54 protein-coding genes (1 of these 54 running past the window's edge) are annotated in these 55528 nt (G+C 72.9%); 38 read left to right on the forward strand and 16 right to left on the reverse strand.

The features are described 5' to 3' along the window. Positions 1-134: 134 nt before the first annotated feature. Complete coding sequence (locus tag ACFWE1_RS10210) at positions 135-1124, reverse strand: asparaginase (protein ID WP_376933349.1); 990 nt, start codon at positions 1122-1124, stop codon at positions 135-137. Further along, positions 1124-2482, reverse strand: a complete 1359-nt coding sequence (gene gabT / locus ACFWE1_RS10215; RefSeq protein WP_376933350.1) for a 4-aminobutyrate--2-oxoglutarate transaminase — start codon at positions 2480-2482, stop codon at positions 1124-1126. The genes ACFWE1_RS10210 and gabT overlap by 1 nt, the downstream gene beginning before the upstream one ends. A gap of 109 nt (positions 2483-2591) precedes the next feature. Here gabT and ACFWE1_RS10220 point away from each other — a divergent pair, with 109 nt between their 5' ends. Further along, positions 2592-3074 carry an OsmC family protein gene (locus ACFWE1_RS10220; RefSeq protein ID WP_376933351.1) on the forward strand — a complete coding sequence of 161 codons (483 nt, stop codon included), beginning with the start codon at positions 2592-2594 and terminating at the stop codon, positions 3072-3074. Between the two features lie 40 nt (positions 3075-3114). Here the strand turns inward: ACFWE1_RS10220 and ACFWE1_RS10225 are convergent, their stop codons facing one another. Continuing rightward, positions 3115-4029, reverse strand: coding sequence for a hypothetical protein (locus ACFWE1_RS10225; protein ID WP_376933352.1), 915 nt, complete (start codon positions 4027-4029; stop codon positions 3115-3117). Between the two features lie 74 nt (positions 4030-4103). Next, positions 4104-4904: a lysophospholipid acyltransferase family protein gene (locus ACFWE1_RS10230; RefSeq protein WP_376933353.1), complete on the reverse strand. Its 801-nt coding sequence runs from the start codon at positions 4902-4904 to the stop codon at positions 4104-4106. A gap of 46 nt (positions 4905-4950) precedes the next feature. On the opposite strand from ACFWE1_RS10230, the gene dxr reads away from it, so the two are divergent. From dxr to ACFWE1_RS10255, 5 genes are all read left to right on the forward strand, one after another. Continuing rightward, complete coding sequence (gene dxr / locus ACFWE1_RS10235) at positions 4951-6045, forward strand: 1-deoxy-D-xylulose-5-phosphate reductoisomerase (protein WP_376933354.1); 1095 nt, start codon at positions 4951-4953, stop codon at positions 6043-6045. Positions 6046-6090: 45 nt separating this feature from the next. Next, entirely contained in the window at positions 6091-7416 is a 1326-nt protein-coding gene (locus ACFWE1_RS10240) for a M50 family metallopeptidase (protein WP_376933355.1), read from the forward strand. A 128-nt stretch (positions 7417-7544) separates the two neighbouring features. Further along, positions 7545-8738, forward strand: coding sequence for a sensor histidine kinase (locus ACFWE1_RS10245; RefSeq protein ID WP_376933356.1), 1194 nt, complete (start codon positions 7545-7547; stop codon positions 8736-8738). 32 nt (positions 8739-8770) lie between these two features. Further along, a complete protein-coding gene (locus ACFWE1_RS10250; protein ID WP_376933502.1) occupies positions 8771-9445 on the forward strand; it encodes a response regulator in 675 nt (224 codons plus the stop codon). Positions 9446-9600: 155 nt separating this feature from the next. Then, complete coding sequence (locus ACFWE1_RS10255) at positions 9601-9903, forward strand: SHOCT domain-containing protein (RefSeq protein ID WP_376933357.1); 303 nt, start codon at positions 9601-9603, stop codon at positions 9901-9903. A 58-nt stretch (positions 9904-9961) separates the two neighbouring features. On the opposite strand, the gene ACFWE1_RS10260 is transcribed toward ACFWE1_RS10255, so the two are convergent. Both ACFWE1_RS10260 and ACFWE1_RS10265 read right to left on the reverse strand, forming a co-directional pair. Beyond that, positions 9962-11215 (reverse strand): low temperature requirement protein A, encoded by a 1254-nt coding sequence (locus ACFWE1_RS10260; RefSeq protein WP_376933358.1) that lies wholly within the window; start codon positions 11213-11215, stop codon positions 9962-9964. An 83-nt stretch (positions 11216-11298) separates the two neighbouring features. Continuing rightward, positions 11299-12483 (reverse strand): acetyl-CoA C-acetyltransferase, encoded by a 1185-nt coding sequence (locus tag ACFWE1_RS10265; protein ID WP_376933359.1) that lies wholly within the window; start codon positions 12481-12483, stop codon positions 11299-11301. Between the two features lie 132 nt (positions 12484-12615). Between ACFWE1_RS10265 and ACFWE1_RS10270 the strand changes: the two genes are divergently transcribed. The 6 genes from ACFWE1_RS10270 (at position 12616) to ACFWE1_RS10295 (ending at position 18906) form a co-directional block, all read left to right on the forward strand. Next, a complete protein-coding gene (locus ACFWE1_RS10270; protein ID WP_376933360.1) occupies positions 12616-13389 on the forward strand; it encodes a CoA transferase subunit A in 774 nt (257 codons plus the stop codon). Between the two features lies 1 nt (position 13390). Beyond that, positions 13391-14035, forward strand: a complete 645-nt coding sequence (locus tag ACFWE1_RS10275) for a CoA transferase subunit B (RefSeq protein WP_376933361.1) — start codon at positions 13391-13393, stop codon at positions 14033-14035. Positions 14036-14097: 62 nt separating this feature from the next. Then, positions 14098-15102 carry a YihY/virulence factor BrkB family protein gene (locus tag ACFWE1_RS10280; protein ID WP_376933362.1) on the forward strand — a complete coding sequence of 335 codons (1005 nt, stop codon included), beginning with the start codon at positions 14098-14100 and terminating at the stop codon, positions 15100-15102. Between the two features lie 99 nt (positions 15103-15201). Then, complete coding sequence (locus ACFWE1_RS10285) at positions 15202-15921, forward strand: hypothetical protein (protein WP_376933363.1); 720 nt, start codon at positions 15202-15204, stop codon at positions 15919-15921. A gap of 95 nt (positions 15922-16016) precedes the next feature. Continuing rightward, complete coding sequence (ispG, locus tag ACFWE1_RS10290; protein WP_376933503.1) at positions 16017-17147, forward strand: flavodoxin-dependent (E)-4-hydroxy-3-methylbut-2-enyl-diphosphate synthase; 1131 nt, start codon at positions 16017-16019, stop codon at positions 17145-17147. Between the two features lie 229 nt (positions 17148-17376). Next, positions 17377-18906: a hypothetical protein gene (locus tag ACFWE1_RS10295; RefSeq protein ID WP_376933364.1), complete on the forward strand. Its 1530-nt coding sequence runs from the start codon at positions 17377-17379 to the stop codon at positions 18904-18906. Here the strand turns inward: ACFWE1_RS10295 and ACFWE1_RS10300 are convergent. After that, positions 18872-20338, reverse strand: a complete 1467-nt coding sequence (locus tag ACFWE1_RS10300) for an RNB domain-containing ribonuclease (protein WP_376933365.1) — start codon at positions 20336-20338, stop codon at positions 18872-18874. The genes ACFWE1_RS10295 and ACFWE1_RS10300 overlap by 35 nt on opposite strands. A 62-nt stretch (positions 20339-20400) precedes the next feature. Between ACFWE1_RS10300 and ACFWE1_RS10305 the strand changes: the two genes are divergently transcribed. From ACFWE1_RS10305 to rbfA, 6 genes are all read left to right on the forward strand, one after another. After that, the gene (locus tag ACFWE1_RS10305) at positions 20401-22170 is read left to right on the forward strand and encodes a proline--tRNA ligase (protein ID WP_376933366.1); all 1770 of its coding nucleotides are present in this window, start codon (positions 20401-20403) and stop codon (positions 22168-22170) included. Positions 22171-22228: 58 nt separating this feature from the next. Continuing rightward, on the forward strand, positions 22229-23296 hold the full coding sequence (locus ACFWE1_RS10310) for a TIGR00730 family Rossman fold protein (protein ID WP_376933367.1): 1068 nt from the start codon (positions 22229-22231) through the stop codon (positions 23294-23296). 108 nt (positions 23297-23404) lie between these two features. Further along, on the forward strand, positions 23405-24394 hold the full coding sequence (nusA, locus tag ACFWE1_RS10315; protein ID WP_376933368.1) for a transcription termination factor NusA: 990 nt from the start codon (positions 23405-23407) through the stop codon (positions 24392-24394). A 63-nt stretch (positions 24395-24457) separates the two neighbouring features. Continuing rightward, positions 24458-24703: a YlxR family protein gene (locus tag ACFWE1_RS10320; protein WP_243568729.1), complete on the forward strand. Its 246-nt coding sequence runs from the start codon at positions 24458-24460 to the stop codon at positions 24701-24703. An 85-nt stretch (positions 24704-24788) separates the two neighbouring features. After that, positions 24789-27575 carry a translation initiation factor IF-2 gene (gene infB / locus ACFWE1_RS10325; RefSeq protein WP_376933369.1) on the forward strand — a complete coding sequence of 929 codons (2787 nt, stop codon included), beginning with the start codon at positions 24789-24791 and terminating at the stop codon, positions 27573-27575. A 59-nt stretch (positions 27576-27634) separates the two neighbouring features. Further along, the gene (gene rbfA, locus ACFWE1_RS10330; RefSeq protein ID WP_376933370.1) at positions 27635-28099 is read left to right on the forward strand and encodes a 30S ribosome-binding factor RbfA; all 465 of its coding nucleotides are present in this window, start codon (positions 27635-27637) and stop codon (positions 28097-28099) included. A 16-nt stretch (positions 28100-28115) separates the two neighbouring features. Here rbfA and ACFWE1_RS10335 read toward each other — a convergent pair whose 3' ends face one another. Then, positions 28116-29000, reverse strand: a complete 885-nt coding sequence (locus tag ACFWE1_RS10335; RefSeq protein WP_376933371.1) for an A/G-specific adenine glycosylase — start codon at positions 28998-29000, stop codon at positions 28116-28118. A 52-nt stretch (positions 29001-29052) separates the two neighbouring features. On the opposite strand from ACFWE1_RS10335, the gene ACFWE1_RS10340 reads away from it, so the two are divergent. Continuing rightward, the gene (locus tag ACFWE1_RS10340) at positions 29053-29640 is read left to right on the forward strand and encodes a hypothetical protein (protein ID WP_376933372.1); all 588 of its coding nucleotides are present in this window, start codon (positions 29053-29055) and stop codon (positions 29638-29640) included. A gap of 81 nt (positions 29641-29721) precedes the next feature. Here ACFWE1_RS10340 and ACFWE1_RS10345 read toward each other — a convergent pair whose 3' ends face one another. Both ACFWE1_RS10345 and ACFWE1_RS10350 read right to left on the reverse strand, forming a co-directional pair. Then, on the reverse strand, positions 29722-29844 hold the full coding sequence (locus tag ACFWE1_RS10345; protein ID WP_279399743.1) for a hypothetical protein: 123 nt from the start codon (positions 29842-29844) through the stop codon (positions 29722-29724). A gap of 20 nt (positions 29845-29864) precedes the next feature. After that, positions 29865-30206 (reverse strand): hypothetical protein, encoded by a 342-nt coding sequence (locus ACFWE1_RS10350; protein ID WP_376933373.1) that lies wholly within the window; start codon positions 30204-30206, stop codon positions 29865-29867. Between ACFWE1_RS10350 and ACFWE1_RS10355 the strand changes: the two genes are divergently transcribed. Then, positions 30199-30534, forward strand: a complete 336-nt coding sequence (locus ACFWE1_RS10355; protein ID WP_376933374.1) for a hypothetical protein — start codon at positions 30199-30201, stop codon at positions 30532-30534. The genes ACFWE1_RS10350 and ACFWE1_RS10355 overlap by 8 nt on opposite strands. Before the next feature lie 46 nt (positions 30535-30580). Here ACFWE1_RS10355 and ACFWE1_RS10360 read toward each other — a convergent pair whose 3' ends face one another. Further along, positions 30581-31576: a ketopantoate reductase family protein gene (locus tag ACFWE1_RS10360; protein WP_376933375.1), complete on the reverse strand. Its 996-nt coding sequence runs from the start codon at positions 31574-31576 to the stop codon at positions 30581-30583. 55 nt (positions 31577-31631) lie between these two features. Between ACFWE1_RS10360 and truB the strand changes: the two genes are divergently transcribed. From truB to ACFWE1_RS10410, 10 genes are all read left to right on the forward strand, one after another. Continuing rightward, entirely contained in the window at positions 31632-32528 is an 897-nt protein-coding gene (truB, locus tag ACFWE1_RS10365) for a tRNA pseudouridine(55) synthase TruB (RefSeq protein WP_376933376.1), read from the forward strand. Continuing rightward, positions 32525-32893 (forward strand): hypothetical protein, encoded by a 369-nt coding sequence (locus ACFWE1_RS10370; protein ID WP_376933377.1) that lies wholly within the window; start codon positions 32525-32527, stop codon positions 32891-32893. Before truB ends, ACFWE1_RS10370 begins: the two co-directional genes overlap by 4 nt. Positions 32894-32938: 45 nt before the next feature. Next, on the forward strand, positions 32939-33415 hold the full coding sequence (locus ACFWE1_RS10375) for a hypothetical protein (protein WP_376933378.1): 477 nt from the start codon (positions 32939-32941) through the stop codon (positions 33413-33415). Beyond that, positions 33412-34347, forward strand: a complete 936-nt coding sequence (locus ACFWE1_RS10380) for a bifunctional riboflavin kinase/FAD synthetase (RefSeq protein ID WP_376933379.1) — start codon at positions 33412-33414, stop codon at positions 34345-34347. The genes ACFWE1_RS10375 and ACFWE1_RS10380 overlap by 4 nt, the downstream gene beginning before the upstream one ends. A 2-nt stretch (positions 34348-34349) precedes the next feature. After that, positions 34350-35567: a CynX/NimT family MFS transporter gene (locus ACFWE1_RS10385; RefSeq protein WP_376933380.1), complete on the forward strand. Its 1218-nt coding sequence runs from the start codon at positions 34350-34352 to the stop codon at positions 35565-35567. A 152-nt stretch (positions 35568-35719) separates the two neighbouring features. Continuing rightward, a complete protein-coding gene (locus ACFWE1_RS10390; protein ID WP_376933381.1) occupies positions 35720-36664 on the forward strand; it encodes a sugar-binding transcriptional regulator in 945 nt (314 codons plus the stop codon). Between the two features lie 61 nt (positions 36665-36725). After that, positions 36726-37733 (forward strand): deoxyribose-phosphate aldolase, encoded by a 1008-nt coding sequence (gene deoC / locus ACFWE1_RS10395; RefSeq protein WP_376933382.1) that lies wholly within the window; start codon positions 36726-36728, stop codon positions 37731-37733. A 17-nt stretch (positions 37734-37750) separates the two neighbouring features. Further along, a complete protein-coding gene (locus tag ACFWE1_RS10400; RefSeq protein WP_376933383.1) occupies positions 37751-39340 on the forward strand; it encodes an aldehyde dehydrogenase family protein in 1590 nt (529 codons plus the stop codon). Further along, entirely contained in the window at positions 39337-40197 is an 861-nt protein-coding gene (locus ACFWE1_RS10405; protein WP_376933384.1) for an aldehyde dehydrogenase family protein, read from the forward strand. Before ACFWE1_RS10400 ends, ACFWE1_RS10405 begins: the two co-directional genes overlap by 4 nt. Before the next feature lie 2 nt (positions 40198-40199). Further along, positions 40200-40460, forward strand: a complete 261-nt coding sequence (locus ACFWE1_RS10410; RefSeq protein ID WP_376933385.1) for a hypothetical protein — start codon at positions 40200-40202, stop codon at positions 40458-40460. A gap of 21 nt (positions 40461-40481) precedes the next feature. Here ACFWE1_RS10410 and ACFWE1_RS10415 read toward each other — a convergent pair whose 3' ends face one another. Further along, complete coding sequence (locus tag ACFWE1_RS10415; RefSeq protein ID WP_243568712.1) at positions 40482-40760, reverse strand: metal-sensitive transcriptional regulator; 279 nt, start codon at positions 40758-40760, stop codon at positions 40482-40484. A gap of 83 nt (positions 40761-40843) precedes the next feature. Between ACFWE1_RS10415 and ACFWE1_RS10420 the strand changes: the two genes are divergently transcribed. From ACFWE1_RS10420 to ACFWE1_RS10455, 8 genes are all read left to right on the forward strand, one after another. Beyond that, entirely contained in the window at positions 40844-42703 is a 1860-nt protein-coding gene (locus ACFWE1_RS10420) for a DUF2207 domain-containing protein (RefSeq protein WP_376933386.1), read from the forward strand. Between the two features lie 34 nt (positions 42704-42737). After that, the gene (locus ACFWE1_RS10425; protein ID WP_376933504.1) at positions 42738-43472 is read left to right on the forward strand and encodes a ZIP family metal transporter; all 735 of its coding nucleotides are present in this window, start codon (positions 42738-42740) and stop codon (positions 43470-43472) included. A gap of 255 nt (positions 43473-43727) precedes the next feature. Next, positions 43728-45851 (forward strand): DEAD/DEAH box helicase, encoded by a 2124-nt coding sequence (locus ACFWE1_RS10430; RefSeq protein ID WP_376933387.1) that lies wholly within the window; start codon positions 43728-43730, stop codon positions 45849-45851. 149 nt (positions 45852-46000) lie between these two features. Continuing rightward, complete coding sequence (locus tag ACFWE1_RS10435; protein ID WP_243568709.1) at positions 46001-47032, forward strand: 6-phosphofructokinase; 1032 nt, start codon at positions 46001-46003, stop codon at positions 47030-47032. Between the two features lie 14 nt (positions 47033-47046). Continuing rightward, positions 47047-47529, forward strand: a complete 483-nt coding sequence (locus tag ACFWE1_RS10440; RefSeq protein WP_376933388.1) for an 8-oxo-dGTP diphosphatase — start codon at positions 47047-47049, stop codon at positions 47527-47529. A 108-nt stretch (positions 47530-47637) separates the two neighbouring features. Further along, the gene (locus ACFWE1_RS10445) at positions 47638-48816 is read left to right on the forward strand and encodes an anion permease (RefSeq protein ID WP_376933389.1); all 1179 of its coding nucleotides are present in this window, start codon (positions 47638-47640) and stop codon (positions 48814-48816) included. Further along, on the forward strand, positions 48813-49163 hold the full coding sequence (locus ACFWE1_RS10450) for a peptidase (RefSeq protein WP_243568706.1): 351 nt from the start codon (positions 48813-48815) through the stop codon (positions 49161-49163). The genes ACFWE1_RS10445 and ACFWE1_RS10450 overlap by 4 nt, the downstream gene beginning before the upstream one ends. 77 nt (positions 49164-49240) lie before the next feature. Then, the gene (locus tag ACFWE1_RS10455; protein ID WP_376933390.1) at positions 49241-50704 is read left to right on the forward strand and encodes an NCS2 family permease; all 1464 of its coding nucleotides are present in this window, start codon (positions 49241-49243) and stop codon (positions 50702-50704) included. Between the two features lie 67 nt (positions 50705-50771). Here ACFWE1_RS10455 and ACFWE1_RS10460 read toward each other — a convergent pair whose 3' ends face one another. The 4 genes from ACFWE1_RS10460 to ACFWE1_RS10475 all read right to left on the reverse strand — a co-directional run. After that, positions 50772-52058, reverse strand: coding sequence for a uracil-xanthine permease family protein (locus ACFWE1_RS10460; protein WP_376933391.1), 1287 nt, complete (start codon positions 52056-52058; stop codon positions 50772-50774). 171 nt (positions 52059-52229) lie between these two features. Next, on the reverse strand, positions 52230-53879 hold the full coding sequence (locus ACFWE1_RS10465; protein WP_376933392.1) for a GMC oxidoreductase: 1650 nt from the start codon (positions 53877-53879) through the stop codon (positions 52230-52232). Further along, entirely contained in the window at positions 53876-54823 is a 948-nt protein-coding gene (locus ACFWE1_RS10470) for a YegS/Rv2252/BmrU family lipid kinase (RefSeq protein WP_376933393.1), read from the reverse strand. Before ACFWE1_RS10470 ends, ACFWE1_RS10465 begins: the two co-directional genes overlap by 4 nt. Positions 54824-54825: 2 nt before the next feature. Next, positions 54826-55528 carry the 3' end of an FAD-binding oxidoreductase gene (locus ACFWE1_RS10475; RefSeq protein WP_376933394.1) on the reverse strand. 950 nt of this gene lie beyond the right edge of the window, so the window shows 703 of its 1653 coding nt (coding positions 951-1653); its start codon lies off the right edge, out of view; the stop codon is at positions 54826-54828.

Genomic DNA, 55528 nt, shown 5'->3' on the forward strand with positions numbered 1-55528 from the left:
GGTGTGGGGGGGGAGGGGGGGGGGGGGGGGGAGAGGGAGGAAAAAGGGCGCCGGAAGGGGGGGGGGGGGGGGGGGGGGGTTTGGGGGCGCCCCCCCGCACCGGTTCCGCCTGAGGGCGGCGCGAGCGGCGGCCGTCAGACGGTCGCCCGGATCTCGCCGACCGGGCGGTCGCCGCCCATGACCCAGAGATCGAGCTCCGCGCGGGCGAGATCGACGTCGTCATGGTCGAGCGCCTTCGCGTCGGCGAGCAGCCGCAGGGCGACGATCGTCGACGCGCGCGAAGAGCCGTCGAGCACCTTCAGCGCGACCGTCGTGCCGTTCGGCGCCGTCATCACCATGACGCCCTCCGCGCCGAACTTCGCGAACACGCCGAGCCGTTCGATCGCCACCGTATCGGGCTGCCCGGGACCTGCGACCGCCCACGGGTGCGCCCGCGCGGCCTCGGCCAGCTCCGCGGCCCCGCGGTAGAGCGCGAACGGCGAGCTCGTCTGGGCGGTGGTGACCTTCTGCACGCCGCGCGCGAGCCCGGTGAGGCTGATCGCGTGCACCGGCGCCCCGCAGCCGTCGACCGCGCTCGCCGCCGGGCGCTCGCCGGTCAGTCGCTCGAGCACGTCGAGGATCTTCTTCTGCAGCGGGTGCTCGGGGGAGAGGTAGCCCTCGACGGGCCAGCCGTTCTGCACGCAGGCGAGCAGCATGGCCGCGTGCTTGCCCGAGCAGGTCATGAAGATGCGCTCGGCCGAGCCGCCGGAGCGCAGCAGCTGCTCGCGCGCCGTGCGATCGCCGGGCAGCGCCGGCGGGCAGCCGAGCGCGGAACCGCTCAGGCCCTCCCGGTCGAGCAGCCCCCTCACGAGCGCCACGTGGGCGGCCGTGCCGGAGTGGCTCGCCATCGCGATGGCCGCGTCCTCGCCGCGCAGGACGACCCCGGAGGTCATCACGGCCACGGCCTGGAACGGCTTCAGCGCCGAGCGCGGGAAGACCGGCGTGCGAACGTCGCCGAGGCTGCGCAGCACCTCGCCCTCGGGGGTGAGCACGATGGCGGAACCGGCGTGCCTGGACTCGATGAAACCATTGCGTTCGACCACTGCGAGTTCGACGGAATCGGCGATGCTGAAGGTGCCGGCCATCAGCCGAGCGTCGCGAGGCCGGACTCGAGCACGCCGAGCGCGTCCTCGATGAGCTCGTCGGTCACGGCGAGGCTCGGCAGGAAGCGCAGCACGTTGCCGTAGGTGCCCGCGCTCAGCAGCAGCACGCCCTGCTGGGCGGCGTGGGCGATGAGCGCCCCGACCGCCTCGGGGTACGGCTCCTTCGTCGTGTCGCGGGTTCCGGGCCGGACGAGCTCGATCGCGATCATCGCGCCCTTGCCGCGGATGTCGCCGATGACGTCGAAGCGCTCGGCGAGCGAGCGGAGCCCCGCCGTGAGGCTCGACTCGATCCGGCGGGCCTCCGCCAGGAGGTCGTCCTCCTCGATCGCCTCGAACACGGCGACGGCCGCCGCGCAGGCGACCGGGTTGCCGCCGAAGGTGCCGCCGAGGCCGCCGGGCTGCGCCGCGTCCATGATCTCGGCGCGGCCGGTGACGGCGGCGAGCGGGAGCCCGCCGGCGATGCCCTTCGCGGAGAGCACGAGGTCGGGCTCCCAGCCGAACTGCTCGCTCGCGAAGTAGCTGCCGCTGCGGGCCATGCCCGACTGGATCTCGTCGGCGATCATGACGACGCCGTGCTCGGTGCACCAGGCCTGCAGCGCGGGGAGGAAGCCCTCGGCGGGCACCATGAAGCCGCCCTCGCCCTGGATCGGCTCGACGACGAGGCACGCCAGGTCCTCGGCGCCGACGACTTTCTCGAGATAGGCGATCGTGCGCGCAGCGGCCTGCTCGCCGCTCAGCCCGTCCCGGTACGGGTAGGAGTTCGGCGCGTGGTAGACGTCTCCCGCGAGCGGACCGAAGCCGGAGGCGTACGGGTGCGCCTTGTAGTTCATGGCCATGGTGAGGTTGGTGCGACCGTGGTAGGCGTGGTCGAGCACCGCGACGCCGCGGCGACGGGTGAACTTGCGCGCGATCTTCACGCCGTTCTCGACGGCCTCGGCGCCGGAGTTCACGAGCACGGACTTCTTCGCCCAGTCGCCCGGCGTGTGCTGGGCGAGGAGCTCGGCGACGCGCACGTACTCCTCGTACGGGGTGACGGTGAACAGGGTGTGGGTGACGTCGTGCAGCTGCGCGGTGGCCGCCTCGACGACGTGCCGCTCGGTGTGGCCGACGGTGGTGACGCCGATGCCGCCGCCGAAGTCGACGAAGCGGTTGCCGTCGACGTCGACGAGGATCGCGCCGTTGGCGCGCTCGATGTAGACCGGCAGGGCGCTCGAGACGCCCGCGGAGACGACGGCGGTGCGTCGCTCGTGCAGCGCGATCGACTTCGGGCCGGGGACGGCCGTGACGAGCTGGCGCTGCTGCGGCACCGTGTGCGAGGGTGCGATCTGGGTCTCAGTCATGATGCGCCCAAGCTTATCCCCGAGGCAGAATCGTGTGGGCGGTCCATTCGACCGCCCGACCGGGCCGCGGTCGCGCGCCCCGGTGAAGACGCGGCCGGACGGAGTCGGGATGCTGGGCGAACACCACTACGAGGTCGCGGTCGAGTGGACCGGCAACCTTGGCACCGGCACGAGCGGCTACCGCGCCTACTCGCGCCGCCACGTCGTCCGCGGCGCGGGCAAGGAGCACGAGCTCGCCGGTTCCGCCGACCGCACCTTCCACGGCGACCGCGAGCGCTGGAACCCCGAGGAGCTCCTGCTCGCCGCACTCAGCCAGTGCCACATGCTGTCGTACCTGCACGTGGCGACGAATCACGGCGTCGTCGTGCTCGGCTACGAGGACGCCGCGTCGGGCACCATGAGCGAGGACGGTCGGGGCGGTGGGGCGTTCGTCGCCGCGACGCTGCGGCCGCGGGTGACCGTCGCCGATCCCGCCATGGCCGAGCTCGCCCAGCGCCTGCACGCCGAGGCCGCGGAGAAGTGCTTCATCGCGGCATCCGTCGCCTTCCCGGTGAGCCACGAGTCGACGGTCGAGGTCGCGGGAACCGACTGAGCGCGATCGAGCGCGCTGCGCGGGAAGGCTCGAGCCGGTGTCAGTCCTCGTGCGGCGGCGCGGTCGGGATGCCGGGGGGCGGGCAGACCTGCCCGTCGACGAGCCGGCTGCACGGCGGCAGGAAGCCCGGGTAGCGCTCGCTCGTGGGGTCGCCGAACCACCGGTTCCACAGCAGCCAGAAGTTCAGGTTGCCCCAGGCCGAGCAGCCGTCGCCGCCCGCGTCGGCCGAGACGAGTGCGGCCTCGTTCGGCTGGTAGGGCGTGTAGTTGTAGAGGTTCGCGGTCGCCTGGTTCCGGATGAGCACGGTGCTGCCGCCGCACGCGGCGTCGGGGTTGTAGGAGACCGGCACCGCCCCGATCCGGTACTGCCGGTCCGGCTGCTGGGTGTACTGCCGGAACTGCCACGCCGCGTTGTAGACCTGGTTGAAGAAGCCGAAGTACTTGACGTCGCAGTCGGCGGTGTCCGGGCAGGCGTAGCCCGTCGCCCGCAGGTAGCCGTGCTCGCTCGGCCGGGTGAGCAGCGACTGCTCTTTCTGCAGCAGCACGAGCAGCGTCTTCGGGCTCACCCCGCAGGCGACGGCGGTCTTCGCGATGATGCGGCTCGCGCGCTCCTTCACCGCGCCGCGGTACTCGGCGCAGTGCCCGGGACCGGCGGCCGGCTGCGTCTGGGTCGTCTGCCGATAGTCGGCCAGGCAGGTGACGCCGGCGTCGGGGCGGCAGGGGAGCGCTTCGAGGAAGTCCTGGATCTGCTCCTCGTCGAGCGCGGTCGAGTCGAAGAAGCTGTCGTCGCTGACGATCAGGCCGGGGTCGAAGCCGGACGTGTCGACCTCGTCGATCTGCTCGGGGTTCGCCCGGACGGTGGCCGCCGGGTCGACCGTCGGGGCGCAGGCGGCGAGCAGCACGACGACGCCGGCGGCGAGCGCGGCGAGGGCGGAGAGCGGTCGGAGCCTGGTCACCCGCTCGACGCTAGCGGGTGCCGGTGCCAAGCGGCTGAGAAGCGGCGGCACGTCGCGAGCCAGGTGTTCGGAGCTCAGACCCGTTCGCGCGGGACGACCCGGTCGGCGATACGGGCGATCGCGCTCTGCGGGGGCGTCTCGTTGTAGCGGCCGGCGAGCTCCTGGCCGCTCAGGGCGTGGATCGCGGCCATGATCTCGTCGGTCGCCGCCCGCCGGGCCTTGCCGGACTCGGCGCTGCCGTGCACGGAGAGGTCGAGCGGCTCGCCGAAGCGCACCTGCACGGGCCGGATGCGCGGGAACTTGGCGCCGACCGGCTGGATCTCCTGGGTGCCGATGAGTCCGACCGGCACGACGGTCGCTCCGGTCGTGAGGGCGAGCCAGGCGACACCGGTGCGGCCCTTGTAGAGGCGGCCGTCGAGCGAGCGGGTGCCCTCCGGGTAGAGCGCGAAGGCGTTGCCGCCCTCGAGGATCCGCCGGCCGAGGTCGAGGGCCTCCTGCGCTTGAGATCCGGCGCCGCGCTCGACGCTCACGGCCCCGATCGAGCCGAAGAAGGTGCGCGAGACCCACCCCTTCACGCCCTTGCCGGTGAAGTAGTGCGACTTCGCGAGGAACTGCACGGGCCGGGGCGCGGCGAGCGGGATCACGATGCTGTCGATGAACGAGAGGTGATTGGAGGCCAGGATGACCGGACCGCGTCGGGGCACGTGCTCGCGGCCCGTGATCTTCGGCCGGTAGACGATCGCCACCAGGGGACGGAGGATGCCTCGCACGATCGTGTAGAGGGGGCCAGGGCGCTTCGGCGCAGCAGGGACGGCTTCGGCCTCGATCTCGCTCACCAGACGAGCGTAGGGCCAGCCGTATGCGGCTGTCGGCATACCCGGAACCCGGGCGGCGGCGCGTCGTCGGCCCTAGGGTGGAGGCGTGCGCAGCGTGATCATCCTCGGCTCATCCGGTTCCATCGGCACCCAGGCGCTCGACGTCATCCGCGCCAATCCCCGCCGCTTCGAGGTCGTCGGCCTCGCGGTCGGCTCCGATCGGGCGACCCTCGAACGGCAGGCCGCGGAGTTCGGGGTCGAGCACACCGCGGTCGGCATCGAGGAGGCCGTGCAGCTCGTGCGAGACGTCGACGCCGACGTCGTGCTGAACGGCATCACCGGCTCCGTCGGCCTGGGCCCGACGCTCGCGACGCTCCGGCGCGGCACGACGCTCGCGCTCGCGAACAAGGAGTCCCTCATCGTGGGCGGCGACCTCGTGACCGGGCTCGCGGCCCCCGGCCAGATCGTGCCGGTCGACTCCGAGCACTCCGCGATCGCGCAGGCGCTGCGCTCCGGTACCGACGACGAGGTGCGCCGGCTCGTGCTCACCGCGTCCGGCGGGCCGTTCCGCGGCCGGACGCGCGAGCAGCTCGAGGCGGTCACGCCCGCCGAAGCGCTCGCGCACCCGACCTGGGACATGGGGCTCGTCGTCACGACGAACTCCGCGACGCTCGTGAACAAGGGCCTCGAAGTCATCGAGGCGCATCTGCTCTTCGACGTCGACTACGAGCGGATCGACGTCGTGGTGCACCCGCAGTCCATCGTGCACTCGATGGTCGAGTTCATCGACGGCTCGACGATCGCGCAGGCCTCGCCGCCCGACATGCGGCTGCCGATCTCCCTCGGGCTCGACTGGCCGAACCGGGTGGGGGCCGTCGGCCGCCCGCTCGACTGGACGCAGGCGCAGAGCTGGACCTTCGAACCGCTCGACGACGCGGCGTTCCCCGCCGTGCGCCTCGCGAAGCAGGTGGGCCGGGCCGGAGGCGAGTACCCGGCCGTGTACAACGCCGCCAACGAACAGGCGGTGGCGGCGTTCCACGCCGGACGCATCGGCTTCCTCGACATCGTCGACACCGTGCGCGAGGTCGTCGAGCAGCACGAGGCCGCCGGCACGCTGACCCTCGAATCGCTCGCCGCGGCCGAGGCATCCGCCCGCCGCTCGGCCGACGCGAGGATCGCGCGCCGCTCAGCGGATCGATAGCCGCCGCCCAGCGGCCTCCGAGCGGATCGCAGTACGCTTCACCCCGTGGAATCCGTGCTCGCCTTCGTCATCGGCGTCGTCATCATCGTGATCGGCCTCGGCCTGTCGATCGGCCTGCACGAGATCGGGCACCTCGTGCCCGCGAAGCTCTTCAAGGTCAAGGTGACGCAGTACATGATCGGCTTCGGGCCGACCATCTTCTCCCGGCGCAAGGGCGAGACCGAGTACGGCGTGAAGGCGATCCCGCTCGGCGGCTACATCTCCATGATCGGCATGTTCCCGCCCGGCAAGAGCGGGCAGACGAAGGCGGATTCCACCGGCTTCTTCCGCGGCCTCGTGCAGGACGCCCGCGATTCCAGCGCCGAGTCGATCACCCCGGGCGACGAGGACCGCGCCTTCTACCGGCTGCCGGTGTGGAAGCGCATCATCGTCATGTTCGGCGGCCCGTTCATGAACCTGCTGCTCGCGGTGCTGTTCTTCGGCATCCTCTTCATGGGGCTCGGGATGCCGCAGCCCTCGACGACCATCGGCAGCGTGAACGCCTGCGCGCTCCCCGCCACGAGCGAGCGGCAGACGTGCGAGAGCGGCGACCCGCAGGCGCCCGGCGCCGAAGCGGGGCTGAAGCCCGGCGACCGGCTCGTGTCGATCGACGGCACCCCGATCACCAGCTGGGCCCAGTCGACGGCGCTCATCCGGGAGCACCCGAACGAGGCGATGACCTTCGTCGTCGAGCGCGACGGCGCCGAGCGCGAGCTCACCGTCACCCCCATGCTGAGCGAGCGCTACGTGCTCGACGAGCGCGGCGAGGTCGTCACCGGGGCGAACGGGCAGCCGGAGACGATCTCGGCCGGCTTCGTCGGCATTGGCGCCGCGAACCACCGCGTCGCCCAGTCGCCCGGCACGACCCTCGAAGCGGTCGGCCAGCAGATCTCCGGCGTCGCCGGCATCATCGTGAACCTGCCGCAGCGCATGATCGACGTTGCGAACGCGGCGTTCGGGCCGGGCGAGCGCGACCCCAACGGGCCGATCTCGGTCGTCGGCGTCGGCCGCGTCGCCGGCGAGATCGCGACCATCGACACCATTCCGCTCGTGGACAAGGCGGCCGGCATGATCGGCATCCTCGGTTCCCTCAACGTCGCGCTCTTCGTCTTCAACCTCATCCCGCTCCTCCCGCTCGACGGCGGGCACATCGCGGGCGCCCTGTGGGAGGCGATCCGGCGCGGCTTCGCGAAGCTCTTCCGCCGCCCCGACCCGGGCCCCGTCGACCTCGCGAAGCTCATGCCGCTCACCCTCGGCGTCGTGGTCGTCGTCGGGGCCATGAGCGCGCTGCTCATCTACGCCGACCTCGTGAAGCCGGTGACGCTGCTCTGAGCCGGCGGCAGGACGGCGCGACACGTCCGGGCCGGGCCCGGGGGTCGCGACGGCTACGCCGGCGGGAGTACGGCGGCCGTCTCCCGTGGGCGGATCCGGGCGGGACGCCACGGGGCTACCATCGGGACATGCCCATGCCCCCGTGGGACGAAGCGGCCGCGCGGCCGGGCCCGCCGCCCGCCGTCGTGCTGCTCCTGCCCGTCGTGCTCAGTCTGCTCGTGCAGGTGCCGGCGGCGATCGGCATCGCCGTCTGGACGGCCGCGCCGCCGGCGCTCGCCGCCCTGCAGATCGGCCTCGCCGCAGCCGGCGGGCTCGCCCTGCTCGGCGCCCGGCGCTGGCCCGGCCCGACGGTCGTCCTCGTCGCGCTGCTCGCGCTCGCCGCGGTGCTCACGGGGCCCGACGTCGGGCCTCCGTACCTCGCGCTCGCCTTCGCCATCGTGCTCGCGATCGTGCGCGGCGCGGCGGTCTGGGCCGCGAGCGCGGTCGGCGTCGCCTGGGTGGCCGCGGTCGCCCTGGGGCCGGTGACGGGGCACGGCTGGTCCCCGTTCCGCGTCGCCGCGACCACCGCCGGGCTCGGGCTCTGCTTCGCGATCGGCTGGTTCGCGCGCCGCCGACGGGAACGGGCGAGCGCGTTCCGCGAGGCGGTGGCCCGACGCCGGCGGACCGCGGAGGAGCGCGAGCGCGTGCGGATCGCGCGCGAGCTGCACGACGTGCTCGGCCACGCGCTCTCGCAGATCAACGTGCAGGCGAGCGTGGGACTGCACCTCATGGACCGCGACCCGGAACAGGCGCGCACCGCGCTCGCGAGCATCAAGGGCGCCTCGAAGACCGCGCTCGAGGAGGTGCGCAGCGTGCTCGGCGTGCTCCGCGAGGGCGAGGCGCCGCTCGCGCCGCAGGCGGAGCTCGCCCAGCTGCCGCGCCTCGTCGCGGAGTTCGCCGTGCCAGGCCTCGCCGCCCGGCTCGACGATCGGCTCGCGGGCGAGGTGCCGGCCCGACCCACGCAGTTCGCCGCGTACCGCATCGCGCAGGAGGCGCTCACGAACGTCGCGCGGCACGCCGAGGCGAGTCGCGTCGAACTGCGCCTCGAACGGGACGGGGACGCCTTCGTGCTCACGGTTGACGACGACGGCGTCGGGCTGCCCGCCGCGACCGTTGCGGCGACGACCGGCGCCATCGCGCTCGGCGACGGTCCGGAGGCGGGCCGGGGCATCCTCGGCATGCGCGAGCGGGCCGCGCTGCTCGGCGGCACCGTCGACTTCACGACCGCGCCGCTCGGCGGCACCCGGATCACCGCCCGCCTGCCCTGGGGAGCGCCGCGATGAGCGCGACCGTGGACGGCGAGGGGGCGCCCCCGGTGATCCGCGTCGCGCTCGCGGACGACCAGCTGCTCGTGCGCGCCGGCTTCCGCGCGCTCCTCGACGCCGAACCCGGCGTGGAGGTCGTCGCGGAGGCCGCCGGCGGCCGGGAGCTCCTCGAGCGCATCCGCGAGCGGCCGGTCGACGTCGTGCTGATGGACATCCGGATGCCGGACGGCGACGGCCTCTGGGCGACGGAGCAGATCGCCGCCGACCCGGCGCTCGCGGGCGTGCGGGTCGTCATCGTCACGACCTTCGAACTCGACGAGTACGTGGCGCGGGCGGTGCGGGCCGGGGCGAGCGGCTTCCTGGTGAAGGACACCGAGCCGGTCGACCTCATCCGCGCCGTGCGCGTCGTCGCCGCGGGCGAGGGGCTGCTCTCGCCGGGGGTGACGCGTCGGCTGCTCGAGCGGCTCTCCACGGGCCTCCGCGAGTCCCCGCGCCGGGCGGAGCTCGAGGTGCTCACCGAACGCGAGCGCGAGGTGCTGCGCCTCGTCGGGCTCGGCCTCACGAACGAGGAGATCGCGGCACGGCTCGTGCTCAGCCCGCTGACCGCGAAGACGCACGTCTCCCGCATCATGTCGAAGGTCCACGCCCGGGACCGGGTGCACCTCGTGGTGCTCGCCTACGAGACCGGGCTCGTCGCGCCGGGCTGGCAGGACCCGGCGAGCTGATCCGCCGCCGATCGGCGGAACTCGGCCGCGAGTGACTGCTCCCGGAGGAGCAGTCGAGGTGTCTCCCACCGGCGGATTCGCGGGACGCCGCCGACGAGGAGGCTCGAATCGGAGCGGCCCGCACGGGGCCGACCGGATCGCAAAGGACCCACACCATGCTCACCACCACCCTCGCAGCGGCCGTGGCCGCGCACGCCGGCCCCTGGGCCGCCGGATTCGGCTGGGTGTTCTTCCTCATCCCGCTGTTCTGGATCCTCGTCTTCGTGCTCCTGTTCGGGCTGCTCGGCCGTCGCTGGCGCCGCGCCGCCTGGGCGCAGGACGGCGGCTACGGGCCGCCCTGGGCGCGCGGGGCGAGCGCCGAGCAGACCCTCGCCGAGCGCTTCGCCAAGGGCGACATCGACGAGCAGGAGTATCGCGCCCGGCTCGAGGTGCTGCGCGCGAACCGGCCGAACGGCTGAGCACACGGATGGCGGGCGCCGCGGGCGCCCGTCGTCCGCCGCCGCGTCGGCGTCCGCTTCAGCGCTCGAGGATCTCCTCGAGCGCGCGCTGCTGGTGGCGATGGCCGACGGTCTCGTAGCCGACCACGACGACGAGCGGGGCGAGCGCCGTGATCAGGATGCCGACGGGCAGGCTCGCTCCCGTCGCGACGGCGACGGCGGCGAGCGCGAGCATCGCGAGGCTGCCGAGGTACAGGCCGACGTGGAACGGATCGAAGCGGCCGAGCAGGAACGAGTACAGGGCGAAGAGCATCGTCAGGAACACCGCGACCGGGATCACGACGGTCCCGAGCGCGGCGAGCTCGGAGATGGCGACCTCGTCGGCGATCGCGTTGGCGGCGACGTGCAGGCCCGCGCCGGTCGCCGCGAGTGCGCCGAACACGAGCATGTGCCCGTATCCCCACACGAAGGAGCGTCGCGGGAACACGGCGAGCAGTGTGCCCGACGGCATCGTGAAGTAGCTCCACCAGAGCCCGAACGCGAGCAGCACCCCGCCGAAGGCGACGATCACGGCGTCGGCCGACCAGCCCTGCTCCTCGACGACGGCGGAGATCGCGAGGATCGTGCCGAGCACGATCTCGCCGAGCGTGATGATGACGAGCAGCGAGTAGCGCTCGGCGATGTGGTGCGGATGCCACGGGGTGCTGCCACCGCCGCGCTCGGCCAGCAGCGGCACGAGCATCTCGGCGACGCCGAAGAGCACCATGAGCCAGATCGCCACCCCGAACGGCGGGTACACGAGGATCTGCACGATCCAGGCGATCTGCACGACGCCGAGGAGCCCCGCGTAGCGGAGCGCCGTGCGCCGGTACCGCGGGTCGTGCCGGGCGACGCGCAGCCAGAGGGCGATCGTGGAGACCCGCATCACGACGTAGCCCGCGATCATGATCCCGTTCTCGACGTGCGCGCCCTCCTCGATGGAGTGGAAGAACGGCGGCAGGCCGAGCGCGAGCACCAGCACGCCGAGCATCTGCACCATCGTGGCGACGCGCACGAACACGTCGTCGTTGTCGAAGGCGCTGGCGAGCCAGGAGTAGTTGATCCAGGCCCAGCAGATGGCGAAGATCGCGAGGCCGAAGGCCAGCAGGGCCGGGCCGAAGCTGCCGATGCCGAGCAGGTGCGCCGCCTGGGTGCCGGCCTGGCTGAACGCGACGACGAGGGTGAGGTCGTAGAGCAGCTCGAGCGGCGTCGCCGCCCGGTGCTGCTCCTCGGGGTCGCGGCCGACCATCCGGCGCAGCCGGTGGTCGAGCGGCGGGTGGGCGGTCGAGGTCATGCGCACATCGTCGCACGGCGGGCGGGAACGGCGACAGCCCCCGGATCGGCGGCGATCCGGGGGCTGTCGGGGTGGTCGGACGGTCAGCGGGACAGCAGCAGCGCCTCGCCCTGGCCGCCGCCGCCGCAGAGGGCGACCGCGGCCCGGCCGCCGCCTCGGCGCGAGAGCTCGAGCGCGGCGTGCAGCGCGAGCCTGGCGCCGGAGGCGCCGATCGGGTGGCCGAGGGCGATGGCGCCGCCGTGCACGTTCACCCGCTCGTGGTCGAGGCCGAGGTCGCGGGCGGACTGCAGGGAGACGGCGGCGAAGGCCTCGTTGATCTCGACGAGGTCGAGCTCCTCGGCCGTCCAGCCCTCGCGTGTGAGCGCCGCCTGGATCGCGTTCGACGGCTGGGAGTGCAGCGAGTTGTCGGGGCCGGCGACCTGTCCGGCGGCGCCGATCACGGCGAGCCAGCTGAGCCCGCGCTCCTCGGCCCAGCTGCGGCGCGCGACGACGACCGCCGCCGCGCCGTCGGACAGCGGCGAGGAGTTTCCGGCGGTGATCGTGCCCTCGGCGGCGAAGGCGGGGCGGAGCTTCGCGAGCACCTCGACGGAGGAATCCGGGCGGACGCCCTCGTCGGCGGACACGGTGACCGGCTCGCCCTTGCGCTGCGGGATCTCGACGGGCACGATCTCGTCGGTGAACACGCCCTCGCCCTGGGCGCGGCCGGCCCGCACGTGGGAGGCGGCGGCGATCTCGTCCTGCTCGGGGCGACCGATGCCGTAGCGGCCGTTGACCCGCTCGGTGGAGGCGCCCATCGACTCGTGGTCGAAGGCGTCGGTGAGCCCGTCGTGCGCGGCATGGTCGATGAGCTCGATGCTGCCGTACGTGTGCCCGGCGCGGGAGCCCGGGAGCAGGTGCGGCGCCTTCGTCATGGACTCCTGGCCGCCGGCGACGACGACGCTCGCCTCGCCGAGGCGGATCAGGCGCGCCGCGTCGGTGATCGCGACGAGGCCGGACAGGCACACCTTGTTCAGGGTCGTCGCCGGCACGTTCCACGGGATGCCCGCGGCGACGGCGGACTGCCGGGCGGGGTTCTGCCCGGCGCCGGCCTGCAGCACCTGGCCCATGATGACGGCGTCGACGTCCTCGGGGGCGACGCCGGCGCGTTCGAGCGCCCCGCGGATCGCGACCGTGCCGAGTTCGACGGCCGTGCGGCTCGCGAGGTTGCCGTTGATGCGGGCGAACGGGGTGCGGGCGCCGGCGATGATGACGACGTCTTCGGTGCTCATGGTGGGTGGACTCCTTCGTCGGGGCGCGGGCTTGCGCGACCTCACCATTCTACGGTTCAGTTAACGGTGATTCACCGGATTCGCGGCGGACGGCCCGATTCCCGGCGGTCGACGTGACGAGGAGGTCGCGACATGACGCTCGACAAGACCGTGCCCGATGCCGCGTCCGCGGTCGCCGACATCCCCGACGGCGCCTCGCTCGCCGTCGGCGGCTTCGGCCTCTGCGGCATCCCGATGGTGCTCATCGACGCGCTGCTCGCGCGCGGCTCCCGCGGGCTCGCCGTGGTGTCGAACAATTGCGGCGTCGACGACTGGGGGCTCGGCGTGCTGCTCGCCGCCGGTCGCATCCGCAAGATGACGTCCTCGTACGTGGGCGAGAACAAGGAGTTCGAACGGCAGTACCTGTCCGGTGAGCTGGAGCTCGAGCTCACCCCGCAGGGCACCCTGGCCGAGAAGCTCCGCGCCGGGGGAGCCGGCATCGCCGCCTTCTTCACGCAGACGGGGGTCGGTACACAGGTCGCCGAGGGCGGGCTGCCGCAGCGGTACGCCGCGGACGGCGGCATCGCCGTGGCCTCCGCTCCCAAGCCGGTGCAGCGCTTCGAGGTGCGCGGCGAGCCGCGCGACTTCGTGCTCGAGGAGGCCATCACGACCGACTTCGCCCTCGTGCACGCGCAGCGGGGCGACCGGCACGGCAACCTCGTCTTCGACAAGTCCGCGCGCAACTTCTCGCCGCTGGCCGCGATGGCCGGGCGGATCTGCATCGCCGAGGTCGAGGAGCTCGTCGAGCCCGGTGAGATCGACCCGGACACGGTGCACCTGCCGGGGATCTTCGTCGACCGGGTCGTCGAGGTCGGCGCCGACGTCGAGAAGCGCATCGAACGGCGCACCGTGCGAGAGGAGCACTGAGATGGCGCTCACCCGGTTGGAGATGGCCGCGCGGGCCGCGCGGGAGCTCGCCGACGGCTCCTACGTGAACCTCGGCATCGGGCTGCCGACCCTCGTGCCGAACTACGTGCCCGACGGTGTCACCGTGGTGCTGCAGTCCGAGAACGGCATCCTCGGCGTCGGCCCCTACCCGCGCGAGGACGAGGTCGACCCCGACCTCATCAACGCCGGCAAGGAGACGGTGACGGTGCTGCCCGGCGCCGCCTTCTTCGACTCGGCGACGAGCTTCGGCATGATCCGCGGCGGCAAGGTCGACGCCGCGATCCTCGGCGCGATGCAGGTGTCCGCGACGGGCGATCTCGCGAACTGGATGATCCCCGGCAAGATGGTGAAGGGCCCGGGCGGCGCGATGGACCTCGTGCACGGCGCGCGTCGGCGGATCGTGCTCATGGAGCACGTCGCGAAGGACGGCTCGCCCAAGATCGTGCGCGAGTGCTCGCTGCCGCTCACGGGGCGCGGCGTGGTCGACCGGATCATCACCGACCTCGCCGTCATCGACGTCACCCCGGCGGGCCTGCGGCTCGTGGAGCTCGCACCGGGGGTCACTGCCGAGGAGGTCGTCGCCGCGACGGAGCCGCCGCTCGACGTCACCGCCGTCGCGCACTAGCGCGGATCGGGCGCCGACGGAAGGGGCTGCGGCATCCCGCCGGGTTCCGCCAGAATCGCAGGGTGAAACGCCCAGCATCGCCCGTGCAGCTGAGCCGCGCCGCGTGGTGGGTCGCCGCCCGCCGTACGGCCCGCACCTTCTTCGAGGGCAACGGCATCGACCGCGCCGCCGCGCTCGCCTTCTTCAGCGTGCTCGCGCTCTTCCCCGCGCTGCTCGTGACCGCGTCGATCCTCGCGCTCGCCGGGCAGGAGGGCCGTGCGCTCGGCGCGGCGATCGACCTGGCGGGCGACGTGCTGCCGCGCGAGACGGTGGAGTTCCTCAGAGAGCGGCTCGGCGAGTTCGCGGTCTCGCCGGCGGCGACGCTCGGCGTGGTCACCGGCGCGGTCGTGGCGCTCTGGACCGCCTCCGCGTACGTGACGGCGTTCGGTCGAGCCATGAACGACGTGTACGGCGTCGAGGAGGGACGGCCGATCTGGAAGCTGCGCGGACTGCAGCTGCTCGTCACGGCGGGGCTCCTGGCGCTCGTCTCGGTCATCGTGCTGCTGCTCCTGCTCGGCGGCGGGATCGCCAAGGCGGTCGCCGAGGCGGTCGCCGAGCAGCTCGGCGCGGGCGACGCGGTCCAGCTCACCTGGGCGATCGTGCGCTGGCCGCTCATGTTCGCGGTGCTCGTCTGCCTCATCGCGCTGCTGTACCGGGCGACGCCGAACGTTCGGCAGCCGAGGTTCCGCTGGCTGAGCGTCGGCGCCGTCGTGGCGATCGTGGTGGTCGCGGGGGCCTCGGCGGCCTTCGCCTGGTATCTCACGGCGTTCGCCGACTACGACCGGGTCTACGGCTCGCTCGCCGGTGCCGTGGTGTTCCTGGTGTGGCTGTGGCTGGTGAACGGCGGCCTGCTCATCGGTGCCGCCTTCGACGCCGAACTCGAGCGCGCCCGCGAACTGCAGGCCGGCGCGCACGCGGAGGACCGCATCCTCCTGGAGCCGCGCGACACGAGCCGGATCGCGCGCAACGCCGAGCGGATCGCCGCCGAGCGGGAACGGGCTCGGCGGCTGCGGCGCGACGCTCCGTGAGCCGTTACCGGATCGTGCTCTCCGCTCGCTGTCCAGGGGGGATGCATCCAGCAGAATGTGATCGACGGGCGGGGGATGCCCGGAGAGGCATGGTGGGGGATGCGCCGGACACGCGCAGGAATCTTCGGGGCCGTCGTGGCGGCCGTGCTCGTGCTGGCGGGGTGCGCGGCGGAGCCGAAGCCCACGCCGATCCCGAGTCCCTCGACGACGCCGGTCGAGTCGCCGGCTCCGAGCACGACGCCGCCGCCGACGCCGAGTGCGGACCCGCTCGCCTCCGTCGACGCGCTCGTGGTGCGGCCGACGGTGCTCGAACTCCGTGCCGGCGAGCAGGTGGTCGAGACGCTCGACTACATGTCCGACCCTGGCGAGGCCGTCGCGATCCTCACCGCGCTGTTCGGCGCGCCGCCGGTCGACGAGGCCTACGACGGCGGCAACCATCGGCCCGACGGCATTTACCACGAGTGGGGCGACTTCGTCTTGGACGAGCGCTTCTACGACGAAGAGCGCCGGCAGCGTGACGGCTACGACTGGCTCGTCTGGCCGCGCTTCGCGGTGTACTTCGACGGGCCGGCCGCCGAGGGGATCGCGCTCCGTGCGCACGACGGCTCGCAGGCGGGCGAAGCGTGGGCGGCGCTCGCCGAGCGACCGTCGTTCGACCCCGAGCTCTGGGTCTGCGTCGGCACCTCGATCGAGGCGGAGACGATCGAGGTGCCCGGCGACCGAGCGGATCGCGTGAACGTCGTCGCGACGGAGAACGAGGACGACGGCACCGTGCGCTGGATCGGCGCCCCCGAGATGGAAGCGGAGGGCTGCGCCTAGTGCGACGACCGTGACGCGTCGGGAGTTCGCCGCGCTCGGCCGCGACCCAGCCGGGCGGAACTAGACTGCAAGACGTGCCTGCAGTGAATCTCGGAATGCCGAAGGTCCCCGAAGTCCTGGCCCCGCGACGCAAGTCCCGCCAGATCAAGGTGGGCAAGGTGCTCGTCGGCGGCAACGCCCCGGTGAGCGTGCAGTCGATGACCACGACGCCCACCACGAACATCAACGCGACGCTGCAGCAGATCGCCGAGCTGACCGCCTCGGGCTGCGACATCGTGCGTGTCGCGGTACCGAGCCGCGACGACGCCGAGGCGCTGCCGATCATCGCGAAGAAGAGTCAGATCCCCGTGATCGCGGACATCCACTTCCAGCCGAACTACGTGTTCGCCGCGATCGACGCCGGCTGCGCCGCGGTGCGGGTGAACCCCGGCAACATCCGCAAGTTCGACGACCGGGTCGGCGAGATCGCGGCCGCCGCGAAGGCCGCGGGCGTCTCGCTGCGCATCGGCGTGAACGCGGGGTCGCTCGATCCGAGGCTGCTCGAGAAGTACGGCAAGGCGACGCCCGAGGCGCTCGTCGAGTCGGCGGTATGGGAGGCCTCCCTCTTCGAGGAGCACGACTTCCACGACTTCAAGATCTCCGTGAAGCACAACGACCCCATCGTCATGGTGAAGGCGTACCGGCTGCTCGCCGAGCGCGGCGACTGGCCGCTGCACCTGGGCGTGACCGAAGCGGGTCCGGCGTTCCAGGGCACCATCAAGAGCGCGACGGCCTTCGGCATCCTCCTCGGCGAGGGCATCGGCGACACCATCCGCGTCTCCCTCTCGGCCCCGCCGGTCGAGGAGGTCAAGGTCGGCCTGCAGATCCTGCAGTCGCTGAACCTCCGCGAGCGCAAGCTGGAGATCGTCTCCTGCCCGTCCTGCGGGCGGGCCCAGGTCGACGTCTACACCCTCGCGAACGATGTCACCGAGGGGCTCAAGGACGTCACCGTCCCCCTTCGCGTCGCCGTGATGGGTTGCGTCGTGAACGGCCCCGGCGAGGCGCGCGAGGCCGACCTCGGCGTTGCGAGCGGCAACGGCAAGGGCCAGATCTTCGTCAAGGGCGAGGTGATCAAGACGGTCCCCGAGGCGGAGATCGTGCAGACGCTCATCGCCGAGGCCCAGCGCATCGCCGAGGAGATGGGCGGGGATGCCCCGACGGGCGCCCCGACGGTCGTCACCGTCTGACCCGCGCTCCGCGTCGAACGACCCCCACTCGGGTGCCCCGAGCTGGGGGTCGCTCCGTGTGCGCCAGGGGTGGAGAATCGGGGCACTCCCTGATCTGAGGAAACCTCACAGATCAGTACCGTGATGGCGTGAACCGGGACGCCGCGCCGGCGCCGCCTCCGCCCCGTTCCGGGAATCGCCGAACCCGACTGCCGCCCGCCCGGGCGGCTGCACGAATGGAGCGATACCCATGTCAATCCGAACGCGCGCTCGCGCGCGGCTCGGCGCCGGCCTCGGTGCCGGTGCCGCGCTCGCCGCGCTGAGCCTCCTGATCGCGCCGCTCGCGGCGCAGGCCGAGGAGCCGGCACCGGCCGACCCCGCGGCCGTCACGGCCCCGGCCGATCCCGCGCCCGCCGAGCCGGCGCCCGAACCCGCACCCGCGCCCGCCGAACCCGCAGCCGAGCCTGCCCCCGAAGCCGAGCCCGCTCCCGCACCGGATCCCGCTCCCGCACCCGAACCCGAGCCCGCCGCAGCGCCCGAACCGGCGCCCGCACCGCCCGCGGTCGTCGTCGCCGAGCCGGGCACCACCGCCGAGGAGTCGTTCGCCGATCCCGCGGCGGAACCGACTGTCACGCTGTTCCCGGGAGCCGGTACGGCCACGACGGGAGCGAAGGCCGCCGCGGCCCCGCTCGCCGCCCCCGCGCCGGGCGACCCCTGCTACCCGGCGGTCTGCATCGACAACGGCACCATCCTGCTCGCCGTGAACCCGACGGGCGAGCTCAACACCTCGAACGCGGCCGGTTCGAAGGCCGGGGCCGGCGACGCCGGACTTGACTATCTGCCCACCAACAACGACGCCACCTCGCCGGGATGCCTCTGCGAGGGCTGGGGCGTCGCGGATCCGGCGAGCGGCGTCTGGGGCGGCGCGAACCTCGACACCGAGGGGCCCGGCGGCACGAACCTCGTGCTCGAGTCCTTCACACACACCGCCTCGACGGCGACCTCGGTCGTCGTGATCCAGGACGCGGAGTCGCGACCGGTGTTCCGCGTCACCCACCAGTACGTGCCCTCGGCCGCGACGAAGAACCTCTACCAGGTGAACGTGACGATCGAGAACCTCACGGGGGAGACGATCGCCACCGTGCAGTACCGGCGCGTCATGGACTGGGACATCGAGCCGACGGCGTTCAGCGAGTTCGTCACGATCGACGGCGGTTCGGCGAGCGCCCTCGCCTATTCGAGCGACGACGGCTTCGCGAGCCCGAACCCCTTGGCCGGGCCCAGCTCCATCCGCTTCGAGGGCAACGCCGTCGACGACGGACCGGCCGATCACGGAGCGCTGTTCGACTTCGCCTTCGGTCCGCTCGGTCCCGGCGGCTCGCTCAGCTTCGTGATCTTCTACGGGGCTGCGGCGAACGAGGCGGAGGCGCGGGCCGCGCTCGCCGCGGTCGGCGCCGAAGCCTACTCCTTCGGGCAGACGAGCGGCGACCCGGCCGGGGGCACACCGAACACCTTCATCTTCGCCTTCGGCAAGGTCGGCGGTGCGCCGATCTTCCCGAACGAGGGGGAGGAGCCGGCTGCGCCGGTGCCCGCTCCGATCTCCGCGCCGGCCGCGCCCGTCGCGGCGCCGGTCGCCGAAGTGGAGCCCGCGACGGTCGCCGGCGACGAGCTCGCCTCGACGGGCGCGGAACCCGCCGGGGGCCTGCTCGCCGCGGCGCTGCTCGCGTTCGCGGGGATCGGGCTCGTCACGACGGCAGTGCTGCGCCGCCGCCGGGCCTGAACCCGACCGAGCCGGAGCGGATGTCGGCGTGCTCCAGCACGATCGGCATCCGCTCGCCGGCTCGCGGCATCGGCCGTCCGGCCGGCGCCTGGCAGGTCGCGGTGACCGCGGGCTCGTCCAGCTGGACGACGAGGCGGTCCTCGCCGCGCGCCTCGACGACGGTCGCCTCGAAGACCTCGCCCACCCGGTCGGCCAGGAGCGCCGCCTCGACCCGGTCGAGCGTCGCCTGCTCGAGCCGGCTCGCGCGGGCGGCGGAGGCCTGCATGAGGGACGGCAGCTCGGGCAGGCTCTCGCGGAGCCACGCCGGCACCGACCGGCCCTCGGCGATCGCGAGGCTCGCGACGAGCCCCCAGCGGTCGACGAGCCGGCGGATCGGCGCCGTGACGTGCGCGTAGGGTGCGGCAATCGCGGCCTGCCCGGGATCGGCGGGCGGAGTGCCGTCGAACACCTCGTAGCCGGCGCCGCGGAACAGGGAGGCGGCGGCGCGCAGCACCGGCCCGGTGCGCGGGTCGCGCCGGTCGAGGCCGCGCAGGTAGTCGCCGTAGGCGAGCCGCTCCGGCCAGCGCAGTCCGAGCGCGGCCGTGCGGATGCGGAACGCGGCGATCGCGTCGGGGGCGGGCGGCGGCATGGTCCGCAGCACCCCGACGCCGCCGTCGAGCATGATCCGGGCAGCGGCGATGCCCGTCATGATCGAGAGCTGCGCGTTCCAGGTCTCCACCGGCAGGGGCAGTCGCCGTTCGATCCGATAGCCGCCGTGCTCATCACGCACGATCTCCTCGTCGGGCAGGTCCAGGCTCGCCCCACCGCGGATCCGTTCCTGCTCGAGCCGGGCGGCTCCGAAGGCGGGCAGTTCGGCGAGCGGGCCGGCGTGCTCGCCGGCGTCGACGGCGCGCTGCGCCGACTCGTAGTCGAGCTGGGCCCGCGAACGGACGAGCGCGCGCTCGAGGCCGGTGCGCAGGACCTCACCCTGCCCGTCGAGCTCGAAGGACCACACGTAGGCGGCGCGGTCCTCGCCGGGCAGGAGGGATGCGCGGTCCACCCCGATCACGGGCGGATGCAGCGGGATCACGCCGTCGGCCGCGTACAGGCTCTGCCCACGGCGGCGGGCTTCGGCGTCGACGGCCCCGCCCGGGCGGACGAACGACGGCACGTCGGCGATCGCGTAGCGGACGAGCCATCCGCCGCCCGTCCGCGGCTCGATCAGAAAGGCCTGATCGAGGTCGCGCGCCCCGGCCGGATCGAGCGTGACGAAGGCCAGCTCGCGGAGGTCGCGGGCGGGCACGGCGTCGGCGGGGCGCGCCGCGTCCGCCTCCGCGAGCACTTCGGGGGAGAACCCTCCGGGCAGCTCGAGCTCCGTGCGCAGCGCGTCGAGGGCCTCGGCGAGCTCGCTCTGCGCGGTGGACGGGGCGAGGTGCGTGCGTCGGGCCGGCATGGAGCCAGCCTACGAGCCGCCCGCGGCGCAGCGCGTCCGCCGCTCGCAACTAGACTCGTCGCGTGCCCACACGTCTTACGAACTTCTTCCTCCGCACCCTCCGTGAAGACCCCGCCGACGCCGAGGTCACGAGCCACAAGCTGCTCGTCCGCGCCGGCTACATCCGGCGCCAGGCGCCGGGCGTCTTCGCGTGGCTGCCGCTGGGTCTGCGGGTGAAGGCGAAGATCGAGCGCATCATCCGTGAGGAGATGACCGCCGCCGGGGCCCACGAGGTGCACTTCCCCGCGCTGCTGCCGCGCGAGCCCTACGAGCTCACGAACCGCTGGACCGAGTACGGCGACGCGCTGTTCCGGCTGCAAGACCGCAAGGGCGCCGACTACCTGCTCGCGCCGACGCACGAGGAGGCCTTCACCCTGCTCGTGAAGGACCTCTACTCCTCGTACAAGGACCTGCCGCTCACGATCTTCCAGATCCAGGACAAGTACCGCGACGAGGCCCGGCCCCGCGCCGGGCTCCTCCGCGGCCGCGAGTTCACGATGAAGGACGCCTACTCCTTCGACGTCAACGACGAGGGGCTGGATGCCTCCTACCAGGCCCAGCGCGACGCGTACGAGCGCATCTTCACCCGGCTCGGCCTCGAGTACGTCATCGTGCAGGCCGACGCCGGTGCGATGGGCGGTTCGAAGAGCGAGGAGTTCCTGCACCCGACGCCGGTCGGCGAGGACACCTTCGTGCGCTCGGCCGGCGGCTACGCGGCGAACGTCGAGGCGTTCACGACCGTCGTTCCGGACCCCGTCCCCTTCGACGGCCTGCCGGCCCCCGTCGTGGTCGACTCGCCGAACACGCCGACCATCCAGACGCTCGTCGACCTCGCGAACGCGGAGGTGCCCCGGCCCGACGGCCGCGCCTGGACCGCGGCGGACACTCTGAAGAACGTCGTGCTCGCGCTGACCCAGCTCGACGGCAGCCGCGAGCTCGTCGTCGTCGGCCTGCCGGGCGACCGTGAGGTCGAGATGAAGCGCGTCGAGGTCGCGTTCGCGCCGGCCGAGGTCGAGCCCGCCACCGAGGCCGACTTCGCGAAGCACCCGGGCCTCGTCAAGGGCTACATCGGCCCCTGGTCGGAGGACGGCGCGGTGCTCGGCGAGGAGTCGACCACCGGCATCCGCTACCTGCTCGACCCGCGCGTCGTCGACGGCACCGAGTGGATCACCGGGGCGAACGTCGACCAGAAGCACGTCTTCGGGCTCGTTGCCGGACGCGACTTCGTCGCCGACGGCACGGTCGAGGCCTCCGACGTCCGCGACGGCGATCCCGCGCCCGACGGCTCCGGCCCGGTCGAGATCGCCCGCGGGATGGAGATCGGCCACGTCTTCCAGCTCGGCCGCAAGTACGCCGAGGCGCTCGGCCTCAAGGTGCTCGATGAGAACGGCAAGCTCGCCACCGTGACGATGGGCTCCTACGGCATCGGCGTCACCCGCATCCTCGCGATCATCGCCGAGCTCAACAACGACGAGAAGGGCCTCGTCTGGCCCGCCGCGGTCGCGCCGTTCGACGTGCACGTGCTCGCGACGGGCAAGGACCAGGCCGCCTTCGACGCCGCGGAGCGCATCGTCGCCGAACTCGAGGCGAGCGGGCGCGAGGTGCTCTACGACGACCGCCCGAAGCTCTCGCCCGGCGTGAAGTTCGCCGACGCCGAGCTCATCGGCGTGCCGAAGATCGTGATCGCCGGCCGCGGCGTCGCCGAGGGCGTCGTCGAGCTGTGGGATCGCGCGAGCGGCGACCGCGTGCAGGTGCCGATCGACGGCGTCGTCGCCGCGCTCGACCAGGACTGAGCCGGCTCGCACGGGCGCGGCGGGCGAGGATCGCCGCGCTCCGTGCGAGGCTGGAGGCATGAGTCTCACGCCCGCCGACGCCCCGAGTCTCCCGCCCGAGCTGCAGGGCGCCGTCGACGAGCTCGTCGCCGAGGCGGGGATCTCCGCGAACCGCTCGCTCGTCGAGCGGATCCTCGTCACCGGCCTCCACCTCGGCACCGATCCCACCGATCGGCTCGACCTCAAGATCACGGCGGCCGCGCTCGAGGAGATGCGGGCGGCGTTCCGGCTGTTCGCCCCCTATGCCGACGTGCCGAAGGTCACCGTCTTCGGCTCGGCGCGGACGAGGCCCGACGATCCGGGCTACGCGCAGGCGGAAGAGGTCGCCGCGGCGCTCGCCGAACAGGGCTGGATGGTCGTGACCGGCGCCGGACCCGGCATCATGGAGGCCGCGACCAAGGGGGCGGGGCCCCATCGCTCGCTCGGCGTGTCGATCCGGCTGCCCTTCGAGGAGAGCCCGAACCCGGTGCTCGTCGACCCGAACCGCGTCGCGATGAAGTACTTCTTCACCCGCAAGCTCATGCTCGTCAAGGAGTCGCGCGGCTTCGTCTGCCTGCCCGGCGGCTTCGGCACGCTCGACGAGACGTTCGAGCTGCTCACCCTGCAGCAGACGGGCAAGGCGGAGCCGGTGCCGATCGTGCTCCTGGACCGGCCGGGCGGTCACTACTGGCGCGGGCTCGCGGAGTTCGTCGAGGGCGAGCTCGCGGCCGGCGGCTTCATCGCGCTCGACGATCTCGATCGGGTGCTCATCACCGAGGACCCGGTGCGGGCGGTCGACGAGATCGTCGGCTTCTGGCGCAACTACGACTCGCTCCGCTGGGTCGGCGGCCGGCTCGTGCTGCGCCTCCGGGCCGAGCCGAGCGACGCCGAGATCGCGGAGCTCAACGAGCGCTTCGCCGGGCTCCTCGCGGGCGGCAGGATCGAACGGGTCGCGCCGTTCGCCGTCGAGCGCAACGACGACGACCGCCTCGAGCTGCCGCGGCTGGCGCTCGAGCTCGCGCCCCGCCAGGTGGGGGAGCTGCACCGGCTCATCCGCGCCATCGACGAGTTGTCGAGCGCGCCGGCCGAGCCGCCGCTCGGCGTCTGAACGGGTGCGGCGCACGGCGCGGACGGCGCGGTACTGACCGGGCGGTCGATCCGGTACCCTGGGATCTCCGCCGAATCGGCGGGAAGAGCTGAATAGAGGAGGCCGGCGATGGATATCGACCTCAGCATGCTCCGCATGGTGGAGCGCGAGAAAGAGATCCCGTTCGACGAACTGGTGCAGATCATCGAGCAGGCGATCCTGATGGCCTACCTCAAGCACAGCAATCCGAATCAGCACGGGCACGCCAATCCGAACGGCGCGCGTGCCGAGCTGGATCGCAAGACCGGGCACGTCGCGATCTTCGTGCCCGAGCTCGACGAGGAGGGCAACGTCATCGGCGAGGCCGAGGACACCCCCGACGACTTCGGCCGCATCGCCGCGTACGCGGCGAAGCAGGTCATCAGCCAGCGCCTCCGCGACATCGCCGACGACGCCGTGCTCGGCGAGTTCCGCGGCCGTGAGGGCGACATCGTCGCGGGCGTCATCCAGCAGGGCCCGAACCCGAAGATGGTGCACATCGACCTCGGCACCGTCGAGGCCATCCTGCCGCCCGAGGAGCAGGTGCCCGGCGAGGAGTACCCGCACGGTCAGCGCGTGCGCGTCTATGTGACGAGCGTCGCGAAGGGCGCGAAGGGCCCCTCGATCACGGTGTCCCGCACCCACCCGGCGCTCGTGCGCAAGCTGTTCGCGCTCGAGGTGCCCGAGATCGCCTCCGGCGTGGTCGAGATCGTCTCGCTCGCCCGCGAGGCGGGGCACCGCACGAAGATCGCGGTGCGCGCGACCCAGCCCGGCGTGAACGCGAAGGGCGCGGCGATCGGCGAACTCGGCCAGCGCGTGCGCGCGGTCACCGCCGAGCTCGGCAACGAGAAGATCGACATCGTCGACTTCTCCGACGACCTCGCGACCTTCGTCGCCTCGGCCCTCTCGCCCGCGAAGGTGACCCGGGCGTACGTCGTCGACGAGACGCTGCGCGCGGTGCGCGCGCTCGTGCCCGACTACCAGCTCTCCCTCGCCATCGGCAAGGAGGGTCAGAACGCGCGCCTCGCGGCGAAGCTCACGGGCGCGAAGATCGACATCCAGCCGGACACGGCCGAGTAGGGAACCACGTCGGCGGCTCCGTCGCGTCCCGGCGCGACGGAGGACGCGGCCCGGGGGTGTAAGATGGAACCCGTCAGAACGTGCATCGGTTGCCGTGCGCGTGCCCCGCGATCCTCACTTCTGAGGGTCGTTCTCCAAGATTCCCACCTCGTCGCAGATGCGGCAGCGGTGCGTCCTGGGCGGGGTGCGTGGCTGCATCCGACGCGCGAGTGCTTCCTGCTCGCTGACCGGCGCCGTGCCTTCGGGCGCGCGCTCCGATTCACGGGCTCGCTGGACACCAGCGACATACAGAACAGGCTGAACGGCTAATGGACCACTAATGAGCGGCTCGAAATGAGACCCGTCCACTAATCGGTCTGCCCCTGTCCGGGCGCAGACCCGGAACAGGAGAGTTGTGGCTGCCAAACCACGCGTACACGAGATCGCCAGCGAGCTCGGGGTCGACACCAAGATCGCCCTCGAGAAGCTGAAGGAACTGGGCGAATACGTCAAGGGCCCGTCCTCGTCGATCGAACCCCCCGTCGCCCGCAAGCTCAAGGCCGCCCTCGAGGCCGCCGGAGCCGCCGGCACCGCTGCGCCCGCCGCAGCGCCCAAGCCCGCGGCGGCGAAGCCCGGCCCCAAGCCGGGCCCGAAGCCCGCTGCGGCCCCCGCGCCGGCCCCCGCCCCCGCGGGTGAGGCCCCGCTGACGGTCGCCGAGCGTCAGGCGCAGGCCGAGAAGGCCGCCGCCGAGAAGGCGGCTGCCGAGAAGGCCGCTGCGCAGGGCGGCGCCGAGCAGGCCCCCGCGGCCGAGCAGCCCGCCGGTGACGCCGTCAAGCCCGGCGGAGCGCCGAAGCCCGGCGCCCCGCGCCCGGCCGGCCCGAAGCCGAGCTCCTCGCGTCCGGGCAACAACCCGTTCTCGAGCTCGCAGGGCATGGGTCAGCGCCCCGCGCAGCCCCGCCCGGGCAACAACCCGTTCTCGAGCTCGCAGGGCATGGGCCAGCGCCCGAGCCCCGGCAACATCCCGCGCCCGCAGGCGCCGCGTCCCGGTTCGCCGCGCCCCGGCGCCCCGCGTCCGGGCGGTGCCGGTCGCCCCGGCGGCCCCGGTCGTCCCGGTGGTGGCGGCGGCTTCCGTCCCGGTGGTGCTCCCGGCGGCGCAGGCCGTCCGGGCGGTCCCGGTGCGGGTGCCGGCGGCTTCCAGCGCCCCGGCGGCGGCTTCGGCGGCCCGCGTCCCGCGGGCGGCGGCGGTCGTGGTCGTGGGCCCGGCGGCGGCACGGCCGGCGCGTTCGGCCGCGGTGGCGGCAAGAGCAAGGCACGCAAGTCGAAGCGGACGAAGCGGGCAGAATTCGAGATGCGGGAGGCTCCGTCGCTCGGCGGCGTGAGCGTGCCCCGCGGCGACGGCTCGACTCCGATCCGTCTGCGCCGCGGCGCCTCCATCTCGGACTTCGCCGACAAGATCGACGCGAACCCCGGTTCGCTCGTGACCGTGCTGTTCCACCTCGGCGAGATGGCGACGGCGACCGAGTCGCTCGACGAGGCCACCTTCCAGGTGCTCGGCGAGGAGCTCGGCTACAAGATCCAGATCGTCTCTCCCGAGGACGAGGACCGCGAGCTCCTCGAGGGCTTCGACATCGACCTCGACCAGGAGCTCGAGGACGAGACCGACGAAGACCTGGCCCAGCGGCCCCCGGTCGTCACCGTCATGGGTCACGTCGACCACGGTAAGACCCGACTGCTCGACGCCATCCGCAACGCGAACGTCGTGGCGGGCGAAGCCGGCGGCATCACCCAGCACATCGGTGCCTACCAGGTGCACACCCAGCACGAGGGCATCGACCGCGCGATCACCTTCATCGACACCCCGGGTCACGAGGCGTTCACCGCCATGCGTGCCCGTGGTGCGCAGGTCACCGACATCGCGATCCTCGTGGTCGCGGCCGACGACGGCATCATGCCGCAGACGGTCGAGGCGCTGAACCACGCGCAGTCGGCGAACGTGCCGATCGTGGTCGCGGTGAACAAGATCGACAAGCCCGAGGCGAACCCCGCCAAGGTGCGCCAGCAGCTCACCGAGTTCGGCCTCGTGGCCGAGGAGTACGGCGGCGACGTCATGTTCGTCGACGTCTCGGCTCGCGAGGGCATCGGCATCCAGGACCTGCTCGACGCGGTGCTGCTCACGGCCGACGCCGGGCTCGACCTGCGGGCCAACCCCGACAAGGACGCCCGCGGTGTCGCGATCGAGGCGAAGCTCGACAAGGGCCGCGGCGCCGTGGCGACCGTGCTCATCCAGTCGGGCACGCTCAAGGTCGGCGACGCGATCGTCGCGGGCACGGCCTACGGCCGCGTCCGGGCGATGAGCGACGAGAACGGCGAGCCGGTCGAGGCCGCGCTGCCGTCGCGTCCGGTCCAGGTGCAGGGTCTGTCCTCGGTGCCCCGCGCCGGCGACACCTTCCTCGTGACCGAGGACGACCGCACGGCGCGCCAGATCGCCGAGAAGCGCGAGGCCGCCCAGCGGAACGCGCAGCTCGCGAAGGCCCGCAAGCGCATCTCGCTCGAGGACTTCACCCGGGCCCTCGAGGAGGGCAAGGTCGAGGCGCTCAACCTCATCATCAAGGGCGACGTCTCCGGTGCCGTGGAGGCGCTCGAGGAGTCCCTGATGAAGATCGAGGTCGACGACTCGGTCCAGCTCCGCATCCTGCACCGCGGCGTCGGTGCGATCACGGAGTCGGACATCGACCTGGCCACCATCGACAACGCGATCGTGATCGGCTTCAACGTGCGACCCGATGTGAAGGCGCGCGAGCGCGCCGCCCGCGAGGGCGTCGACGTGCGCTTCTACTCGGTCATCTACAACGCGATCGACGACATCGAGAACTCGCTCAAGGGCATGCTCAAGCCCGAGTACGAAGAGGTCCAGTCGGGTGTCGCCGAGATCCGCGAGGTGTTCCGCTCCTCGAAGTTCGGCAACATCGCCGGTGTCATCGTCCGTTCGGGCACGATCACCCGCAACGCGAAGGCGCGCGTCATCCGCGACGGCGTCGTCCTCGCGGACGGGCTCGCCATCGAGTCGCTGCGCCGGTTCAAGGACGACGTCACCGAGGTCCGCACGGACTTCGAGTGCGGTATCGGCCTCGGCAAGTACAACGACATCCAGGTCGGCGACGAGATCGAGACCGTGGAGCTGCGCGAGAAGCCTCGCGTCTGATCGAAACGGCCGGGGCGGTTCGCCGCCCCGGCCTTTCGTTCGAAAGGAGACCCTGCATCATGGCTGATCCCCAGCGCGCCAGGAAGATGGCGGACCGCATCCGAGAGATCGTCGCCCGCCGGCTCGAGAAGGGGCTGCGCGACCCGCGGCTCGGTTTCGTGACGATCACCGACGTCCGCGTGACGGGCGACCTGCAGCACGCGAGCATCTTCTACACGGTCTACGGCACGGAGGAGGAGCGTCGCGACTCGGCGCTCGCCCTCAAGGCGGCGACCGGGATGCTGCGCAGCGAGGTCGGCCGCAACATCACCGCGCGGCTCACCCCGTCGCTCGAGTTCATCGCCGACGCGATCCCCGAGAACGCCGAGCACATCGAGGAGCTGCTCCGTGAGGCGCGCGAGCGCGACGCGGAGACCACGGCACTCGCCTCGGGCGCGAGCTTCGCCGGCGAGGCCGACCCCTACGTGAAGCCTCGCGTCGACGAGGACGACGAGGACGAGGCGTCCACCGCCGCTCGCGACTGATCCCGCCCGTCGCCGCTCAGGCGTCCGGGAGGGAGTAGCCCTCGGCGCCCGCGACCGCGAGGCCGTCGGCGACGAGCGTGACGAGCGCGCGCTCGAGCTGCGCGGCATCGCCCCAGCGTGTGCCGAGCAGCTCCCGGTCGACGGGGGCGTGCGCGGCGCGCAGCTCCGCGAGCACGATGCCCCGCACCTGGCGGTCGGAGCCCTCGTAGCGGGCCTGCCGGCGCCTAGGCGCCCCGTCGTCCGGGCGGCCGGCGGCGAGCCAGGCGCAGCGCGAGCGCACGGGGCACGCCTCGCAGTCCGGTGTGCGCGCCGTGCACACGGTCGCGCCGAGCTCCATCGCCCCGGCGTTGAAGCGCCGCGCCGCGGCGCGCTCGACGGGCAGCTGGGCGGACATGGCGGCGAGGTCGCGCGCCGTCGAGGGAGCGCCGGCGTGGGCGCGGCCGTCGATCGCGCGGGCGAGCACCCGGCGGGTGTTCGTGTCCACCACGGGATGCCGCTCGCCGAAGGCGAAGGCGGCGACGGCACGCGCTGTGTACGGGCCGATGCCCTTGAGCGCGAGCAGCTCCTCGAGGCCGCTCGGCACCTCGCCGCCGTGGCGCTCGACGATCTCCGTCGCGGCCTCGTGGAGCCAGAGCGCGCGCCTGGGGTAGCCGAGCCGGTCCCAGGCCCGCACGGCTTCGGCCGGGGGAGCGGCGGCGAGCGCGGCCGGGGTCGGCCAGCGCTCGATCCATGCCGTCCAGCGGGGGAGCACCCGCGAGACCTGCGTCTGCTGCAGCATGAACTCGCTCACGAGCACCGCCCACGGGGACACGTCGGCGGCGCGCCAGGGCAGGGGGCGCGCGGCGTGCGCGAACCAGTCGTCGACGAGTTCGGCGAAGCTCGGCTCGGTGCGGGGTGACATCCTCTCGAGCCTAGGCGGTGCTGACGCGCGTCGCGGCGGATAGGCTCGCAGTATGCGACTCGTGACGACCCCGCGAGTGACGTTCCTGCGGGAGCTCGCCGACCTCGTGCAGCTGCGCACCGCCCGAGGGCGGGTGGTGGTCGCGGTCGATGGGCCGCTGCGCTCGGGCAAGACCGCGTTCGCCGACGATCTCGGCGCGGTGCTCGAGGAGCGCGGCGCGACCGTGTTCCGGGCGCGGATGGAGGGCTTCCACCGCTCGCGTGAGGCGCAGGCGGCGTTCGGCCCCGACACGGCGGAGCGCTACGTGGACTACGGCTTCGACGAGTCGGCGCTGCGCCGGGTGCTCGTCGAGCCGTTCCGGCTCGCGGGCTCGACGGGATTCGTCACGCGGGTGCGCGACGTCGGCCGGGACGCCTGGGTGGAGCCGAAGTGGCTCACTGGGCCCGAGGACGCGGTGCTCCTGCTCGACGGCAGATTCCTGCTGCGGGACCGTCTTCGCCCGCTCTGGGACTTCACGATCGCAATCGCCGGCGACCCGGTCGATCCGGCGGATGCGATCGCCTACGCGAGATGCGACCCGCGCCGGGTCGCGGACGTGGTGGTCGATCTCACGGACCAGGCGAGGCCGCGCGCGGTCTGATCCGGCGCGCTCGCCGATCGCGACGGCCCGAACCCGGAGGGGTGTCGCCGGGTGCGGGCGACCGCCCGCACCCGGCCGGGATCAGCGCTTCCGCGCCTTGACGATCCCCTCGTCGGCCTTCTCGCGCTTCTGCGCTCGCTTCTCCTTGAGCGAGAGCTGAGGCTGCTTCTTCGACGTGCTTGCCTTGGGTGACTTTCCGGCCATGATGAGCTCGCTTCCCTTCGTCAGCTGGCGGGCTTCCGGACACCATAGTCCATTTTCTGCACGAGGGTGGCCGGGCGCGGATGGCGTCGCTCAGGATGTCGGGAATTGCCGTTCACCAGGGAATCTGGGATGATGGTCAGTTCAATCGGAATCTTGCAGGGAGGGCAGTCGTGATGGTTCACCGCACCGCGGACGCGCCACTGCGCGACCGCGTCGTCACCCCCGACCGCCCCGCCCGACCGCCAGGCAGCTGAGCCGAACACCCAGACGCTCAACGCCACCCGGTCGACGACCGGGTGGCGTTTCCCGTCTCCGCCGTCCACCGACCGTCCGACCGCAGAAAGGACCACGACCATGACCACGACCGACCGCCTCGCCGGGCTCGACGCCGAGCAGCTGCACCGCATCGTCGTCGCCCACGAGGCCGCCAAGCGGGCCCGCTTTAGCGCCGACTACCTGCGCGCCCGGGTCACGATCGCCGGCGCTCCCGAGTTCGCGCAGGCCTCCGCCGAGATCACCGAGGAGATCATGGCGATGATGGATCGCGTGGGCTACACCGGCGGGCGCAACACGGCGCTCGCCACCATCCGCTGGGCGCTCCTCGCCGACCGCTTCCGGGACGCGCTGAGCGAGGACGAGCACCGCGCCCTCACCGCCTCGTTCGAGGCGGCGGCGGTCCCCACCGCCTGAGTCGGGCCCGGCCGCCCGAGACGGGCCGGGCGTGGCCGCGTCGCGCTCAGCTCGGGACGGCCGCGAGCAGCTCGGCCTCGTCGAGCGGTGCGCCGGCGCGCTCGACGCGGTGCACCAGCTCGACGAGCGCCGCGTTGACCGGTGCCGTGAGCCCGGCCGCCGCCGCTTCGCGCACGACCGCGCCGTTCAGGTGGTCGATCTCGGTCGGCTGCCCCCGGCGGAGGCTCTGCTGGGTGGAGCCGAGGTTCGGCACGCCGCCCATGCGGACGCCCATCAGCCAGGGCAGCACCTGCCCCAGGGCGACGGGGAGCGCCGCGAAGCACCGCAGCCGACGATCCCCGAGGCCTTGGAGCGCGCCGAACCGCACGCCGCGGGCGACGCCCACCCGCACGGTCTCGCGCATCGAGCGGGCGACGACCCGTCGGGTCGGCCCGTGCCGGAGGACGTCCTGCACGGGCCGGCCCAGGATCGCCGGCACCGCGTTCACCATGTTGACGACGAGTTTCGACCACTGCGCGCCGCGGAAGTTGCCGATCGCGACGACCGGCACGGCGTCGCTGAGCAGCGCGGCGATGCGCCGGCTCTCGGCGTCGGCGGGGCCCTCGCCGCGGCCGAGGTAGCTCGTGGCCGTCGTCGTCACGCGCACGACGCCCGGTTCGGTGTAGTTCGCGGCGATGATCGACAGCACGCCGAAGCACGGCGTGCCGGGCAGCAGTCGCTCGGCCGTGGCGAGGCCGTCGAGGCCGTTCTGCACGACGACGACGGGCAGGCCGGCGATCAGCTCGGCGTTCGCCGTGATCGCGGCCTCGGCGTCCTGCGCCTTCGTGCACACGAGCACGAGCTCCGGGCGGCGGCCGAGCCGGGGGTTCGCCTCGACCCGGACGGCGGCCTCGCCGTAGCCGCCGGACAGGTGGATGCCGCCCGCGCGGATCGCCTCGAGCCCGGCGCCCCGTGCGGTCACCTCGACCTCATGGCCCGAGCGCGCGAGCAGCGCCGCGAAGGTGCCGCCGAGCGCGCCCGCGCCGATGATCCCGATCCGCATCCCCCCAGCGTACGGGCGGCGGCCCGGCCGGCGGGCGACTGTTAGCCTGGTCGGCGTGAACAGCGGCATCCTTCTCGTCGACAAGCCGCAGGGGATCACGAGCCACGACGTCGTCGCGCGCGTCCGCCGCCTCGCCGGCACCCGCCGGGTGGGCCACGCCGGCACGCTCGACCCGATGGCGACCGGACTCCTCCTGCTCGGCGTCGGCGGCTCCACCCGGCTGCTGCACTACCTCGTCGGCCTCGACAAGCAGTACCTCGCGACCATCCGCCTCGGCTGGGGGACCACGAGCGACGACGCCGAGGGCGAGCCGCACGAGGCGGCCGACCCGGCGCGCGTCGCCGCCGTCGCCGACCAGGCGATCGCCGCCGGCATGGCGGCGCTCACCGGCGAGATCGAGCAGGTGCCGAGCTCCGTGAGCGCCGTGAAGGTCGACGGACGACGCGCCTACGACCGCGTCCGCGCGGGGGAGCAGGTCGAGCTCGCGGCCCGGCGCGTCACCGTCTCGGCGTTCGAGCTACTCGAGCTCCGCCGCGCCGACGGCCACCTCGACCTCGATGTGCGTGTCGACTGCAGCTCGGGCACCTACATCCGGGCGCTCGCCCGCGACCTCGGCGCGGGCCTCGGCGTCGGCGGGCATCTGACGGCGCTGCGCCGCACCAGGATCGGCAGCTTCCCGGTCGACGAGGCTGCACCGCTCGAGGGGCTCGACGTCGCCGCACGCATCCTGAGCCCCGCCGAGGCGGCGCGACGCGCGCTGCCCGTCGTGTCGATCGACGCGCAGCAGGCCATCGACCTCGGCCACGGCAAGCGCATCCCCGCCGGCGACGTCCCGACGAAGCAGCCGCTCGCCGCGATCGGTCCCGCCGACCGGCTCGTGGCCATCGCCGAGCGCCGCGGCGACGAGCTCCGCGTCATCACCGGCTTCCCGAACGAGGAGACGACCCCATGATCGAGTGGTACACCTGGGTGCAGCTCGGCGTCGCCGTCGCGGCGGGCCTGCTCTGCCTCGTCCTGGGCCTCGCCGGACGCAAGCCCAGCGACCTCACCATCGGCGCGCTCGCCCTCGTCGAGCTGCTGCTCGTCGCGCAGTTCGTCGTCGCGCTGCTCGCGCCCGCGTTCGGGAACGCGCCGAGCGGTAGCGTGCTCGAGTTCTACACCTACCTCGTGAGCGCCCTGCTGCTGCCCCCGGCGGCCGCGCTGTGGGCGCTGCTCGAGCGCAACCGCTGGTCGACGGTGGTGCTCGGCGTCGCCGCCTTCGCCGTGGGCGTCATGGTGTACCGGATGCTGCAGATCTGGACCGTCCAGGGGCTGTGACCCCGTGCGCCGCATCGTCGGCGCGTCTGAGAGAATCGAAGCGACATGAACAGCGCACCCCAGAGCCCGGCCGCGCCCGCTGCGCGTCGGCGGATGAGCGGCATCGGCCGCGTCCTCGTCGCCGTCTACGGCGTGCTCGCCCTCGCGGCCCTCGGCCGTTCCTTCGTGCAGATCGTGCAGAAGTTCGACGAGGCGCCGCTCGCCTACGCCCTCTCCGCGCTCGCCGCCGTCGTCTACGTGATCGCGACGATCGCCCTCGTCCGCTCCAGCCGCGGCTGGTACCGCGTCGCCTGGGCGACGATCGTCTTCGAGTTCACCGGCGTCCTCGTGGTCGGCACGCTGAGCGTGGTGCTGCCGGGGCTGTTCCCGCACGACACGGTGTGGTCCTGGTACGGCCGCGGCTACCTGTTCATCCCGCTCGTGCTACCGGTGCTCGGCATGTGGTGGCTCGCGAAGCACCGCCCGGCCGCCGACACGCCGGCCGAAACCCCGCTCGCCACCGCCGAACGGCCGGCCTCGTGAGGGTCTTCGACGACCTCGCCGGCGTGCCGGCGGGGTTCGGGCCCGCTGCCGTGACGATCGGCAAGTTCGACGGCGTGCACGTCGGGCACCGCGCCGTCATCGGCCGGCTCCGGGAGATCGCGACCGAGCGACAGCTCGCCGCGGTCGCCGTCACCTTCGACCGCAATCCGCTCGCGCTCCTCGCGCCCGACAAGTGCCCCGCCTCGCTCGTGAGCACGAGGCAGAAGCTCGAACTGCTCGCGACGACCGGGCTCGACGCCACGCTGCTGCTGCACTTCGACCGGGCGCTGGCCTCGGTGCCGGCCGAGGAGTTCGTCGAGCGCATCCTCGTCGGTGCGCTCGACGCCAAGGCGCTGCTCGTCGGTGAGGACTTCCGCTTCGGCGCCAAGGGCGCCGGCGACGTCGCGCTGCTCGAACGCCTCGGCGAGCGGTACGGCTTCACGGTCGAAGTGCTGGGCGACATCCGGCCCGACGGCGAACGCCGGGTCTCCTCGACGTGGGTGCGCGAGATGCTCGACGAGGGCGACGTGGCCCGTGCCGCCGAGCTGCTCGGCGGGCACCGGCCCACGGTGAGCGGCGTCGTCGTGCACGGGGCCGCACGCGGCCGGGAGCTCGGCTTCCCGACCGCGAACCTCTCGCCGGAGTCGGAGGGGCTCATCCCGGGCGACGGCGTCTACGCCGGATGGTTGACCGACGCGGGCGTCCGGTACCCGGCGGCGATCTCCGTCGGCGACAACCCGACCTTCGAGGGCGTGCCGAAGAAGCAGGTCGAGGCCTACGTGCTCGACCGCGAGCTCGACCTGTACGACCACCTCGTCGACGTCGAGTTCGTCGAGCGGATCCGCGGCATGGTGGCGTTCACGACCATCCCCGACCTGATCGCGACGATCCAGGACGACGTCGACCGCATCCGCACCATCCTGCTGGGCTGAGCGTGGCCCCCGCGGGTCCGCCCTCGCCTCGCGCTCCGCGGCGGGGCCGGCTGCTCGCGCTCCTCGGCATCGTGCTCGTCGCGTTCAACCTGCGCACGGCCGTCGCGGCGCTCTCGCCGGTGCTCGGCCGGGTCGCCGAGGACATCGCGCTGAGCCCGGCGTTCATCGGCTTCCTCGGCATGCTGCCGCCGCTCTGCTACGCGGGCTTCGGCATCCTGACGCCGCTCGTGGCGCGTCGCTTCGGCCTCGAACGCACCCTCGTGGCCTCGCTCGTGCTGCTGACGGCCGGGCTGGCCTGGCGCGGGCTCGCCGCGGACGGCGTGCAGCTCGTCGTGGCGAGCGTCGCGACCTTCGCGGCGATGGGGGTCGGCAACGTGCTGCTGCCCCCGCTCGTGAAGCGCTACTTCCCGGCTCGGATCGGGCTCATGACGACGGTCTACGTCACGGCGATGTCGGTGAGCACGCTCGTGCCGCCGCTGCTGGCCGAGCCGGTGGCCGAGGCGGCCGGCTGGCGGGTGTCGGTGGGGGAGTGGGCGATCGTCGCGGCGGTCGCGCTCGTGCCGTGGGCGCTGCTGCTCGCGCGGCCGGCGGCGGGCGCCAGCAGCGAGGCGGAGGAGCCGCAGCCGGGGCTGCTCGCCCGGGCCGCGTGCTCGCCCCTCGGCTGGGCGCTGCTCGTCGTCTTCGCGGTGGCCGGCTTCAACGCGTACTCGGCGTTCGCCTGGCTGCCCGAGATCCTGCACGACATCGCGGGCACCGCTCCCGCGGAGTCGGGCGCGCTGCTCTCGCTCTACGCGGCGATGGGGATCCCGGCCGGGCTCTTCGTGCCCGTGCTCGCCGTGCGCTTCGGCCGGGTGCGGCTGCTGGTCTGGTTCGCGGTGCTCGTGTTCGTCTGCGGGTACCTGGGCCTCCTCCTCGCGCCGGGGCAGGCGACGTGGCTCTGGGTCGCGCTCGCCGGCTGCGGCCCGATGCTGTTCCCGTTGTCCCTCGTGCTCATCAACCTCCGGACGCGCAGTCACGACGGTGCGGTCGCCCTCAGCGGCTTCGTGCAGTCGGCGGGCTATCTCGTCGTCGCGGTCGGCCCGCTCGCCGTCGGCCTGCTGCACGAGGCGAGCGGCGGCTGGACGTGGCCGCTCCTGCTGCTGCTCGCCTCGACCCTGCCGGCCGTGGTCGCCGGGGCCGTCGTGGCGAGGCCGCGGTACCTGGAGGACGAGCGGCGCTGAGCGCCCGCGCGCCGCTCGCGGGCCTGGGCGGATGCCTCGCCGTGCTCGCGCGCGTGCACCGCCGCCCCGTGCTGCTCATGTGAGCAGAATCACCTGCGAGTGTTGCTGGGTGCGGATCCGGTGCCTACCCTGGAACGAGGGGAAGGAGTCGGATGGACGAGACCGATGAGCTGCTGTCGATCCGGGCCGCTGAGCTCTACTACGAAGAGAACAAGACCCAGGACGAGATCGGTCAGGCGCTGCGCCTGACCCGCTGGAAGGTCGGGCGGCTGCTCGCCCAGGCCAAGCAGCGCGGGTTCATCCGCATCGAGATCCTGCACCCGCGCGCCCGGCGCCTGCCGATCGAACGCCGCCTGCGCGAGGAGCGCGGGCTGAACGACGCGATCGTCGTCTCCTCCGCCGGCGTCGCCGGCCCCGAGGAGCTCCAGGCGCGCACGGCCCAGGCCGCGGCCGACTACCTCACCGCGCTGCGCCCCGTGCCGCGCACCCTCGGGGTGAGCTGGGGTCGCACCCTCTACGAGATCTCGCAGCACCTCCGCAACGGCTGGGCGACCGGCGTGAACGTCGTGCAGATCAACGGCGGCGTGAGCCTCAACCGCCGGCCGGGCACCGCCGCGGCCACCGCCGTCGGCATCGCCCAGAAGGGCGGCGGGCAGGCGACCCTGCTGCCGAGCCCCGCCATCCTCGAGCGGCTCGAGACGAAGCAGGCCATCGAGTCCGATCGCGTCGTCGCGGGCGTGATCGAGCTCGCCCGCTCCGCCGACGCCTACCTCTTCAGCGCCGGCGCCGCCGACGAGAGCTCGGTGCACGTCGAGAGCGGGTACCTCTCCGTCTCCGACGTCGACCTGCTCGTCGCGAAGGGCGCCGTCGGCGACGTCGTCGGCCGCTACCTCGACTCCGACGGCAATATCGTCGACCCGGCCCTCGACGCGCGCACCGTCGGGCTCACCCTCGACGAGCTGCGCCAGGCCCCGCTCGCGATCGCCGTGATCGCTGGTCAGGCGAAGCACCCCGTCGCCGACGCGGTCGTGCGCAGCGGGCTGTGCACCGTGCTCGTCACCGACGAGGCCACGGCGCTCCACCTCCTCAACGGCTGAACGCCGCGCACCTCCCACGATCCACGTATCGCCACAACAGCCGGAAGGCAGGTCACCCACGATGACTGGCACCACCCTCGTCACCGCCCGCGAGCGCGCGCTCGCCGTGCTCGGCGGCGACCCCGACGACGCGACGCTCCGCCGCTATCTGCACGGCATCCCCGGCGTCGACGCGGTCGGCCTCGAACAGCGAGCGGCCGCGCTCGGAACCCGCTCGGTCAAGACCAGCTCGAAGGCCTGGGCGCTCGACCGGATCATCTCGCTCATCGACCTGACCACGCTCGAGGGCGTGGACACCCCCGGCAAGGTGCGCTCGCTCGTCGCGAAGGCGCAGAACCCCGACCCGGCCGACCCCGGCACCCCGCGGGTCGCCGCCGTCTGCGTCTACGGCGACATGGTCCCGTACGCGGTCGAGGCGCTCGGCGCGGCGCACGGCGACCCCGACGACGGCGGCATCTCGGTCGCGGCGGTCGCGACCGCCTTTCCGTCCGGCCGCTCCTCGCTCGACATCAAGCTCGCGGACACCGCAGAGGCCGTCGCGGCCGGTGCCGACGAGATCGACATGGTGATCGACCGCGGGGCGTTCCTCGCCGGTCGCTACGGGCTCGTCTTCGACCAGATCGCCGCCGTGAAGGACGCCTGCCGCCGTCCGGACGGCACGAGCGCGAGTCTCAAGGTGATCCTCGAGACCGGCGAACTCGTGACCTACGACAACGTGCGCCGCGCCTCCTGGCTCTCGATCCTCGCCGGCGGCGACTTCATCAAGACCTCCACCGGCAAGGTGCAGCCCGCCGCGACCCTGCCCGTCACCCTGCTGATGCTCGAGGTGGTCCGCGACTGGCACCGCCTCACCGGCCACAAGGTCGGCGTGAAGCCGGCCGGCGGCATCCGCACCTCGAAGGACGCCATCAAGTACCTCGTCACCGTCGCCGAGACCGTGGGCGAGGAGTGGCTCGTGCCGCACCTCTTCCGCTTCGGCGCCTCCAGCCTGCTGAACGACGTGCTGCTGCAGCGCCAGAAGCTCGTGAGCGGGCACTACTCCGGCGCCGACTACGTGACCATCGACTGACCGAGACGAGACCTGAGATGAGCTTCCTCGAATACGCACCGGCCCCGGAGTCCCGGGCCATCCTGTCGCTGCGCGACCGCTACGGCCTCTTCATCGACGGCGAGTTCGTCGACGGACGCGGCACGCCCTTCCAGACGATCTCCCCGGCGAACGAGGAGCGGATCGCCGAGATCGCCTCCGCCAACGCGGAGGACGTGGCCGACGCCGTCGCCGCGGCCCGCCGCGCCTATGAGCGGGTCTGGTCGAAGATGAGCGGCCGCGACCGCGGCAAGTACCTCTTCCGCATCGCCCGCCTCGTGCAGGAGCGCGCCCGCGAGCTCGCGGTCGCCGAATCCCTCGACAACGGCAAGCCGATCAAGGAATCGCGCGACGTCGACGTGCCGCTCGTCGCCGCCTGGTTCTTCTACTACGCGGGCTGGGCCGACAAGCTCGACCACGCCGGCCTCGGCGCCGACCCGCGCGCGCTCGGCGTCGCCGGGCAGGTCATCCCGTGGAACTTCCCGCTGCTCATGCTCGCCTGGAAGATCGCGCCGGCGCTCGCCGCTGGCAACACGGTCGTGCTGAAGCCGGCCGAGACGACGCCGCTCACGGCGCTGCTCTTCGCCGAGATCCTGCAGCAGGCCGAGCTGCCCGCCGGCGTCGTGAACATCGTCACCGGCGCGGGCGAGACCGGCGCTGCGCTCGTCGCCGCCGACGTCGACAAGGTCGCCTTCACCGGCTCGACCGGCGTCGGCCGGGCGATCGCGAAGCAGGTCGCCGGCACGCAGAAGAAGGTCACCCTCGAGCTCGGCGGCAAGGCGGCGAACATCGTCTTCGACGACGCGCCCATCGACCAGGCGATCGAGGGGATCGTCAACGGCATCTTCTTCAACCAGGGGCACGTGTGCTGCGCCGGCAGCCGCCTGCTCGTGCAGGAGAACATCCACGACGAGGTCGTCGACCGGCTGAAGCAGCGCCTCTCGACGCTCCGCCTCGGCGACCCGCTCGACAAGAACACCGACATCGGCGCGATCAACTCCGCCGCGCAGCTCGCCCGCATCCGCGAGCTCAGCGACGTCGGCGTGGCCGAGGGCGCCGAGCGCTGGAGCGCCCCGTGCGAGCTGCCCGCCGAGGGCTTCTGGTTCGCGCCGACGATCTTCACGGGCGTCGAGACGAGCCACCGCATCGCCCGCGAGGAGGTGTTCGGCCCGGTGCTCTCGGTACTGAGCTTCCGCACCCCGCAGGAGGCGATCGCCAAGGCGAACAACACCCCGTACGGCCTCTCGGCCGGCATTTGGAGCGACAAGGGCAGCCGCATCCTCGCGGTCGCCGACCAGCTCCGCGCGGGCGTCATCTGGGCGAACACCTTCAACCGCTTCGACCCGGCGAGCCCCTTCGGCGGCTACAAGGAGTCCGGCTACGGCCGCGAGGGCGGCCGGCACGGGCTCGGCGCCTACCTCGCGCCCGCCACGAGCCGCAGCGCGCGCGCTGCGCGCGCCGTCGAGGCATCCGCCGCGCCCGCCGCGACGGCGAGCCCCGCCGTGACGGCGGAAGCCGAGGCGAAGCCGGCCCCCGCGAAGCGGAGCCGTCGATCGAGCAAGTCCGCTGAGAAGGGAGCCGCGAAGTGAGCCGCCTCACCGTGCCGAAGACGTACAAGCTGTTCATCGGCGGGGCCTTCCCCCGCAGCGAGTCGGGCCGCACCTACGAGGTGACGGGCGCGTCGGGCGGCTTCCTCGCCAACGCGGCGAAGGCCTCGCGCAAGGACGCCAGGGACGCGGTCGTCGCGGCCCGCGGTGCCGTCGCGGGCTGGGCCGGCGCCACCGCCTACAACCGCGGCCAGGTGCTCTACCGCATCGCCGAGCTGCTCGAGGGCCGCCGGGCCCAGTTCGTCGCCGAGATCGAGGAGGCCGAGGGCGTCTCCCGTGCCGCGGCCGGCGCGCAGGTCGACGAGGCCATCGACCGCTGGGTCTGGTACGCGGGCTGGGCCGACAAGTTCGCGCAGGTGGCCGGCAATGCCAACCCGGTCGCCGGCCCCTACTTCAACCTCTCCGTGCCGGAGCCGACGGGGGTCGTCGCGATCGTCGCGCCGCAGGACTCCGCGCTGCTGGGGCTCGTCTCGGCGATCGCCCCCGCGCTCGTCGCGGGGAACGCGGTCGTCGTCGTCGCGAGCGAGCGCTTCCCGCTGTCGGCCATCTCGCTGGCCGAGGTGCTCGCCACGAGCGACGTGCCGAAGGGCGTCGTCAACGTGCTCACGGGCTCGCCCGCCGAGATCGCGCCGTGGCTCGCGAGCCACGCAGACGTCAACGCCCTCGACCTCGTCGGCGCGGGCGAGCTCGACTGGATCGATCTCGAGGTCGCGGCGGCCGACACGCTGAAGCGGGTGCACCGCCCCGAGCAGGGGCCGGATGCCGCGGCGCCGAGCCTCGAGCGCATCGTCGGGTTCACCGAGACCAAGACGGTCTGGCACACGAAGAGCCTGCGCTGAGCATGGCCGGTCGCCGGGGCGCCTCCGACGAACGCGGTCGTCTCGTCGACGACCCGTTCGCGTGGCGCGCCACGGCGGCCGGCGGGCTGCTCGTCTCCCGCGGGGGCCGCCACGTCGTGACCATCGGGGGAGCGGAGGCGGCGCGCCTCGTCGCGCGCCTGGAACGGGCCGAGTCGGCCGGCGACGAGTCCGCCGTGCAGCACCTGCTCGCCCGCGCGACCGGCAACTACCGGCGCGGCAACGAGCGGCGCGGCGGGGACTGAGCCTCGCGCCGGGCGAGGGGATCAGCTGCGGTTGTTCGACAGCTCGAAGATGCGGATCAGCTCGGCGACGGCGGCCTCGCGCTGCTCGCCGCCGGCCTCGTACTGGTGGCTCACGTGGGTGCGCAGGTGGTTCTCCACGAGCAGCTTGTTCAGCGAGCCGAGGGACTTCTGCACCGCGAGCGACAGCGTGATGATGTCGACGCAGTAGTCCTCGTTCTCGATCATCTTCTCGATGCCGCGCAGCTGGCCCTCGATGATCTTCGTGCGGTGCAGCGCCCGCTTCTTGATGTCCTCGATCACCCCCTCAGGATAGCGGCTGCGAATCCGGTACCGACCGGGGTATTCGGCTCGAGCCTCGCGCCGGATTCGCTACGGTGGGCAGCATGAGCCGCCGGATGCCCCGCACCCCCGTCGCCCTCGTGGCCGGCCTCCTCGCCGGCGCCGGGCTCGCGCTCGCCGGCGCCCCGCTCGCCTTCGCGGGGCCCGGTGGATCGGCAGCGCCCACCCCTGCGCTCGCCTCGGCGGACGCGGCGGCGCCGGCCGGCGTGTCCGTGCTGCCCGCCGGCACCGACGACTTCGTCTTCGACTCCTTCGACGCCGTGTACGAGCTCGGCACCGACGCGGACGGCCGGTCGGTGCTCGACACCACCGAGACGCTCGTCGCGGTGTTCCCGGAGTTCGACCAGAACCGCGGCATCCGCCGGGCCATCCCGCTCTCCTACGACGGCCACCCGGTCGACCTCGAGGTGCGCTCCGTGACCGACGAGCACGGCACGCCACGGGCCTACTCGACCGAGCCCGATGACGACGACGAGTTCCTGCTCGTCTCGATCGCGGGCGACGAGTACGTGCACGGCCGGCAGAGCTACGTCATCGAGTACCGCCAGCACAACGTCACCCACGTGCCCGACGACCGGCCGATCGACGAGTTCTACTGGGACGTGAACGGCACCGGCTGGGCGCAGCCCTTCGGCCGGGTGAGCGCCGAGGTGCGGCTCTCGGGAGCCGCGGCCGACGGGTTCACGGGGGAGGGCGCCTGCTACCAGGGCCCCTCCGGGTCCGCGACGCCCTGCACCGCGCTCGAGCTCGGCGAGACTGGCGCCGTCGCCACGGCCGAGGCGCTCGGCCCGTACCAGAACCTCACCGTCGCGCTCGCCTTCGAGCCCGACACCTTCGTGCCCCGCGACGACGCCTTCACCTCCTCACCCGCGGCGCTCGCCGGGGCCGGCGGCGCCCTCCTCGCCCTCGGCGCCGCGGGCGCGGCCGTCGTCGCCCGCGCCACGAGATGGCGCGACCACCCGGGCCGCGGCACGATCATCGCCCAGTACGAGCCGCCGCCCGGCCTCAGCGTGATGGAGGCCGCCGAGCTCGTGGGGCAGCCGGGCAAGGGCGTCACGGCGACGATCCTGCAGCTCGCGGTGCAGCACCGGCTCCGGGTCGTCGAGCTCGCCCCGAAGCGCTTCGCCGTCGAGTACGGCGGCGGCGAGGGGCCGGACGCCGACGCCGACCGGGTGCTGCGCGAGCTCTTCGCCACGAGCGGGCGCCGGGAGCTGAAGCAGCAGGACACCGCGCTCGGCAAGAAGCTGCTCGCGCTCCGCAGCGCGGTGCGCAGCCGGGTCGTGACCGAGGGGCTGCGCCGGACGCCGCCCGTCGGGCCGCGACTGCTGCTCGGCCTGCTCGCCCTGCTCGGCGGTATCGTCGCCGTCGTCTTCGGCATCGTCGCCCTCGACCAGGCGATGGGCGGCGGCTGGCCGGTGCTCGGCCTCGTCCTCGGCATCCTCGGGGTGCTCGCCGCGGCGTTCGCGGTGATCGCCGTCCGGCCGCTGACCGAGCCGGGGCGTGCGGCGAAGGACCACCTCGAGGGGCTGCGGGTCTACCTGCGGCTCGCGGAGGCCGACCGCATCCGCATGCTGCAGAGCCCGGAGGGTGCGCTACGCACCGGCGGCCCCGAAGCCGTGCTGAAGCTGCACGAGAAGCTCCTGCCGTACGCGGTGCTGTTCGGCATCGAGCGGGAGTGGAGCCGGGTGCTCGCCGCCGAGTACGCCGCGAGCGGCGCGCAGCCCGAGTGGTACGCGGGGCGCGGGCCCTTCGACGCGCTCGCCTTCAGCGCGGGCGTCGCCGCCTTCTCGACGAGCTCGTCGAGCTCCTGGTCGGGGTCGAGCTCGAGCTCCTCCTCGAGCGGTTCGGGCGGCGGCGGCTTCTCGGGCGGCGGCGGGGGCGGCGGCGGAGGCGGCGGACTGTGAACGCGACGCCGACCGGCGCGGAGGCCCGCCGGTGATCCCCGAGTGGATCGCCCCGGGCATCGCCGGCCTGATCGCGGGCGGCGCTCTCCTGATCGGTGCGCTCGTCGCCTGGTACGTCGACGTCCCGAGACCGATCGTCGCCGGCATCATGGCCTTCGGCGCCGGGGTGCTCGTCTCGGCGCTCGCCTTCGACCTCGTGCTCGAGGCGCAGGAGCAGGGCGGGCTCTGGCCGACGGTGCTCGGCTTCGCGGGCGGCGCGGTCGTCTACGTCGCGCTGAACCAGCTGCTCGACCGGCTCGACCAGCGCAACCGGCCCGGCAGCGGCGAGGACCCGGGCACCGGCACGGGCATCGCGGTGGGCGCACTGCTCGACGGCATCCCCGAGTCCGCCGTGCTCGGCCTCAGCATGGTCGGCGGGGCCGGGGTCAGCGTGCCGGTCTTCGTCGCCATCCTCATCTCCAACCTGCCGGAGGGGCTGTCGAGCACCGCCGAGCTGAAGGCCGCCGGCCGCAGCCGGCGCTACGTGCTGCTGCTCTGGTCGGGCATCGCGGTCGCGAGCGCCGTCTCGGCGATCGCCGGGTTCGTGCTGCTCGACGAGGCGAGCGGCGAGACGACCGCGATCGTCACCGCCATCGCGGCCGGCGCCATCCTGGCGATGATCTGCGACACGATGATCCCCGAGGCGTTCCGCACCGCCCACGCCGCGACCGGGCTGCTCGCGACCGCCGGGTTCCTGCTCAGCTACACCGTGCACGTGCTCGGCGGCTGAGCGCCGCGCCGATCCCCGAGAACTCGCCTGTTCGGGTCGAATCCCGCTAGAATGGCGGGTGCGCCGGGCGATTCCGCTCAGGGGCAGGCGGTGCGATCCGCGCCAGCCGTCCCAGATGCCGCCCTGCCGTCGACGATCGACACCGCGCAGTCCGCGGTTCCGATCGTGCGGGCTCCGTCAGGCGGGGGCCGCGAGGGGGAGTCGTCGTTCCGAACGGGCCGACGCCCGGCGCGACGGCCAAGAGACCGGAGGACCATGGCCCAGACCAGGCAGCGCTCCCGCACGCGCTCCCGCGACGACGACGCGCCCATCATCCCGATCCTCGCGCGCAAGGTGCGCGAGGTCGAGCAGAAGGCGCAGAAGAACAAGCTCGGCCCGACGAACCGGACCAAGTTCCAGGTGATCGCCCTGCTCATGCGCGAGGAGCGCACCCGCGTCAAGGCCGATGCCGAGCTCAGCGACGCGCAGCGCGCCGAGCTGCTGAAGCGCCTCGACGGCATCGCCCAGATCCTCGCCAAGACGGCGGCGCGCGACACGAGCCTCATCACCCTGCTCGAGCCGGATGCCTCGATCTCCACGGTCGCGCAGCGCTTCCGCCGCGACTGGCTGCTCGAGTCCGGTGCCGAGCTCAGCGCCGACGAGCTCATCATCACGCGCGAGCCGGAGCCCGCCCCGATGCTCGCCGAGAACCAGGTCGTGCCGCGCTCCGTGAAGTCCCGGCAGCTCGCGAGCCCGTTCCTCGCGCCCGACTTCTCGCAGCAGCCGCAGCCGGTCGTCCCGGCCCGACGCCTCGCGAACTGGGAGCTGCTGAGCCCGCTGTTCAAGGCGTTCGAGCTCGGCTCGGGCGGCCAGTCCGCGACGATGCCGCTGCCCGAGGCGCCGAAGATCGACCGGGTCACCCCGCGCGGCCTCGAGCTCATGAAGCACCAGGCCCGCTTCGTCGAGGCGGCCCGGCTCGGCCACCGCACCTTCCTGCTCGCCGACGAGCCGGGCCTCGGCAAGACGGCGCAGTCGGTGCTCGCAGCCTCGGTCGCCGACGCGTACCCGCTGCTCGCCGTGGTGCCGAACGTCGTGAAGATGAACTGGGCCCGCGAGGTCGAGCGCTGGACGCCGCAGCGGCGCGCCACCGTCATCCACGGCGACGGGGAGACCGTCGACGCCTTCGCCGACGTCATCGTCGTGAACTACGACGTGCTCGACCGGCACATGTCGTGGCTGTCGACCCTCGGCTTCCGCGGCATGGTCGTCGACGAGGCGCACTTCATCAAGAACCTCAGCTCGCAGCGCTCCAAGAACGTGCTCGCCCTTGCCGAGCGGATCCGCCGCAGCGCCCCCGGCGGCGACCCGCTGCTGCTCGCCCTCACCGGCACCCCGCTCATCAACGACGTCGACGACTTCCGGGCGATCTGGCAGTTCCTCGGCTGGATCGACGGCGACAAGCCGGCCCCGCAACTCCTCGCCGAGCTCGAGCGCATCGGGCTCACCCCCGCCGACCACGGCTTCTACGCCGAGGCGCGCCGCGCGGTCATCGACCTCGGCATCGTCCGCCGCCGCAAGGTCGACGTCGCCGCCGACCTGCCCGCCAAGCGCATCGCCGACCTCCCGGTGGAGCTCGACGACGAACTGGGCCGCTCCGTGCGGGCCGCCGAGCGCGAGCTCGGCAACCGCCTCGTGCAGCGCTTCCGGGCGCTCGTCGAGGCGCGCGACCTCCGCGTGGGCGACCTCGACGAGGACACCCGCGACCAGTTCGTCCGCGCGGTCGCGAGCGCCGAACTCGAGGAGTCGAAGCAGGCCAAGTCCGGCGAGAACGTCTTCACGATGGTGCGCCGCATCGGTCAGGCGAAGGCCGGGCTCGCCGCGGACTACGCCGCCCAGCTCGCCCGCTCGGTCGGCAAGGTCGTCTTCTTCGCGAAGCACATCGACGTCATGGACCAGGCCGAGGCCGCCTTCGCGGCGCGGGAGATCCGCACGGTCTCGCTCCGCGGCGATCAGACGGCCCTCGCCCGCCAGGCGGCGATCGACGCCTTCAACTCGGACCCCGAGGTGCACGTCGCGGTCTGCTCGCTGACGGCGGCCGGCGTCGGCGTCAACCTGCAGGCGGCCTCGAACGTCGTGCTCGCCGAGCTCAGCTGGACGAGCGCCGAGCAGACGCAGGCGATCGACCGCGTGCACCGCATCGGTCAGGACGAGCCGGTCACCGCGTGGCGGATCATCGCCGCGCACACGATCGACGCGCGCATCGCGGAGCTCATCGACCAGAAGCAGGGCCTCGCCGCCCGCGCGCTCGATGGCCAGGACGTCGAGCCCGGTTCGGCGGACTCGGTGCAGCTCGACGCGCTGCAGCACCTCCTGCGGCAGGCGCTCGACGGCACGCTCTGAGCGATCCGTCGGCGACGGGGCCGGGGCGAACGCCCCCGCCCCGTCGCCGTCTCAGCACGCCGTCGGGGAGCGTATAGACTCCGATTCGACCCCGCCGACGTGGTCATGCACCCTTCCCGCCTTCCCACTTCCCCAGGAGACGTGCACATATGAAGATCGGCCTGCTCACCTCCGGCGGCGACTGCCCCGGACTCAACGCGGTCATCCGCGGCGCCGTACTGAAGGGCGTCATCTCCCACGACACCGAGTTCGTCGGCTTCCGCTGGGGCTGGCGCGGCGTCGTGGAGCGCGACATCGTGCCCATCACGCGGCACGACGTGCGCGGGCTCGCCCGGCAGGGCGGCACCATCCTGCACTCGAGCCGCACGAACCCCTTCGAGGGCGAGTTCGGCGGACCGGAGCACATCCAGCGCACCCTCGACGAGTACGGCATCGACGCGATCATCGCGATCGGCGGCGAGGGCACGCTGACGGCGGCCCGCCGGCTCTACGACGAGGGCGGCATCAAGGTCGTCGGCGTGCCGAAGACCATCGACAACGACCTCGCCGCGACCGACTACTCCTTCGGCTTCGACACCGCCGTGGAGATCGCGACCGAGGCCATCGACCGGCTCCGCACGACGGCCGATTCGCACGGCCGTTGCATGGTGCTCGAGGTCATGGGCCGCCACGTCGGCTGGATCGCGCTGCACTCCGGCATGGCGGGCGGCGCGCACGCCATCCTCATCCCCGAGCAGCCGCAGTCGATCGAGCAGATCTGCGAGTGGGTCGAGTCGGTGCGCTCGCGCGGCCGCGCCCCGCTCGTGGTGGTCGCCGAGGGCTTCACCCTGCCCGGCATGGACGAGCCGCACTCGCACAAGGGGCTCGACGCCTTCAACCGGCCGCGCCTCGGCGGCATCGCCGACGTGCTCGCGCCGATGATCGAGGAGCGCACGGGCATCGAGTCCCGGGCGACCGTGCTCGGCCACATCCAGCGCGGCGGCGAGCCGAGCGCCTACGACCGGGTGCTCGCCACCCGGCTCGGCATGGCCGCCGTCGAGGCGGTCTACGACGAGGCGTGGGGCTCCATGGTGACGCTGCGCGGCACCGACATCCGCACGGTCTCGATCGCCGAGGCGACCGGCAGCCTGAACACGGTGCCGCAGTCGCGCTACGACGAGGCCAGGATCCTCTTCGGCTGAGGCCGGCGCGGCGGATGCGGCATCCCGAGGTGTGCGTGTGCTACCTCCTGCGCGAGCGGGAGGGGCGGCTCGAGGTGCTCCTCGGGCGCAAGAAGCACGGCCTGGGGGAGGGGCGGCTCGTCGCCCCGGGCGGCAAGCTCGAGCCGGGGGAGACCCCGGCCGCCGCGTGCGTCCGCGAGGTGGCCGAGGAGGTCGGCCTCGACGTCGCCCCGGCCGACCTCGAGGCGCGGGGCGTCGTCGACTACCGCTTCCCCACTCGGGAGTCGTGGAGCCAGCGCTCGCACGTCTTCGTCTGCCGCGAATGGCGAGGGGAACCGCGCGCCTCCGACGAGCTCGATCCCGAGTGGTTCCCGGTCGACGAGGTGCCGCTCGAGCGGATGTGGGACGACGCCTCGCGATGGCTTCCGGGCGTGCTCGCGGGAGGCCGGGTGGAGCGCTCCTTCGTCTTCGGGGACGATCTCGCCACCGTGGTGGAACCGGGCCCGTCCGTCGCGTAGGATCGACGGGTGCGCGGGCTCCGCGGAGGCCGCAAGCGATACCCCATGAACTTCTGGTGAACGTCTTCACCGATCACAAGAGGCAGCGTCCACTACAGAAAGGCGCCGGTGGATCTCACCCTCATCGTCGTGCTGGTCATCGCACTGGCGTTGTTCTTCGACTTCACGAACGGCTTCCACGACACGGCGAACGCCATGGCGACGCCGATCGCCACCGGGGCGCTCCGGCCCAAGACCGCGGTCACGCTCGCCGCGATCCTGAACCTCGTCGGCGCGTTCCTGTCCACCGAGGTCGCGAAGACCATCTCGGGCGGCATCATCCGCGAGGGCGACGGCGGCGTACTGATCACGCCCGAGCTCGTGTTCGCCGGCCTCATCGGCGCCGTGGTGTGGAACATGATCACCTGGCTGATGGGGCTCCCGTCCTCGTCCAGCCACGCCCTGTTCGGCGGCCTCATCGGCGCGGCGATCGTGGGCGCCGGCCTCGGGGCGATCGACTTCCCGGTCGTCGTCTCGAAGGTCATCCTGCCGGCCCTGCTCGCGCCGCTCACCGCGGGACTCGTCGCCTACGCCGCGACGAAGCTCGCCTACGCGATCACCCGGCGCTACGACGGCAAGCCCGACGGCCGCGACGGCTTCCGCTACGCGCAGATCTTCTCGTCCTCGCTCGTCGCACTCGCGCACGGCACGAACGACGCGCAGAAGACGATGGGCGTCATCACGCTCACGCTCGTCGCCGCGAACCTGCAGGCGCCGGGCAGCGACGTGCAGTGGTGGGTCATCGTCACCTGCGCCGTCGCGATCGCGCTCGGCACCTACATGGGCGGCTGGCGCATCATCAAGACCCTCGGCACCGGCCTCACCGACGTGAAGCCCGCGCAGGGCTTCGCGGCCGAGACGGCGACCGCCGCGACGATCCTCGCCTCGAGCCACGTCGGTTTCGCGCTCTCGACGACGCAGGTCGCCTCGGGCTCGGTGATCGGCTCCGGCCTCGGCCGGCGCGGCTCGAAGGTGCGCTGGCGCACGGCCGGGCGCATCGGCGTCGGCTGGCTGCTGACGCTGCCCGCCGCGGGTGCGGTCGGCGCGCTCGCCGCGCTGGTCGCCCACCTCGGCGTCGGCGGGGTCATCATCGACGCGGTCGTCGGCGTCATCGTGATCATCGGCATCTTCATGTGGTCGAGGCGCAGCGAGGTCTCCCACCACAACGTGGTCTCCGAGGTCGCCGACTCCGGTCGCGCCGTGAAGATCAAGCGCAACCCGAAGCCCAAGCGGAAGGCGAAGAAGTGATCGACTGGGCCGCCTTCCTCCTCGTCCTCGTCTCCGCGCTCGTCGGGGCCTGCGTCGTCGTGAGCGCGTACGCGCTCGGTATCCGCCTGCTCACCCTGTCCGGTCGCACCCCGCTCGTCACCCCCGCCGAGTTCACCGACGCGATCACCATCGTCACGCCCGCCGAGATCAAGGCCGCAGCGAAGCGCGCCGCGAAGGCGGCCAAGAAGAGTCCGCTCACGGAAGGCCAGAAGCGGCTCGCGCTCTTCGGAGCGTGGGGCTGCTTCGCGCTGAGCGCGATCGCCGTGCTCGTCGGGATCTACCTGATCCTCGGCGAGCACCTCACGCGGCTCGTCGGCGGGGCCTGACGCCCGAGTCGTTGCATCACCCTTCGGATACCCCACCTCCGAGTGCACGCTCGGCGACCCCACAGAAGGCGCAGCCAATGACGACCACGACCCCGACTGCTGACACCCCGCAGCAGACCCCCAAGAACGCGTTTGACCGCTTCTTCGAGATCACCGCCCGCGGCTCGTCCGTCGGCACGGAGATCCGAGGCGGCATCGTCACCTTCGTGACGATGGCCTACATCGTGATCCTGAATCCGATCATCCTGTCCTCCGGCGTCGACGTCGACGGCAACCAGCTCGGCTTCGCCCAGCTGTCGGCGGTCACGGGCCTCACCGCGGGCGTCATGACGATCCTCTTCGGCGTCGTCGCGCGACTGCCGTTCGGCTTCGCCGCGGGCCTCGGCATCAACTCCTTCCTCGCGGTCTCCGTCGTCGGCCAGGTCACCTGGCCCGAGGCGATGGGCCTCGTCGTCGTGAACGGCCTCATCATCGTGCTGCTCGCGGCCACCGGCCTGCGGCGCATGATCTTCAACGCGGTGCCGATCCAGCTGAAGCTCGCGATCACGGTCGGCATCGGCCTGTTCATCGCCTTCATCGGCTTCGTCGACGCGGGCTTCGTGACGGCGACTGGCCTCTCCTCGCCCCCGGTCGGCCTCGGCGCCGGCGGCTCGGTCGCGACCGTGCCGAGCCTCGTCTTCATCCTCACCCTCCTCATCACCGGCGTGCTCGTCGCCCGCAAGGTGAAGGGCGGCATCCTCATCGGCCTCGTCTCCGGCACCGTGCTCGCGGTCGTCATCGAGGCGATCTGGAACCTCGGCCCGAAGATCGCGAACGGCGAGCTCGTGAACCCGAACGGCTGGGGGCTGTCGGTGCCCGAGCTGTCCGGCTCGCCCGTGAGCCTGCCCGACCTCTCGCTCGTCGGCCAGGTCTCCTTCGGCTCCTTCGAGCGCATCGGCGTGCTCGCGGCGCTCATGCTCGTCTTCACCCTCGTCTTCACGAACTTCTTCGACGCGATGGGCACGATGACGGGGCTCTCGAAGGAGGCCGGGCTCGCCGATGAGCGGGGCGACTTCCCGCGCATCAAGTCGGCCCTCGTGGTCGAGGGCGTCGGCGCCGTCGCGGGCGGCTTCACCTCGGGCTCTTCGAACACCGTGTTCATCGAGTCGGGCGCAGGCATCGGCGAGGGGGCACGCACGGGCTTCGCGAACGTCGTGACCGGCGTGCTGTTCCTGCTCGCGATGTTCTTCACGCCGCTCGTGTCGATCGTTCCGACCGAGGTCGCCGCGGCTGCGCTCGTGATCGTCGGTGCGCTGATGATGTCGCAGATCCGGTACATCGACTTCAGCGACTTCTCGGTGCTGCTGCCGGTGTTCCTCGCGGTCACCGTCATGCCGCTCACGTACTCGATCGCGAACGGCATCGGCGCGGGCTTCATCGCCTGGGTCGTGGTGCGCTCGCTCGGCGGCAAGGCGCGCGAGATCAGCCCGCTGCTGTGGATCGTCGCGGCGGGCTTCCTGCTCTACTTCGCCCGCGGCCCGGTGGAGGCGCTGTTCGCCTGATCGGCGGCTGACACACGGATGCCCCGGGCAGCACTGCTGCCCGGGGCATCCGTCGTCCGAGGCGGGACTACGCCGTGCCGCGCGCCTTCCCGATGGCGTTCATCGCGTGGTACACGACGATCGCGGCGACGGTGCCGAGCGCGATGCCGTTGAAGACCACGGTGCCGAACTGGATCGTGAAGTTGGCGATGCCGATGATGAGCGCCGTCGCGGCCGTGAACTGGTTCACCGGGCGCGAGAAGTCGACCTTGTTGTCGACCCAGATCTTCACGCCGATGATGCCGATGAGGCCGTACAGGGCGACCGTGGCCCCGCCGAGCACGCCCGCGGGGATCGTGTTCACGAGCGCCCCGAACTTCGGCGAGAGGCCGAGCAGGATCGCGACGAAGCCGGCCACCCAGTACGCGGCCGTCGAGTAGACGCGCGTCGCGGCCATGACGCCGATGTTCTCGCCGTAGGTCGTCGTGCCCGAGCCGCCGAAGAAGCCCGCGATGGTGGTCGCGATGCCGTCGGCGAAGAGGGCGCGGCCGGTCTGCCGGTTGACCGCGGGGTCGGTCATCTGGGCGACGCCCCGCACGTGGCCCACGTTCTCGGCGATGAGCACGAGCACGATGGGCAGGAAGGCGGGCAGCAGGCCCCAGAGCGCCGCGTCGGCGAAGGGGTTGCCGGCGAGGTGGAACTCGGGGAGCCCGACCCAGGCGGCCTGGTCGATCTTCTCGAAGTCGACCTGACCCTGCAGCACCGCCGCGACGTAGCCGACGAGCACGCCGATGAGGATCGAGATCCGGCCCAGGATGCCGCGGAACAGCACGGTCGTGAGCAGCACCGCCGCCAGCGTGACGAGCGCGGTGAGCGGCGCCTGGTCGAAGTTGGACTTCGCCGCCGGGGCGAGGTTCAGGCCGATGAGCGCGACGATCGCACCCGCGACGACCGGCGGCATGAGCACGTCGATCCAGCCGGTGCCCGTCCAGATCACGAGCGCGCCGATGAGGGCGAGCATCACGCCGACGGCGACGATGCCGAAGAGCGCCGCGCCCATCGGGTCGGCCGCCTGCTCGGAGGCGAGCGCCGCGGTCACCGGGGCGATGAACGCGAACGAGGAGCCGAGGTAGCTCGGCAGCCGGTTCTGCGTGATCAGCAGGAAGAGGATCGTGCCGATGCCGGAGAACAGCACCGTCGTCGCCGGCGGGAACCCGGTGAGCAGGGGCACGAGGAAGGTGGCGCCGAACATGGCGACGACGTGCTGCGCGCCGAGGCCGATGGTGCGCGGCCAGCTCAGGCGTTCGCCGGGGGCGACGACCTCGCCCGGGGCGACGGTCTTGCCGTTGCCGTGAAGGGTCCAGGGGAGTGCCATGGGGCTCCGTTTCGCGTGGTGGGGGTGCCCGTCGGCGCGGGTCGCGCGGCGGGCCGGGGCTCGAGCGGCGCGGCAGGGGCCGTGCGCTGCATCGGAGCATAGCGAAGCGGAGGGCCCCCTGTCGTCACTTCGATCGGAGAAGTGGCGGCGCGGCGGCGCCGGCCGGCGCGCTCAGCGCGCGAGCAGCTGCTCCTGGCTCGGCCGCTCGTCGGGCGCGCCCGCCGCGGGCCAGTACGACAGGGCGCGCTCGGCGAGCGCCGTGATCGTGAGCGAGGGGTTCACGCCCGGGTTCGCGGGCACGGCCGCGCCGTCGACGACGGAGAGCCCGGGATGGCCCCACACCCGGTGGTACGCGTCGACCACGCCGTCGGCGGGGGACGCGGAGATCGGGGCGCCGCCGAGGAAGTGCGCGGTCAGCGGGATGCCGAACACCTCCGGCCACGAGCCGCGAGCCTCGGCCGGGACGCCGCCCTCTGCGGTCATCCGCGCGGCGATGGCCTCGGCGGCGCGGTGGGCCTCGGGCAGATGGCTCGGGTTCGGCTCGCCGTGGCCCTGTGCGCTGGTGAGGCTCAGTCGGCCGAAGCGGCGGCGCAGCGAGAGGGTGAGCGAGTTGTCGGCCGTCTGCATGACGAGCGCGATGATGCCGCGCTCGCTCCAGCGGCGCAGGGAGGCGAGCCGGAACTGGCGGGCGGGCGAGCGCAGCACGAGCCGTGCGGCCCGGCCGAGCCGACGGGCGAGCGGGAGCTCGCCGGGCACCATCACGGTCGCGAGCGCGCCCATGAGGTTCGAGCCTGGCCCGTACCGCACGTTCTCGACGTGGGTGCGGTCGTCGACGTGGAAGGAGGTCGTGATGGCGACGCCGTGCGCGAGGCCGAGGGAGTCGGGCACCGCGGTCGCCACGGCGCCGTCGAGCGCCTCGGAGTTCGTTCGGGTGAGCCGGCCGACCGCGTCCGGGACGGCGGGCAGCGCGCCCGAGTGCTTCATCCGGTGCAGGAGCTGCTGCGTGCCCCAGGTGCCGGCGGCGAGCACGACCCGCTGCGCGGTGACGGTGCGTTCGCCGCGGCGCAGGCGGCCGTCGGTGCGGCGGGTGGTGACGGCGAAGCCGCCGCCCGGCAGCTCGCGCACCTCGGTGACGGTGCGCAGCGGCTCGATGGCGACGCCGCGGCGTTCGGCGAGCGCGAGGTAGTTCTTGACGAGCGTGTTCTTCGCCCCGACCCGGCAGCCGACCATGCAGTTGCCGCAGAGCGTGCAGCCGGTGCGCTCGGGCCCCTCGCCGCCGAAGAACGGGTCGGCGGTGCGCTCGCCGGGGCGGCCGAACCAGACGCCGACGGGGGCCCGCCGGAACGTGTCGCCGACGCCGAGGTCCTCGGCCGCGCCCGCCATGATCCGTTCGACGGGTCCGTGGTGCGGGTAGCGCTCGACGACCCCGAGCATGCGCTTGGCCGTCGCGTAGTGCGGGGCGAGCTCGCCCGCCCAGTCCGCGAGATCCCGCCACTGCCGATCGGCGAAGAAACCCGGGCCGGGTTCGTAGAGCGTGTTCGCGTAGTTGAGCGATCCGCCGCCGACGCCGGCGCCGGCGAGGATCATCACGTGCGGCAGGCGGTGGATCCGCTGCACGCCGTAGCAGCCGAGCGCGGGCGCCCAGAGGTACCGCCGCAGGTTCCAGCTCGTCTTCGCGAAGTCCTCGTCGGCGAAGCGCCGGCCGGCCTCGTAGACGCGCACCCGGTAGCCCTTCTCCGCCAGCCGCAGCGCCGCCACCGAGCCGCCGAAGCCCGAGCCGACGATGACGACGTCCTCGTCGAACGCGGTCCGCGCGCTCATGCCGGGCCGCCCGCGGCGTGCGCCGCTTCGCCGACGGCTGGGCGGCGGGGCGCGGGCGGCACCATGATGCGCAGCGCGCCCGCCCGCGAGACGATCTCGCAGTCGCCGCTGCCGACCCGCTCCCCGTCGGCGTAGACGGTGAGCCCGGGGGCCGAGACCTGCACCGCGCGGGCGCGCCGGTGGGTCACCTCGGGGCGGCGGTCGTGCCGGCCGCGCAGCAGCAGGGGGAACAGCCGGATGAGCCGCAGCCGCGTGAGCGGGGCGACGTGCACGAGGTCGAGCAGCCCGTCGTCGGGGTGCGCGCCGACGCAGACCGGCATCCCGCCGCCGTAGCTCTCGGTGTTGCCGACCGCGACGAGCGTGCCCGGGGCACGGTACTCGGCCTCGTCCTCGATCCGGATCGTGAAGTCCATGGGGCGCAGCCGCACGAGCTCGATCGCGAGCGCCAGGTAGTAGCGGAGGGCGCCGTGCGGCCAGCGCAGCCGGTTCGTGCGGTCACTGACCTTCGCGTCGAAGCCGAGGGCGGCGACGGTGAGGAAGGGCGTCGTCCGGCCCGCGCTCCGCACCTCGCCGACGTCGATGACCCGGGCGGTCCCGGTGATCGCGAGCACCGCGGCCGCCGTCGCGTCGTCGCGGGGGAGGCCGAGCGCGCGGGCGAGGTCGTTGCCGGTGCCCGCGGGCACGAGCGCGATCGGCACCGAGCCGGCGAGGAGTGGCTCGAGGATGCCGGAGAGGGTGCCGTCGCCGCCGACGACCACGAGCGCGGTCGGGGCGCCCTCGAGCGCCCGCACCGCGAGGGCGGCGGTGTCAGCGGCCGAGCTCCCCTCGTAGCTGCGCACCTCGGCGCCGTGCGCGCGGAGCCCCGCGATGGCCGCTGCCGCCGCCGCGCGTCCGCGCCCCTTCCCGGCGAACGGGTTGGCCAGCACCGCGATGTGCCCGCCCACCGTCATCCCTCCCGGCCCGGACCGGCTTCGGGCCCGGACGTTGGCTCTGCCGCGATGACCGCGCCGGGGTTCAGGATCGCGCGGGGGTCGAGTTCGCGCTTGATGGCGCGGAGGATGCGGATGCCGGTCTCGCCGATCTCCGTCGGCAGCCACGGGGCGTGGTCGCGGCCGACCGCGTGGTGGTGGCTGATGGTGCCGCCCGCGGCGAGGATGGCGTCGTTGACGCCCGCCTTCACCCGCTCCCAGACCTCGATCGGCTCGTCGCGGATGCCCGCGAGGACGGTGAAGTAGAGCGAGGCGCCGGTGGGGTAGACGTGCGAGACATGGCACATGACGTACGACTTCGCCCCGGCCGCGCCGAGCCCGTCGCGGAGCGCGCGCTCGACGGCCTCGCGCAGCGCCGGCAGCCTCGACCACGTGGTGGCCGTCTCGAGCGTCTCGCAGAACACGCCGGCGTCGAGGAGGGCGTCGCGCAGGTAGGGGCCGTCGAAGCGGCCGGCCAGCCACTCGGAGGCGGCTCCCGCACCGGAGGAGGTGCCGCCAGCAGCGCGCAGCAGCTCCGCAGTGCGCGCCCGGCGTTCCTCGATGCCGTCGCCCTCGTAGACCGTGACGGCGCTCGCGCCCTTCGCGAGCGCCTTGCCGAGCTTGCCGAGCTGGGCGAGGCTCACGGCGGTCTCGGCCTCGTCGGAGAGGCGGATGACGGTG

The sequence above is a fragment of the Agromyces sp. NPDC060279 genome (assembly GCF_042726785.1).
Taxonomy (GTDB): Bacteria; Actinomycetota; Actinomycetes; order Actinomycetales; family Microbacteriaceae; genus Agromyces.

What these genes read in the sequence shown, in the direction of transcription:
- ACFWE1_RS10285 (WP_376933363.1), top strand. Translation starts at nt 15,202, where the DNA reads ATGCGCCGGACACGCGCAGGAATCTTCGGGGCCGTCGTGGCGGCCGTG.
- ACFWE1_RS10300 (WP_376933365.1), bottom strand. Translation starts at nt 20,338, where the DNA reads ATGCCGGCCCGACGCACGCACCTCGCCCCGTCCACCGCGCAGAGCGAG.
- rbfA (WP_376933370.1), top strand. Translation starts at nt 27,635, where the DNA reads ATGGCTGATCCCCAGCGCGCCAGGAAGATGGCGGACCGCATCCGAGAG.
- ACFWE1_RS10355 (WP_376933374.1), top strand. Translation starts at nt 30,199, where the DNA reads ATGACCACGACCGACCGCCTCGCCGGGCTCGACGCCGAGCAGCTGCAC.
- nusA (WP_376933368.1), top strand. Translation starts at nt 23,405, where the DNA reads ATGGATATCGACCTCAGCATGCTCCGCATGGTGGAGCGCGAGAAAGAG.
- ACFWE1_RS10465 (WP_376933392.1), bottom strand. Translation starts at nt 53,879, where the DNA reads ATGAGCGCGCGGACCGCGTTCGACGAGGACGTCGTCATCGTCGGCTCG.
- ACFWE1_RS10310 (WP_376933367.1), top strand. Translation starts at nt 22,229, where the DNA reads ATGAGTCTCACGCCCGCCGACGCCCCGAGTCTCCCGCCCGAGCTGCAG.
- ACFWE1_RS10420 (WP_376933386.1), top strand. Translation starts at nt 40,844, where the DNA reads ATGAGCCGCCGGATGCCCCGCACCCCCGTCGCCCTCGTGGCCGGCCTC.
- ACFWE1_RS10230 (WP_376933353.1), bottom strand. Translation starts at nt 4,904, where the DNA reads ATGCCGACAGCCGCATACGGCTGGCCCTACGCTCGTCTGGTGAGCGAG.
- ACFWE1_RS10390 (WP_376933381.1), top strand. Translation starts at nt 35,720, where the DNA reads ATGGACGAGACCGATGAGCTGCTGTCGATCCGGGCCGCTGAGCTCTAC.
- ACFWE1_RS10370 (WP_376933377.1), top strand. Translation starts at nt 32,525, where the DNA reads ATGATCGAGTGGTACACCTGGGTGCAGCTCGGCGTCGCCGTCGCGGCG.
- ACFWE1_RS10245 (WP_376933356.1), top strand. Translation starts at nt 7,545, where the DNA reads ATGCCCATGCCCCCGTGGGACGAAGCGGCCGCGCGGCCGGGCCCGCCG.
- ACFWE1_RS10260 (WP_376933358.1), bottom strand. Translation starts at nt 11,215, where the DNA reads ATGACCTCGACCGCCCACCCGCCGCTCGACCACCGGCTGCGCCGGATG.
- ACFWE1_RS10255 (WP_376933357.1), top strand. Translation starts at nt 9,601, where the DNA reads ATGCTCACCACCACCCTCGCAGCGGCCGTGGCCGCGCACGCCGGCCCC.
- ACFWE1_RS10270 (WP_376933360.1), top strand. Translation starts at nt 12,616, where the DNA reads ATGACGCTCGACAAGACCGTGCCCGATGCCGCGTCCGCGGTCGCCGAC.
- deoC (WP_376933382.1), top strand. Translation starts at nt 36,726, where the DNA reads ATGACTGGCACCACCCTCGTCACCGCCCGCGAGCGCGCGCTCGCCGTG.
- ACFWE1_RS10220 (WP_376933351.1), top strand. Translation starts at nt 2,592, where the DNA reads ATGCTGGGCGAACACCACTACGAGGTCGCGGTCGAGTGGACCGGCAAC.
- ACFWE1_RS10345 (WP_279399743.1), bottom strand. Translation starts at nt 29,844, where the DNA reads ATGGCCGGAAAGTCACCCAAGGCAAGCACGTCGAAGAAGCAGCCTCAG.
- ACFWE1_RS10400 (WP_376933383.1), top strand. Translation starts at nt 37,751, where the DNA reads ATGAGCTTCCTCGAATACGCACCGGCCCCGGAGTCCCGGGCCATCCTG.
- ACFWE1_RS10210 (WP_376933349.1), bottom strand. Translation starts at nt 1,124, where the DNA reads ATGGCCGGCACCTTCAGCATCGCCGATTCCGTCGAACTCGCAGTGGTC.
- ACFWE1_RS10460 (WP_376933391.1), bottom strand. Translation starts at nt 52,058, where the DNA reads ATGGCACTCCCCTGGACCCTTCACGGCAACGGCAAGACCGTCGCCCCG.
- gabT (WP_376933350.1), bottom strand. Translation starts at nt 2,482, where the DNA reads ATGACTGAGACCCAGATCGCACCCTCGCACACGGTGCCGCAGCAGCGC.
- ACFWE1_RS10265 (WP_376933359.1), bottom strand. Translation starts at nt 12,483, where the DNA reads ATGAGCACCGAAGACGTCGTCATCATCGCCGGCGCCCGCACCCCGTTC.
- ACFWE1_RS10375 (WP_376933378.1), top strand. Translation starts at nt 32,939, where the DNA reads ATGAACAGCGCACCCCAGAGCCCGGCCGCGCCCGCTGCGCGTCGGCGG.
- ACFWE1_RS10295 (WP_376933364.1), top strand. Translation starts at nt 17,377, where the DNA reads ATGTCAATCCGAACGCGCGCTCGCGCGCGGCTCGGCGCCGGCCTCGGT.
- ACFWE1_RS10320 (WP_243568729.1), top strand. Translation starts at nt 24,458, where the DNA reads ATGGAACCCGTCAGAACGTGCATCGGTTGCCGTGCGCGTGCCCCGCGA.
- ACFWE1_RS10360 (WP_376933375.1), bottom strand. Translation starts at nt 31,576, where the DNA reads ATGCGGATCGGGATCATCGGCGCGGGCGCGCTCGGCGGCACCTTCGCG.
- ACFWE1_RS10430 (WP_376933387.1), top strand. Translation starts at nt 43,728, where the DNA reads ATGGCCCAGACCAGGCAGCGCTCCCGCACGCGCTCCCGCGACGACGAC.
- ACFWE1_RS10440 (WP_376933388.1), top strand. Translation starts at nt 47,047, where the DNA reads ATGCGGCATCCCGAGGTGTGCGTGTGCTACCTCCTGCGCGAGCGGGAG.
- ACFWE1_RS10335 (WP_376933371.1), bottom strand. Translation starts at nt 29,000, where the DNA reads ATGTCACCCCGCACCGAGCCGAGCTTCGCCGAACTCGTCGACGACTGG.
- ACFWE1_RS10455 (WP_376933390.1), top strand. Translation starts at nt 49,241, where the DNA reads ATGACGACCACGACCCCGACTGCTGACACCCCGCAGCAGACCCCCAAG.
- ACFWE1_RS10435 (WP_243568709.1), top strand. Translation starts at nt 46,001, where the DNA reads ATGAAGATCGGCCTGCTCACCTCCGGCGGCGACTGCCCCGGACTCAAC.
- ACFWE1_RS10340 (WP_376933372.1), top strand. Translation starts at nt 29,053, where the DNA reads ATGCGACTCGTGACGACCCCGCGAGTGACGTTCCTGCGGGAGCTCGCC.
- ACFWE1_RS10275 (WP_376933361.1), top strand. Translation starts at nt 13,391, where the DNA reads ATGGCGCTCACCCGGTTGGAGATGGCCGCGCGGGCCGCGCGGGAGCTC.
- ACFWE1_RS10410 (WP_376933385.1), top strand. Translation starts at nt 40,200, where the DNA reads ATGGCCGGTCGCCGGGGCGCCTCCGACGAACGCGGTCGTCTCGTCGAC.
- ispG (WP_376933503.1), top strand. Translation starts at nt 16,017, where the DNA reads ATGCCGAAGGTCCCCGAAGTCCTGGCCCCGCGACGCAAGTCCCGCCAG.